Annotated in this window: 55 protein-coding genes and 2 pseudogenes (1 of these 57 running past the window's edge); 26 read left to right on the top strand and 31 right to left on the bottom strand. The window is 66.8% G+C overall.

The window, feature by feature from the left end; translation table 11 throughout:
- From NY1_RS06140 to NY1_RS43580, 4 genes are all read right to left on the bottom strand, one after another.
- Window positions 1-166 carry the 5' end (the start) of a TetR/AcrR family transcriptional regulator gene (locus NY1_RS06140; RefSeq protein WP_157762063.1) on the bottom strand. 494 nt of this gene lie to the left of the window's left edge, so only the first 166 of its 660 coding nucleotides appear in the window; it begins with the start codon at window positions 164-166; its stop codon lies off the left edge, out of view.
- A 75-nt stretch (window positions 167-241) separates the two neighbouring features.
- Window positions 242-1,552 (bottom strand): FAD-binding oxidoreductase, encoded by a 1,311-nt coding sequence (locus tag NY1_RS06135; protein ID WP_067709330.1) that lies wholly within the window; start codon window positions 1,550-1,552, stop codon window positions 242-244.
- A 112-nt stretch (window positions 1,553-1,664) separates the two neighbouring features.
- Window positions 1,665-2,459, bottom strand: a complete 795-nt coding sequence (locus tag NY1_RS06130) for a hypothetical protein (RefSeq protein WP_067709329.1) — start codon at window positions 2,457-2,459, stop codon at window positions 1,665-1,667.
- A gap of 58 nt (window positions 2,460-2,517) precedes the next feature.
- Window positions 2,518-2,949 carry a response regulator gene (locus NY1_RS43580; RefSeq protein WP_067709327.1) on the bottom strand — a complete coding sequence of 144 codons (432 nt, stop codon included), beginning with the start codon at window positions 2,947-2,949 and terminating at the stop codon, window positions 2,518-2,520.
- Between the two features lie 342 nt (window positions 2,950-3,291).
- On the opposite strand from NY1_RS43580, the gene NY1_RS06120 reads away from it, so the two are divergent.
- The 5 genes and pseudogenes from NY1_RS06120 (at window position 3,292) to NY1_RS06100 (ending at window position 10,048) form a co-directional block, all read left to right on the top strand.
- The gene (locus NY1_RS06120) at window positions 3,292-5,016 is read left to right on the top strand and encodes a hypothetical protein (RefSeq protein ID WP_067709326.1); all 1,725 of its coding nucleotides are present in this window, start codon (window positions 3,292-3,294) and stop codon (window positions 5,014-5,016) included.
- Window positions 5,017-5,235: 219 nt separating this feature from the next.
- Complete coding sequence (locus NY1_RS06115; RefSeq protein WP_067709324.1) at window positions 5,236-6,888, top strand: ABC-F family ATP-binding cassette domain-containing protein; 1,653 nt, start codon at window positions 5,236-5,238, stop codon at window positions 6,886-6,888.
- A 271-nt stretch (window positions 6,889-7,159) separates the two neighbouring features.
- Window positions 7,160-7,777 carry a DUF4203 domain-containing protein gene (locus tag NY1_RS06110; RefSeq protein WP_067709322.1) on the top strand — a complete coding sequence of 206 codons (618 nt, stop codon included), beginning with the start codon at window positions 7,160-7,162 and terminating at the stop codon, window positions 7,775-7,777.
- Window positions 7,778-7,786: 9 nt separating this feature from the next.
- Window positions 7,787-8,751, top strand: a pseudogene (locus NY1_RS06105) (DUF389 domain-containing protein).
- 4 nt (window positions 8,752-8,755) lie between these two features.
- Window positions 8,756-10,048, top strand: coding sequence for a hypothetical protein (locus tag NY1_RS06100; protein ID WP_067709321.1), 1,293 nt, complete (start codon window positions 8,756-8,758; stop codon window positions 10,046-10,048).
- 112 nt (window positions 10,049-10,160) lie between these two features.
- Here NY1_RS06100 and NY1_RS06095 read toward each other — a convergent pair whose 3' ends face one another.
- The 5 genes from NY1_RS06095 to NY1_RS06075 form a co-directional block, all read right to left on the bottom strand.
- Window positions 10,161-10,616 carry a hypothetical protein gene (locus NY1_RS06095; protein ID WP_233434223.1) on the bottom strand — a complete coding sequence of 152 codons (456 nt, stop codon included), beginning with the start codon at window positions 10,614-10,616 and terminating at the stop codon, window positions 10,161-10,163.
- Between the two features lie 145 nt (window positions 10,617-10,761).
- On the bottom strand, window positions 10,762-11,493 hold the full coding sequence (locus NY1_RS06090; RefSeq protein WP_067709317.1) for a HalD/BesD family halogenase: 732 nt from the start codon (window positions 11,491-11,493) through the stop codon (window positions 10,762-10,764).
- A 232-nt stretch (window positions 11,494-11,725) separates the two neighbouring features.
- A complete protein-coding gene (locus tag NY1_RS06085) occupies window positions 11,726-13,231 on the bottom strand; it encodes a patatin-like phospholipase family protein (RefSeq protein ID WP_067709316.1) in 1,506 nt (501 codons plus the stop codon).
- A complete protein-coding gene (locus tag NY1_RS06080) occupies window positions 13,228-14,184 on the bottom strand; it encodes a lysophospholipid acyltransferase family protein (RefSeq protein WP_157762060.1) in 957 nt (318 codons plus the stop codon). Before NY1_RS06080 ends, NY1_RS06085 begins: the two co-directional genes overlap by 4 nt.
- A gap of 98 nt (window positions 14,185-14,282) precedes the next feature.
- Window positions 14,283-15,866 carry a lipase family protein gene (locus tag NY1_RS06075; protein ID WP_067709312.1) on the bottom strand — a complete coding sequence of 528 codons (1,584 nt, stop codon included), beginning with the start codon at window positions 15,864-15,866 and terminating at the stop codon, window positions 14,283-14,285.
- 316 nt (window positions 15,867-16,182) lie between these two features.
- Here NY1_RS06075 and NY1_RS06070 point away from each other — a divergent pair, with 316 nt between their 5' ends.
- Window positions 16,183-16,971 (top strand): SDR family NAD(P)-dependent oxidoreductase, encoded by a 789-nt coding sequence (locus tag NY1_RS06070; RefSeq protein ID WP_067709519.1) that lies wholly within the window; start codon window positions 16,183-16,185, stop codon window positions 16,969-16,971.
- Between the two features lie 530 nt (window positions 16,972-17,501).
- Here NY1_RS06070 and NY1_RS45060 read toward each other — a convergent pair.
- A complete protein-coding gene (locus NY1_RS45060; protein ID WP_267888395.1) occupies window positions 17,502-17,633 on the bottom strand; it encodes a hypothetical protein in 132 nt (43 codons plus the stop codon).
- Window positions 17,634-18,219: 586 nt separating this feature from the next.
- Here NY1_RS45060 and NY1_RS06065 point away from each other — a divergent pair.
- Window positions 18,220-18,585 (top strand): helix-turn-helix domain-containing protein, encoded by a 366-nt coding sequence (locus NY1_RS06065; RefSeq protein ID WP_067709311.1) that lies wholly within the window; start codon window positions 18,220-18,222, stop codon window positions 18,583-18,585.
- A gap of 230 nt (window positions 18,586-18,815) precedes the next feature.
- On the opposite strand, the gene NY1_RS06060 is transcribed toward NY1_RS06065, so the two are convergent.
- From NY1_RS06060 to NY1_RS06030, 6 genes are all read right to left on the bottom strand, one after another.
- Window positions 18,816-19,268 carry a DUF5994 family protein gene (locus NY1_RS06060; RefSeq protein WP_084534694.1) on the bottom strand — a complete coding sequence of 151 codons (453 nt, stop codon included), beginning with the start codon at window positions 19,266-19,268 and terminating at the stop codon, window positions 18,816-18,818.
- Between the two features lie 255 nt (window positions 19,269-19,523).
- A complete protein-coding gene (locus NY1_RS06050) occupies window positions 19,524-20,393 on the bottom strand; it encodes an AraC family transcriptional regulator (RefSeq protein WP_067709307.1) in 870 nt (289 codons plus the stop codon).
- A gap of 91 nt (window positions 20,394-20,484) precedes the next feature.
- The gene (locus NY1_RS06045; RefSeq protein ID WP_067709304.1) at window positions 20,485-21,504 is read right to left on the bottom strand and encodes an XdhC family protein; all 1,020 of its coding nucleotides are present in this window, start codon (window positions 21,502-21,504) and stop codon (window positions 20,485-20,487) included.
- Window positions 21,501-23,624, bottom strand: a complete 2,124-nt coding sequence (locus NY1_RS06040) for a xanthine dehydrogenase family protein molybdopterin-binding subunit (RefSeq protein WP_067709303.1) — start codon at window positions 23,622-23,624, stop codon at window positions 21,501-21,503. Before NY1_RS06040 ends, NY1_RS06045 begins: the two co-directional genes overlap by 4 nt.
- A gap of 22 nt (window positions 23,625-23,646) precedes the next feature.
- Window positions 23,647-24,636, bottom strand: coding sequence for an FAD binding domain-containing protein (locus NY1_RS06035; RefSeq protein WP_067709301.1), 990 nt, complete (start codon window positions 24,634-24,636; stop codon window positions 23,647-23,649).
- Window positions 24,633-25,175, bottom strand: coding sequence for a (2Fe-2S)-binding protein (locus NY1_RS06030; RefSeq protein ID WP_067709299.1), 543 nt, complete (start codon window positions 25,173-25,175; stop codon window positions 24,633-24,635). Before NY1_RS06030 ends, NY1_RS06035 begins: the two co-directional genes overlap by 4 nt.
- Window positions 25,176-25,391: 216 nt before the next feature.
- Here NY1_RS06030 and NY1_RS06025 point away from each other — a divergent pair, with 216 nt between their 5' ends.
- On the top strand, window positions 25,392-26,579 hold the full coding sequence (locus NY1_RS06025; protein WP_218028317.1) for a low temperature requirement protein A: 1,188 nt from the start codon (window positions 25,392-25,394) through the stop codon (window positions 26,577-26,579).
- Window positions 26,580-26,583: 4 nt separating this feature from the next.
- Here the strand turns inward: NY1_RS06025 and NY1_RS06020 are convergent, their stop codons facing one another.
- Window positions 26,584-27,528: a TIGR03619 family F420-dependent LLM class oxidoreductase gene (locus NY1_RS06020; protein ID WP_067709297.1), complete on the bottom strand. Its 945-nt coding sequence runs from the start codon at window positions 27,526-27,528 to the stop codon at window positions 26,584-26,586.
- A 46-nt stretch (window positions 27,529-27,574) separates the two neighbouring features.
- Window positions 27,575-28,261 (bottom strand): FadR/GntR family transcriptional regulator, encoded by a 687-nt coding sequence (locus NY1_RS06015; RefSeq protein ID WP_067709295.1) that lies wholly within the window; start codon window positions 28,259-28,261, stop codon window positions 27,575-27,577.
- Between the two features lie 187 nt (window positions 28,262-28,448).
- On the opposite strand from NY1_RS06015, the gene NY1_RS06010 reads away from it, so the two are divergent.
- The 3 genes and pseudogenes from NY1_RS06010 (at window position 28,449) to NY1_RS06000 (ending at window position 30,037) form a co-directional block, all read left to right on the top strand.
- A complete protein-coding gene (locus NY1_RS06010) occupies window positions 28,449-28,661 on the top strand; it encodes a hypothetical protein (RefSeq protein WP_067709294.1) in 213 nt (70 codons plus the stop codon).
- 251 nt (window positions 28,662-28,912) lie between these two features.
- A pseudogene (locus tag NY1_RS45530) lies at window positions 28,913-29,266 on the top strand (hypothetical protein); the annotation flags it as partial.
- Window positions 29,267-29,359: 93 nt separating this feature from the next.
- On the top strand, window positions 29,360-30,037 hold the full coding sequence (locus tag NY1_RS06000) for a DUF6585 family protein (RefSeq protein ID WP_067709290.1): 678 nt from the start codon (window positions 29,360-29,362) through the stop codon (window positions 30,035-30,037).
- Window positions 30,038-30,048: 11 nt separating this feature from the next.
- Here the strand turns inward: NY1_RS06000 and NY1_RS05995 are convergent, their stop codons facing one another.
- Window positions 30,049-30,354, bottom strand: coding sequence for a hypothetical protein (locus NY1_RS05995; protein WP_067709288.1), 306 nt, complete (start codon window positions 30,352-30,354; stop codon window positions 30,049-30,051).
- A 379-nt stretch (window positions 30,355-30,733) separates the two neighbouring features.
- Between NY1_RS05995 and NY1_RS05990 the strand changes: the two genes are divergently transcribed.
- Both NY1_RS05990 and NY1_RS05985 read left to right on the top strand, forming a co-directional pair.
- A complete protein-coding gene (locus NY1_RS05990; protein WP_067709286.1) occupies window positions 30,734-31,645 on the top strand; it encodes a helix-turn-helix domain-containing protein in 912 nt (303 codons plus the stop codon).
- Window positions 31,635-31,835, top strand: a complete 201-nt coding sequence (locus NY1_RS05985; RefSeq protein ID WP_067709285.1) for a DUF397 domain-containing protein — start codon at window positions 31,635-31,637, stop codon at window positions 31,833-31,835. Before NY1_RS05990 ends, NY1_RS05985 begins: the two co-directional genes overlap by 11 nt.
- 69 nt (window positions 31,836-31,904) lie before the next feature.
- On the opposite strand, the gene NY1_RS05980 is transcribed toward NY1_RS05985, so the two are convergent.
- A complete protein-coding gene (locus tag NY1_RS05980; RefSeq protein WP_157762059.1) occupies window positions 31,905-32,696 on the bottom strand; it encodes an SAM-dependent methyltransferase in 792 nt (263 codons plus the stop codon).
- A gap of 147 nt (window positions 32,697-32,843) precedes the next feature.
- Between NY1_RS05980 and NY1_RS05975 the strand changes: the two genes are divergently transcribed.
- The 7 genes from NY1_RS05975 to NY1_RS05945 all read left to right on the top strand — a co-directional run bounded on the left by NY1_RS05975 (window position 32,844) and on the right by NY1_RS05945 (window position 42,141).
- Window positions 32,844-34,103: an amidohydrolase gene (locus NY1_RS05975; RefSeq protein WP_174567161.1), complete on the top strand. Its 1,260-nt coding sequence runs from the start codon at window positions 32,844-32,846 to the stop codon at window positions 34,101-34,103.
- A 310-nt stretch (window positions 34,104-34,413) separates the two neighbouring features.
- Entirely contained in the window at window positions 34,414-36,285 is a 1,872-nt protein-coding gene (locus NY1_RS05970) for a ThiF family adenylyltransferase (protein ID WP_067709281.1), read from the top strand.
- Window positions 36,282-37,370, top strand: a complete 1,089-nt coding sequence (locus NY1_RS05965; protein ID WP_084534692.1) for a 3-oxoacyl-ACP synthase III family protein — start codon at window positions 36,282-36,284, stop codon at window positions 37,368-37,370. The genes NY1_RS05970 and NY1_RS05965 overlap by 4 nt, the downstream gene beginning before the upstream one ends.
- A gap of 58 nt (window positions 37,371-37,428) precedes the next feature.
- The gene (locus NY1_RS05960) at window positions 37,429-38,964 is read left to right on the top strand and encodes an ABC transporter substrate-binding protein (RefSeq protein ID WP_218028316.1); all 1,536 of its coding nucleotides are present in this window, start codon (window positions 37,429-37,431) and stop codon (window positions 38,962-38,964) included.
- Window positions 38,949-39,890 carry an ABC transporter permease gene (locus tag NY1_RS05955; RefSeq protein WP_233434222.1) on the top strand — a complete coding sequence of 314 codons (942 nt, stop codon included), beginning with the start codon at window positions 38,949-38,951 and terminating at the stop codon, window positions 39,888-39,890. Before NY1_RS05960 ends, NY1_RS05955 begins: the two co-directional genes overlap by 16 nt.
- Window positions 39,866-40,708 (top strand): ABC transporter permease subunit, encoded by an 843-nt coding sequence (locus NY1_RS05950; protein WP_233434221.1) that lies wholly within the window; start codon window positions 39,866-39,868, stop codon window positions 40,706-40,708. Before NY1_RS05955 ends, NY1_RS05950 begins: the two co-directional genes overlap by 25 nt.
- 8 nt (window positions 40,709-40,716) lie before the next feature.
- Entirely contained in the window at window positions 40,717-42,141 is a 1,425-nt protein-coding gene (locus NY1_RS05945; protein WP_169815310.1) for an ABC transporter ATP-binding protein, read from the top strand.
- Between the two features lie 41 nt (window positions 42,142-42,182).
- On the opposite strand, the gene NY1_RS05940 is transcribed toward NY1_RS05945, so the two are convergent.
- Window positions 42,183-42,758, bottom strand: coding sequence for a hypothetical protein (locus NY1_RS05940; RefSeq protein WP_157762058.1), 576 nt, complete (start codon window positions 42,756-42,758; stop codon window positions 42,183-42,185).
- Window positions 42,759-43,008: 250 nt separating this feature from the next.
- Between NY1_RS05940 and NY1_RS05935 the strand changes: the two genes are divergently transcribed.
- Window positions 43,009-43,803: a phosphatase PAP2 family protein gene (locus NY1_RS05935; protein WP_157762057.1), complete on the top strand. Its 795-nt coding sequence runs from the start codon at window positions 43,009-43,011 to the stop codon at window positions 43,801-43,803.
- The gene (locus tag NY1_RS05930; RefSeq protein ID WP_067709508.1) at window positions 43,800-44,552 is read left to right on the top strand and encodes an ABC transporter permease; all 753 of its coding nucleotides are present in this window, start codon (window positions 43,800-43,802) and stop codon (window positions 44,550-44,552) included. Before NY1_RS05935 ends, NY1_RS05930 begins: the two co-directional genes overlap by 4 nt.
- A gap of 248 nt (window positions 44,553-44,800) precedes the next feature.
- Here NY1_RS05930 and NY1_RS42650 read toward each other — a convergent pair whose 3' ends face one another.
- Entirely contained in the window at window positions 44,801-45,004 is a 204-nt protein-coding gene (locus tag NY1_RS42650; protein ID WP_157762056.1) for a hypothetical protein, read from the bottom strand.
- Window positions 45,005-45,218: 214 nt separating this feature from the next.
- Between NY1_RS42650 and NY1_RS05920 the strand changes: the two genes are divergently transcribed.
- From NY1_RS05920 to NY1_RS05910, 3 genes are all read left to right on the top strand, one after another.
- Window positions 45,219-46,100: a helix-turn-helix domain-containing protein gene (locus NY1_RS05920; protein WP_067709268.1), complete on the top strand. Its 882-nt coding sequence runs from the start codon at window positions 45,219-45,221 to the stop codon at window positions 46,098-46,100.
- Complete coding sequence (locus tag NY1_RS05915; RefSeq protein WP_067709266.1) at window positions 46,097-46,291, top strand: DUF397 domain-containing protein; 195 nt, start codon at window positions 46,097-46,099, stop codon at window positions 46,289-46,291. Before NY1_RS05920 ends, NY1_RS05915 begins: the two co-directional genes overlap by 4 nt.
- A 389-nt stretch (window positions 46,292-46,680) precedes the next feature.
- The gene (locus NY1_RS05910; protein ID WP_067709265.1) at window positions 46,681-46,887 is read left to right on the top strand and encodes a hypothetical protein; all 207 of its coding nucleotides are present in this window, start codon (window positions 46,681-46,683) and stop codon (window positions 46,885-46,887) included.
- A 126-nt stretch (window positions 46,888-47,013) separates the two neighbouring features.
- On the opposite strand, the gene NY1_RS05905 is transcribed toward NY1_RS05910, so the two are convergent.
- From NY1_RS05905 to NY1_RS05875, 7 genes are read right to left on the bottom strand one after another with little or no spacing between them, the layout of a single operon-like run.
- Window positions 47,014-49,080, bottom strand: coding sequence for an MMPL family transporter (locus tag NY1_RS05905; RefSeq protein ID WP_067709263.1), 2,067 nt, complete (start codon window positions 49,078-49,080; stop codon window positions 47,014-47,016).
- On the bottom strand, window positions 49,077-49,997 hold the full coding sequence (locus tag NY1_RS05900) for a beta-ketoacyl-[acyl-carrier-protein] synthase family protein (protein ID WP_067709261.1): 921 nt from the start codon (window positions 49,995-49,997) through the stop codon (window positions 49,077-49,079). The genes NY1_RS05905 and NY1_RS05900 overlap by 4 nt, the downstream gene beginning before the upstream one ends.
- Window positions 49,994-50,470, bottom strand: coding sequence for an SRPBCC family protein (locus NY1_RS05895; protein WP_067709259.1), 477 nt, complete (start codon window positions 50,468-50,470; stop codon window positions 49,994-49,996). The genes NY1_RS05900 and NY1_RS05895 overlap by 4 nt, the downstream gene beginning before the upstream one ends.
- On the bottom strand, window positions 50,463-51,494 hold the full coding sequence (locus tag NY1_RS05890; RefSeq protein WP_067709257.1) for an SDR family oxidoreductase: 1,032 nt from the start codon (window positions 51,492-51,494) through the stop codon (window positions 50,463-50,465). Before NY1_RS05890 ends, NY1_RS05895 begins: the two co-directional genes overlap by 8 nt.
- Window positions 51,494-52,297, bottom strand: a complete 804-nt coding sequence (locus tag NY1_RS05885; RefSeq protein ID WP_067709255.1) for a class-II aminoacyl-tRNA synthetase family protein — start codon at window positions 52,295-52,297, stop codon at window positions 51,494-51,496. Before NY1_RS05885 ends, NY1_RS05890 begins: the two co-directional genes overlap by 1 nt.
- Complete coding sequence (locus NY1_RS05880; RefSeq protein WP_084534691.1) at window positions 52,294-52,560, bottom strand: phosphopantetheine-binding protein; 267 nt, start codon at window positions 52,558-52,560, stop codon at window positions 52,294-52,296. Before NY1_RS05880 ends, NY1_RS05885 begins: the two co-directional genes overlap by 4 nt.
- Window positions 52,557-53,420, bottom strand: a complete 864-nt coding sequence (locus NY1_RS05875) for a diiron oxygenase (RefSeq protein WP_067709253.1) — start codon at window positions 53,418-53,420, stop codon at window positions 52,557-52,559. The genes NY1_RS05880 and NY1_RS05875 overlap by 4 nt, the downstream gene beginning before the upstream one ends.
- A gap of 295 nt (window positions 53,421-53,715) precedes the next feature.
- Here NY1_RS05875 and NY1_RS05870 point away from each other — a divergent pair, with 295 nt between their 5' ends.
- Window positions 53,716-54,345, top strand: coding sequence for a TetR/AcrR family transcriptional regulator (locus NY1_RS05870; protein ID WP_067709252.1), 630 nt, complete (start codon window positions 53,716-53,718; stop codon window positions 54,343-54,345).
- Between the two features lie 94 nt (window positions 54,346-54,439).
- Here NY1_RS05870 and NY1_RS05865 read toward each other — a convergent pair whose 3' ends face one another.
- Entirely contained in the window at window positions 54,440-54,865 is a 426-nt protein-coding gene (locus tag NY1_RS05865) for a hypothetical protein (RefSeq protein WP_157762055.1), read from the bottom strand.
- A 42-nt stretch (window positions 54,866-54,907) separates the two neighbouring features.
- A complete protein-coding gene (locus NY1_RS05860) occupies window positions 54,908-56,479 on the bottom strand; it encodes a succinic semialdehyde dehydrogenase (RefSeq protein WP_067709504.1) in 1,572 nt (523 codons plus the stop codon).
- Between the last annotated feature and the right edge of the window lie 55 nt (window positions 56,480-56,534).

Raw genomic sequence — 56,534 nt, 5'->3', positions numbered from 1 at the left:
CCCGTGTCGTCGTCGCATGGAAACCCCGTTCGGCGAAGGCATCGAGCGCAGCCAGGAAAATGCGGCGCTGGCCCTCGGGGAAGCGGCGCTGCGTACGTTCCAGGTTCGCCATGGCGGTGGCGAGCGCGCCGTGGGCGGCGGGCTGCGGGATGTCGTCGGTACCCATCGAATCAGTATTGCGCAGCGGCACATTGGGTCATCGGGTGGTGGGCGTTAAGTGATCACCGAATGCGCCGGATGGTCAGGCGTGCACGGGGAAATTGGCGCGGATGACGTTGTTGGGGTCACGGTGGCGCTTGATCTGCCGCAGGCGGTCCAGGGTCTGCTGGTCGAAGGCCGCGGCGGCGGACTCGCCGGGTGCGAGGAAGGTGTACGGCTTGGCGCCGGTCAGGTGCGAGCCGAGCGCATCGTTGATCTCGCCGAATCGGGTGTCGACCGCGTCGCGCAGGTGCGGCAGCCCGAGGCCCAGCAGGTAGAGCGCATAGGGCTCGGTGACCGGGCCGCGCGCGCCGCCGCCGGCCGACTCACGAGCCAGGGCGCCGCCCAGAGCGCGGATCTGGATATTAAGCAGCGGGGCGACCGGCTCGTCGATGAGCGTCTTGATCACCGCATCGCCGAGATCGGTGAGGAGTTCGCCGCGTGAGAGCGAGGGGCTGGGGTCGGTGGGCTCGGCGGTGATCCGCCCGATCTCGGCCGGGGTGAGCAGACCTCGGGAATCGGCCAGGATGCCGCTGAGCGCGTCGAGACGGGCCGTCAGCCGACGGCCCTCCGCCGGATCGCCGAGATAGGCGAAGTCGATCGCGACGGTCGGCGCGGCACCAGGAATCTGATACCGCTGCAACCACACCGACAACTCTTCCGGCGCCCCGGTGGTCAGTTCGACGAACAGGTCGAACACCTCCCGCGCACGCTCGGCCGCCCACATCACCCGGCCGCCGTAGAGCTGGGGGAGTGGGAACAATTCGAACTCCAGGGTCGTCACGATCGCGAAATCGCCGCCGCCCCCGCGCAACGCCCAGAACAGCTCCGGATCGGACTCGGCCGTGACCCGCTGCGGCTTCCCGGCGGCATCGACGACCTCGATCGCGCGTACCGCGTCCGCAGCCCAGCCGTATTTCCTTGCGAACCAGCCGAATCCGCCGCCCAGCGTATACCCGGTCACGCCCACCACAGGATTGCTCCCGGCCAATCCGGTCAGCCCGTGCGCGGCTGCCGCGGCCTGCACCCGGCCCCACTGCACGCCACTGCCGACCCGGGCGATACGACGCCCGGCATCGATCTCCACGCCGTCGAAGTGCTTGGTGCGCACCAGGATCGCACCGTCGATATCGCCGGTCGCGCCGTGCCCGGTGGGCTGGGTCACCACCACGCGGCTCGCGGCCGCCGCGTATTCCAGCACCGCCGCCACATCCCGCGCGTCGGCGGGCTCGACCACGGCCGCCACCGACTGCGCCACCGCGGTATTCCACGGCTGCGCGGCCGGCTCGAAATCCGCGTCACCGGGCAGCAGCACCCCGCCGCGGACGCTGGTGCGCAAGTCGTCGATGGTCATCCTCAGCCTCGTTCTCTCGAGTAGCGGAACTATTTGCTGAGTTGACGACGCAGGAAAGAAAAGTGTGACACCTATGCCCGACGTCGCCTGATGGCACGCGAGCTCGCCCGGCCTAGGACTCGTCCGACCGAACGGCGGCAGGGGAGGGCGTTGCGCCCCGCAACCTCTCATCCGGCGGGAACTGGCCGGTGGTCAGATACGTCACCCAATCATGCGAGCCGAAAACGCAGTTGCCCGAGCGGACCGTCGCGAACTCTGCCGCTACGAACCGTACCGCTCGCCAGAGCGCGGGATCGGTGTCCCCATAGGGCCGCAAGGTCACGCTGCCATCGGAATGCCGGGTACAGAACACGCCATAGTCGGTCTCCGCCAATCGATTCCGGGTCTGCAGGAAGCATCCGTCGATATCCGAGCCGGGTTCGCGTGGCGTCGGGGCGGCGAGCATCCGCCACACCACGGGCGCGCCCAGCGCGGTGCTCACCGCCGCGGACCAGAAGCGATCGTCATGGCGGGCATCAGTGGCCACGGTGAATTCGTCGGATACCCACGGCTCGGTGCGCCGGCGCTCTGTCCGCACCCGTCGAGTCGTCACGGACTGGGTGACCAGCCGCCCGCCGTCGAGGCTGATAACCAAGTGGCCGTTGGCATTCGCCTCGACGTCTACGATCCGGTGCTCGCCTTGCGGGCCTTCGGGGGCGACGAATTCCAGGGGAGCCTCGGCGACGAGTTCGTACACCTCGACGGTGGAGACGTCCCCAGGACGCCACCCCCGCTCGACGTACTCCTCGAACCGGAGGGTTACCGCGCCATCGCGGGACGGCTCGACCGCTGTCGGAACGCCGTCGTCGAACTCGTAGTGCTCGTCCAGCCACGCGTCGAGAGCGGTGATGTCGGAAATCCGGACCATCGAACGATTTTGCGCTACCGCGCGCACAGGCCAATCGCCAGCGTGGTCGATGCTCCGTTCAGGCCGACAACCGCGGAGTCAGGCACGCACGGACACGATCGAGCAATTCGGTGGTCCGGAACGGTTTGGGCAGATAACCGAACGCTCCCGCCGCGAACAGTTCACGAATCTCCTCCGGATCCCCGTCGAGCGAGAACGCGATCACCGGCACCTGGACTTCCTGCCGCAGCACCCGGCACAACCGTGTCCCCGAAACGTCCGGCAACGCCAGCTCCAGCAGCACGAGATCAGGATTCCACCGCCGGGAAACAGCCACCGCCTGCTCCCCGCTCGGCGCCACCCGCACCTCATGCCCCGCTTTGCCCAGCACGAGCGCCGCGATCTCCGCCATGGCCGGATTGCTGTCCACAACGAGAACCCGGCTCGGCCGCTCGCCGACACGCTCGGTGGCGATCGTCGATTTCTTTGTCGAATAAGGAAGTTGGCTCATGGCAGATCCTTCGCAAGCGGGTCCCCCGACCCTGTTCATCCGCGCCGCGACGAGCTGGAATGGTGGCGGTGCCGCATTCACAATGCCGGTACCGCGAGCTACGGAACACAAAACTACGTCACTCCGCAATCTTCCAGCAATAGCCTGTGGGACTGTTCTCGCGGAATCAACGCAATCGCGACCGTTCCGTAACCTCGAGATCTCGACCGCATAACCACCGATTTCCCCGCACAGGCCACTCGGCCTGGGGCTGACCCATTGCCGAGCGAGCGGCGAGGTCGTTAACGCGAGTGGCGCACGCCCCGATCCAGGTCGAAAGGGCAGCTGGCGGGGAGGTAGCCGATGATCGCGTTCATACAGGCTCGGTTTCCGGCGGGAGCGCCGGATTTCTGGTCCGACGCTGTGATTCGGAACTGGATGGATCCCAAGGTGGAATTCAGCCTCGTTCATTTCTGGAAACAGTCGACCTTCGGCGAGGTCGTCGATCTCTCGTACCGCACATTTCCGCCGGTGGTGCTGAGCGACCCACGCACATCACCGTTGAGTGAGAAAAACAAGGAGCTGCTCGTTACCGCGACCATGAACGCGGTCGACGCGCTGTTCCGCCCGGATTGGAACAGCTTCGATCGGGTCATCATCTTCTTCTCGCACCGGATCGAGGCCCTGTTCGGCGGTGGCCCCTTCCTCGCGCCAAACGGAAAGCTGCTCCCCGCAGCCGTTTTCGATGTGGACAGCAGGTTCGATCATGTATGCCAAGAGGTTGGCCACACGCTCGGGCTCGATCACGAACTGTCCAGGTCCGGAGAGGAATACGGGTGCCCGTACTCGGTGATGAGTGCGGCCGGTGATCTGACGTTCGCTCGCACACCGAGCCCGACGCTCCCCGGTAACCCGCCCGCCGGCCCGCAGCAGTGCACGATCGGCCCTTACCTCCCAGCCGTTCACCTGTACATCAACGACCATCGTGCGGTGAATCCGCGTGCGGCCTTCAATAATCCGGATTCTGTGAAATATGTGTCCGTGGACTACGAGCACAGCCCGTACACATTCCGGCTCGAGGCGCGCGATGTCGCGATCGCGGCCTGGCCGAGGCGCAGGCCCGTACTCGCGGTCGTGCCACCGATCGTGCCCGGCGGCGATACGCATTTCCTCGAGTTGCGCAGAGTGGCCGGTTACGACAGTGGGATCAAGAACCCGGTACTGACGATATTCAGCGCCAATTTCTTCGAGGGCAACCACGCCGTCGCGGACAACGCTGCCGTCAGGATTCGATACCTGGACAGCATCGTACTGAACGCGGCGTCGGGCGACCGCGACTATCACTCCTACAGTGGACGATTCGTGGTTCGTGTGAACTCGCTCGCCGCCGACTTCTCCACCGTGGAGCTCACCGTTGCTGGTGGTGATGCCTGGCGCGCGGGCTCGATCACGCTCGACAATGTGACCAAGGAAGCCGAGGAACGCTCTTCGAGCGGCAACTCGGCCTGGCGCAGCACGCTCGCCGCGCCCTGCCCGATCTGGCCTGAACAGGAGTACACCTACCGCTACAACTGGTACATGACCACAGTGACGTACCAAGCGCACTCGACCGGCTACGAAAAGCCCGGCTACATATGGTATCTCGACAACATCCGGCTTACCGGCACCAAGGGCGTGGTAACCGTCAACACGGTCTGCCGCGACTACAACGGCCCGGACCTCGACCCACCCGCCCTCCGGGCGATCAGCTGCCAGTTCGATATCTCCGCGGGCCGCACCGAACTCACCATCCCCGACCCCTACGCCGAGATTCATCTCGACCTGCGCGCCGACGTCGCCGAAACCTCACCCGAAGTCCTGAAGAACCTGTATCCCGATCGCACTGCCCATACCGCGATCAGCATCGAAAACGTGGAACGGCAGTGGGATTCGGCTTACGAAACCGCATTCGACGACTGCCGCAACGCCCTCGAAGCGGCGCGGCACAAGCTCATCCCGAAACGAATCCCCAAACGCTGGGACGGCGTCCAGAAACTTCGAGACCTGGTCCATGACCTGGCTGAACGAGTGCGCGGACGCCATCGCTGACCGCCCTGCGGAGAAAAGACTTTGCCTCCGGCAAACGATCATGGGTACCGTGCCGCCCATGCAATACCTCTTCTTCCTCTGATACTTCCGGGTCGGTCGCGCTTCGTGCGCGCCTGAAGACCCCGCATCGATGTCCCGCGCGGTATCGCGCGACCCATCGGCTCGAGGCGCACCCCTCTTCACGTGAGCGTGGATGACGTGTGCCCGGAGGAAGAATTCATGACTATCTGGACTCAGCCTGCGCGTGAGCGGGCTCAATTGACATGCTCGAACATTCGCGTGGAGTTCGGCGACCGGACGGTGCTGGCGGGCGTCGGCATGACCGTGTCTCCGGGATCGCGCTGGGGAATAGTCGGCGAGAACGGGCGCGGCAAATCCACCCTGCTGCATGTGCTCGCCGGAACGCTCACCCCGGACGACGGCAGCGTGCACTGCACCGGCACGGTCGCGGTGGCCGCCCAGGAACTGCCCGACCACGACGACCGCACCATCGGTGACCTCATCGACGAACAACTCGCCGCCACCCGTGCCGCGATGCGCCAGCTCGACGCCGCCACGCTGGCCTTGGCCGAGGATCGTCCCGGATCCGCTGAGACATACAGTGCCGCACTGGAACTGGTACAGCAGCTCGATGCCTGGGGTGCCGACCGTCGCGTCGATGTCGCGCTGGAAGGACTCGGCGCCCACGCCGATCGCGACCGCCTGCTGTCGACATTGTCGGTGGGACAACGGTATCGGGTCCGGCTGGCAGTATTGCTCGCCGCCGGAGACGATTTCCTGCTCTTGGACGAGCCGACCAACCACTTGGATCGGGAGGCATTGAAATTCCTGACCGAGCGACTACGCGCGTTCCCCGGCGGAGTGGTCGTGGTCAGCCACGATCGAGCCCTGCTCGCCGATGTCGCGGACACCATCCTCGATCTCGATCTCGATCCGACTCACGACGACCTGCCCCGCGTCTACGGCAACGGCTATGCGGGCTACCGCGAGGGCCGCGCAGCCGAATTGGCGCGCTGGGAAGCCGAATACGAGCAGCAGCAATCCGAACGCATCCGCCTTGCACGCGATCTGTCGGAGGCACAGAACCGGCTCGTCAGCGGCTGGCGTCCGGAGAAGGGGGCAGCCAAGCACGGGCGCGCCACCCGAGCCGGGGCAAGGGCGCGCGCGGTGCATCGCCGCCAGGACGCGCTCGAAGCGCACCACGTCACCGCACCGACTCCGCCGCCGCGATTCAGCATGCCCGAACTAACTGCACGGCAAGGAGTTTCGCTACTGCGCGCCGAGAATGTCACCGTGGCGGGGCGGTTGTCGCAGCCGGTGGATCTGACGCTGAAATCCGGCGACAGGCTGGTGGTCACCGGCCCCAACGGTGCCGGAAAGTCCACGCTACTGGCTGCCCTCGCCGGGCGGCTCGAACCGGCGACCGGGATCGTGCATCGAGCCCGGAAAGCACGGGTGCAGCTGCTGCGACAGGAGTCCACACGACGACTCGACCGTCGTGCCCGCGATGTATTCACCGAATTCGTCGCGGACCTGGTGACAACCGGCCGGCTCGCCGAGAGCGAGGCCATCGGTTTGCCCGCGCTGGGTCTGCTGGCTTCCCTCGATGCGAACAAGCGGATCGGCGACTTGTCGATGGGCCAGCAACGCCGGCTCGACCTCGCCTGCACATTGGCCGCCCGCCCGCACGTCCTCCTGCTGGACGAGCCGACCAACCATCTCTCGATCGCACTCGTCGACGAACTGACCGACGCCCTGCAAGCCACTGCGGCAGCCATCGTCGTCGCCACCCACGACCGGCAAATGCGGCGCGACATCGCGGGATGGCCCACCCTGGAGCTGGCGAGCCGGACGACCACAACAGTTCGGTAAGAACCGGGACGGGACCACCAGCGGCGCCTGACGAGAGGATCGGGCGCCGCGATTCCGCTTCCGTCCAGGTGCCACCAACCTGGTGCCGGCCGGGCTAACCTGACTCATAGGCAATCTCCAGCAAACGATTCTGGCCTATGTCGGATCTCACCCGAAGGGTGTGAGGCGTCGGCGGTCAGGTGGCCATAGCGTCGGCCGGTCGGTAGTCGCTCATCAGCCGCACGCCCCGGCGACGCACGGGTTCGCAGCTCGACTGGCGAGAGGAACGCGCGTGAACGGAATCGTGGTCGCCCTGGTCGGAGCCCTGCTGTGTTTCTATGGGATCCGGTCGGTACATCTGGGGATCCTCGCGATCGGATTCGGCCTCGGCTGGATGATTGCCGACCTTTTCAATGCTTCGTTCTCGTGGCTGATTCTGATCGGCCTGATCGGCGCGGTGGCCTCGTGGGTGGTCACCTCGTTGATATTCCGGTTCGCCTCCTATTTCATCGGCGGCCTCACCGGCGCGATGATCGGCACGAAACTGGCCACCGTGCTGCAGCCCGGCGACAAGAACTTCGCGTTGAGCATGATCGTCGCGCTCGCGGTGTGCGTGGCGGGTGCGTTCCTGGCCGAGAAGTTCCGGGCCCGCGCGCTGCTGTGGCTGACCTCGATCGGCGGCGCCAGCATGGTGCTCAGCGGGCTCGGGCGGATGAGTGATTCCCTTGCATTCCTGCGCAATCCCGACCCTGGGATACAACAGGTCACCGCCACCCTGGCCTGGATCGGTCTGTCGGTGCTGGGGTGGATCACTCAGCGTCACCTGTTCGCCGAGAAACTCGGCATCCAACACCTCGCGGGCAAAGACGCCGACAAGAGCCGCGCGAACGGCGGCTGGCCCTCAGGCTAAGGAGCGGTCATGGCAGTGCTCGCACCGGAGAGCCAGCGCCGGACTCTCGACGAGCTGGTGGATCGGCTCGACCTGGGCAGCGGTGATACCGGCGCCAACGCTCCGCATTCTGGATCATGCTCGTCCTATCGAGCGTGATCGCCGTATCGGGAGTCGTGGGCGATTCCACCGCCACCGTGATCGGCGCGATGATCGTCGCGCCGCTGTCGGTGCCGATCCTGGGCATCGCACTGGGCATCGCGACCGGACGCGGGTCGCTGATCGCCCGGAGCCTGCTGCTGGTGGCCGTCGGCATCGTGCTGGTGGTGACGATCGGCTTCCTGGTCGCGAAACTGCTACCCAACCCCGCCGACGTACTCACCAATTCCCAAGTGGCAGGGCGTACTTCACCGAAACTGATGGACCTGACGGCCGCATTCGCCACCGGGCTGGTCGGTGTGATCGCGATAATCCGCCGCGACGTCGGCGACGTGCTCCCAGGTGTCGCGATCGCGATCTCCCTGGTGCCGCCACTGGGCGTCGTGGGTGTCTGCCTCGGTTCGAACGCACCCGCGCTCGCGCTCGGAGCGTTCGTCCTGTTCGCCTCCAATATGGTGGCCATGATCGTCACGGCCACAGCGGTTTTCATCGCCACCGGATTCGCCCGCGCGGCCGGAGCGGGCGCCGCGAAACACGGCCGCGCGTACGCGGTGCTCGCGGCAGCGCTGCTCCTGGTGGCGATCCCGATGGTCGTGAACTCCCTATCCACCCTGTGGGCCGACCAAATCGCCGAAGCCACCCGCTCCTGGCTCGGCGACGTCCAGGGCGCCGAGGTCACCCAGGTGACACTGCACAGCGACGAAGCCACCATCGAAATACTCGGACCCGCCGACCTCCCGCCGATCGATGAATTACAAAGCCGCGTAGACGATCTCGTGCCCTGGAACCCACGGGTGGTAATCGTCCACACGGTCGGCAGCCGGATCGGCAACTGACCCGATGAACCCGCGAGACGACCCCCAGGACCGCGCCGACGCCCTCGATGCGGACGAACGCGAAGAACTCACCCGCCTGCGCCGAGAACTCGCCACCCGCCGCACCGGCCGAACTACCCTGCGCTGGTCCCTCACCCTCGCCTCGGTGATCCTCATCGGTGTACTCGCCCTGGCCTCGGTTCTGGCGCGATTCGTCCACGGCGAACTGCTTGACACCGACCGCTACGTCCAGACCGTCGCCCCACTGAGTACCGACCCGACCCTGCTCGCCGCCCTCACCGACCGGATCACCACGACCATCATGGCCCGCCTCGACATCGAAACCGTTACCGCACAAGCCTTACGAGCCATCGCCGAAGACTCCCCACGCGTACCGCCGGCCGTCGTCGGCCTGGCCCCCGTCATCGAGCAACAAGTGCACGACTTCGTCCACGAAACCACCGAATCCGTCCTGCACTCCGACGAATTCACCACCCTGTGGATCCAAGCCAACCGCCAGGCACACCAAGGGCTCGTCACGATATTGACCGGCGACACCCGCGAAGCCATCGCAATGGACGACACCGGCACGGTCACAATATCCCTCGCCCCCATTATCGACCGTGTCCGCACCGCCCTGACCGACCGCGGCTTCACCTTCGCCGAACGCGTACCCACAATCGACGAGTCGTTCGTCCTGTTCGAATCCCCGCAACTGGTCAAGGCACAACGCTGGGCATCGACCCTCGACCGCGTGGCCGACCTGCTCCCATGGATCACCGCACTACTCGCCGTCGTCGCGGTATGGGCCGCACCGAAAGGCGGTCGCCGCCGGGCCTTTTCATGGGTTGGCGCGGCCCTGGCGGTGGCCATGGTAGTGCTCGCCGCCACCATCGGAATCGCACGATCGGCCTACGTACACGCGACACCCGCCGACGCGCTTTCCCCGGCGGTGGCCGCAGTGATGATCGACGCCTTCCTGACACCGCTACGCACCACGCTCCGTGCGGTTTTCGCGCTGGGCGTGGTGATCGCGCTCATCGGATTCCTCAGCGGACCCTCCGCATCCGCGACCGCGGTTCGCGCCCGATACAACCGCGCACTCGCCGCGATACGAGCGCGTCGAACCGACCGAGCCCCGCTCGCGATCGAATCCGCCGCGGCCCGCTTTCGCAGTCCCCTCCGAGTTCTCGTCATCGCCGCGGCGGCGGTCACGCTCATCGCGTGGAGCTACCCGACCGGATCGGTAGTTGTCGTGACAGTCGTCGTCACCGCTGCTTCTCTACTCGTCGTGGAGTTGCTGGCCGCACCGGGCTGACCGCAGATTGAGTTGTGGCTTACGTCCGGGCGAACACATCGGTAAAGGCGTGCTCAGCAACTACGCCTCCGCCGTCACCGACTACCAAGGCACTCGCGGTGAACACTATCGCTCAGGCGCGACTGGATCCCGCCGGCCAGACGACATCGACCGGAACTCCCTTGCTCTGGGCGAATTCGACCACCGTGCCAGTACCGCCTTGCTCGCTGGGTTTGCCGTCCCACACCGCGATGAGACGGTCGCTCGATCCCACGAGAGTTTCATTGGCCGCCTCGTATGCTTCGGTACCGGCTACATCGAAATCCAGGACGTTCACTACGTCCGCTCGGGTGAGCAGTGCGTCGAATTGTTCGGCATGGTCGGGCCTCACCTTGCGTTCGTGGTAGTTCCGGCAGGGCAGTACTACTTCGAGCCGGCCCCCGAGATCGAGGACGGCCTGCGCGAAGACGCTGTCTGCACCACGAGCGATGCAGGTGATGCCGACGAGTTCGCTGGAAGGCCCTACGGCAGCCAGCATCCGGGTGATCTCGTCGTAAACCAGCACCGCTGTATCCGGGGTGATGTTCATGTGGCCGGTGACACCGATACGAGTCATGCTCACTTCATACCGTCACCTTGACCAGAACGCGGTCCGGGGTCGTCTTCTCGACCGTTGTGAGTGCCTCATCTCCGGGTCGGGACGCTTCGTCGACCTCGCCCGGCATCCGACGTTCTCACGTCGCTTCCCATAGCGCGTCCATGGTTTCGTGGCTGATCGGCTTGGTCAGGTCGGATTGGGACGCGTAGGCCATGTTGACGATCAGGCGACGACCGGCGCGCAGCGGATAGACCCGGTGCAAAGTGGTGTCGGTGCGCATCAGATATAGATCGCCGGGTTTCAACTCCACGGAATGGATCGGGTTGCCGATGAATTGGCGGGCCAGGCGTGGATCGGTCTTGTCCCACAACGTGTTCGGTACGAACTGTACGAAGCCACCATCTTCGGCGGGCGGGCATTCGAGCACCCAGACCAGGGCGAAACTGTAATCGTCCCAGTGCCATCCGTGGGTGTCACCGGAGGCAGTCAGTTCGGTGATCACATACTGTTCCGGCTCGTATGGGCACGGCAGTACCGGCTCGCCGGTGATCGCAGCGAGTGCTTCGCGCAAAGCGGTGGCCTCGTAGAGGGCGGGCAGTACGCGGCCGTGCGTGTGGATCTCGTGGCGGCGCACGTTGCGCATGTGGCGGGCGGTGTTCCCGGTTTCGGTGAATCGCAGGTCGCGCCGGACACCGTGGGTGGCGGCCAATATCTCGGCCTCCTGTCGCACCTGTGCGATCGCCGACTCCGGAACCAGGAAACCAACGCTGGCGAGACCGCACTCACCGAATCGCCGCCGAGCATCTTCGAAGCGCTTGGAGGTCGTAGAGCCGTCGAGGTGGGCAACGAGATCGTCGAGCACACTCATTGTGACGACTTCCACCGATATTCGGCGAACCTCGGATGTACCCGATGTTCGTCGAGTCCAGATTTATTGGTCACCAACAAGATTCGACGGTACCGTGCCGATCGGCGTCGCGCAGGGGGTTCACCGAACTGCGTGAACTATCGGAAGAGGTTGATCTATACCCGGTAGTCAGCTCGTGCCGACACCGCGAGGCAGCCGGGGGGGAATGCCGTAGCGACCTGGGCACGCTCGGTCAATGGACGCTGCCGGGCTCGAGCCGTCCGAACAGCAGATTGCCCGCGGCCCCGGGTTCGTCGGTGGTGAAGTAGTCGCGGAACGCCTCGTCGAGTTCGTCGAAGCTCAGTACGCCGTCGTTGTTGGTGTCCAGCCGTAGTGCGGCGGTGCCGATCTCGTCGCGGCCGACGCCGAAGGCGGTCAGCAGGGTGGTGAGTTCGACGGTGTTGAGGACCGAGTCGCGGTCGTGGTCGGCGGCGGTGAGGATGGCGGCGACGGCGGGCAGGACGGTGTCGTCGTAGGCGGCCGGGTTCGTGGAGAGTGCGCCGAGTGCGTGAACGAAATCGTCTGCGGTCATGGCGGCTTCGAGGGTGACGCCGGCGGTGCGGCAGAGTCCGGTCCACAGGTCGGCGAAGGTGGTGCGCAGGCGGCGGCCGGTGTGGCTGTCGACGGGGTGGCCGAAGGCGAGGCAGACACGGTCGGCGACAGCGCTGTAGTCGGCGGCGTCGATGCGGCCGTCACGGTCGGTGTCGAGGAGTTCGAAGAACTTCGCCAGTTTCGCTCGGACGAAGTCGGAAGCCAGGGGTGGCCGGTGCGGTGCGAAGCGGATGGTGTGATCGGCGCTCGAACGAGTTCTGGTGCGGGAGCGGATGGTTGCGGTCTTGCGGTCGGCGGGGGCCTCGAGATAGTCGATGGTGCTGCGGTAGCCGGCGGTGACGCGGCGTTCGAAGACCTCGAGTTGTTCGGTGACGGTGGTGTAGAGGCCGGTGTCGGGTGGTTCGAGCAGGTCTTCGCCGGTCGGCAGCAGGTGCACGGTGACCCCGGCGGGCCGCATATTGATCACCTGGCCGAGGCGGTGGCGGCGCGAGACCTCGAAGACGGTCTGGCCCAGCTGCCAAGGCAGTCGCGGCGCCCGCAGCGGCAGTTCGCGCTGACGCAGGCGCAGCACGTAGATGTCGGTCGCCCCGTAGGAGACCGCGCGGGTCAGCGGCACGGTTTCCACGACGCCGCCGTCGATGTAGTGTTCCTCGCCGATCGCGATCGGCGGCCACAAACCCGGAATGCAGCTCGAGGCCAGCAACGCCGGAATCAACGGACCGTGGTCGAAATAGCGTGCGGTCGAACGTTCGATGGACGCGGCGACGCATTGGAACGCGATGCCGAGATCCTCGATGAGAGTGTGTGCGCCGACGTGGCGTTCGAGTACCGAGCGCAGCGCGTCCTGGGTGGCCAGGGCGGGGCGCAACCGGACCAGGTTGGACAGCAGTGCGCGCACCGGCACGCCCATCACCTTGCGGGTGAGCGCTTCGTACCAGAAGTCGGTGAGCGCGTCGATGGCGTCGCGGGATCCGTACGTCGCCAGTATCGCGCCCTGGATGGAGCCGACGGAGGTGCCGATCACCAGGTCGGGGGCGATGCCGTGTTCGTCGAGGGCGCGCAGCATGCCGACCTGGTAGCCGCCGAGCAGACCGCCACCGCCCAGGACGAACGCGGTGCCCGGCGTAGCCGAAGAGGTGTCGTTCATGACTGCTCCAGAGCGGAAAGAGTCGAATTCGATTGCGTGTGCGCCGATCCCGTGCCGGTCCAGATGACGGTGGTCGCATCGCGCCGTGGATGGCCGCGAACCGCCCCGATCCAGGAATCGACCTCGTACCAGCGGTCGTTGAGCCACTGCGCGAACTGCTCGCGATCGCGCGGCACGTCCTGGGCATGGGTGTGCCACCAGGTGTAATGCACTGTGCCGGTGTGGATCAGCGGATAGTCGAGCTGACCGTCGAGCCCCGAGAGGTCTTCCAGCCCGGTCTGGGCCAGGATCAGCACGTCGGCGTGTGGTGCGGCTTCGACCAATGCCCACGCGCCGGCGGGATGAGCAGGCAGGACGTGGCGGCAGCGCTGGGCCTGATGGGCCAGTCGGTGGCGTCCTCGATCGCGCAGCGCCGAGATCGCGGCACGGCGGCGGGTGGCGGTGTAGTTGGCGCCCTCGGGGAAGATCAGCAGTGCGTCCGAGGGCAGCGCGCCGGCGGCTTGGCCGCGCATGCAACGCGCAGCCGCCGCTCTGCCGCGCTTGTTCCCGAATCGGAACAGCCGCACACCGGAACCGAGATAGGAACGCCGCAGGCCGGGGGTGAGCGCCGACGTGGTTTTGGCGACGCAGTAGATGTCGCGGCCGAGGTCGGTGTCGATGAGGTGGGCGACCAATGGGCTGTTGAACATTCCGGCGTGGCGGGCCAGCACGATCAAGGGCCGGTCCCGTGCCACCGTCGGTTTCTGGTCCGGCACGAGCCGCAAACCCGCCAGCGCGAAACCCCAGCGGCGCAGTCGCCGGTTCTGTACGGCCAGTAGGTCACATCCACCGGGGCGGCCTGGGCGGCGCTCGGTGACGCCGACCTCGCCGAGTACTTCGAAGACCGCGAGAAAGACCGCCGCCAGCAGGAGCAGTCGCGCACGGGCCCGCAGCCGGTCCGGCGTGCCGGGCAAGTGCACAATTGCCTTGGCGCACAAAAGAACCGGTGCCGCCAGGAGCAGTAGCAGAGAACCCAGAGCAGCCGATACCGGGTGTAGCAGTCGCAGAATCATCAGAACCGCCCGAAGAGCCAGGCACCGGGCTGATCCGCGGTGGGATTCAGGCAGAACTCGCGGATGGCGGTGACGAGTTCGTCGGTGGTGATGGTCCCGGAGTCGTCGAGGTCGAGCCGGTCGAAAATCGCGGACGCTTCCAGCGGCGTGTGCTCGCACCCGACGAGCAGGCGAACCAGCTCCTCGCGGTCGAGCACCCCGTTGCCGTCGGCGTCGGCCAGCTCGAGAACCGCGTGCGCCAGCGGTGCGATATCGGCATCGAATGCGTCGTTGTCCCAGTGCGTGTCGAGCCAGGCGCGAAACTCCGCCTCGGTGATCCGCCCGTCGCGGTTGGCGTCGGCCCGCTCGGCCATCGACCGCCACAGCGCACGGTATCCCGCCCGGACGGCCAGCGCCCGGGGCGAGCCAGGGGGTTCGCCGTACGCTTGGGCCAGCCGCAGTGCGAAGGCGTCGAAATCGTCGACGGTCAGATAGCCGTCCCCGGTGATATCCATGAGGCTGAACCCGTGCCGGGGCGTCTGCGGGGCGGTGGTCATCCGCTGGCCGACCCAGTCGTGCAGTTCGGGAGTGGCCGACAGCATGCCGGTGTGATCGACTCCCGCGCAGGTGATTTGGCTGATGTCGGAGCCCGCGCGCCGGGCGGCGGCGACGAAGCGCTCCACGGCGGCCATCGGAAGTACCGCGTCGGCGGTGCCCGCTGCCAGCAGCACCGGCCGGTCGAATCGGGCGGCGGGGACTCGGCAGGCGGTGAGCATGTCCGCCACGCCCGGTCGCCGGATCAGCGCGGTGGTGCCGATGTCGGCATTGGTCAAAACCGTTACCGCGTAATGGATATTGCGTACCGGGGCATGTTCGGCGAGTCCGATCAGCCGCTGCCCGAGGCCGGTCATGAACTGTTCCGTCGCCAAGCCGCGGGTGATGCGCAGCCCGGCCAGCAGATAGGGCAGGAACAGCGTCACCGGCGCGGCGTCGGCCTCGGTTTGCAAGTCCACGATCAGCGGCAGTTCCACCGGCGGAGCCAACGCCACCGTGCCCCGGAAGTCGAGATCAGGGGCGTACTTGGTGGCCATGAGACCCGCGAACAGCGCGGCATGCCCGCCCTGGGAGAAACCGACAGCGACCCAGCGCGGATCCAGCCGGTGCCCGAGCCCGCGTGCGGCCCGCACGATATCGACCACGTCGTCGGCGGCGGCCTCACCGTTGAAATATGGATGCGGCCCGGGGGAGGCCAGCCCCTCGTAGTCGGTGACCGTCACGCAGTGACCGGCGGCCAGCCACCCGGCCACATGACGGCTTTCCGGCCGGGACAACCCGGCGATCGACGGCGCCGTGTGATCAGCCAGCCCGGTGGTGCCGTGCGCATAACTGATCACCGTCCAGCCATCGGCGGGCGGTTCGCCTTCGGGAACGAACACCGACCCGGACACGATCCGCCCCGTGCCGTCATAGCCGATGCCCTGATACCAGACCCGATAACCCGCACCGGTGTGCTCGGGCCACAACGCAGCCGGCAATTCCTCGCTGCGCACCAGCGTCCCCACCTGAAAAGCACTGTCCAGCAATGATTCTTCCGCCGTGATCATCGTCCGCTCCGTCCAGAGGCCGGTTCATGTGATGTCGCTAGCTGGCCGAACCGTGAGTGACGTAGTTACCCCGACACGTTGTCGCTGCTCATGGGCGAAGGCGGAGGGTGCGGCGAACGCAAGGAGGGGACCGTGGTCGCAGTGATTGCTCCCGCCGGGCCGAATCCTGCAAGCATCTCATTACTCCTTCGAATCAAGAGCCATGGCGATGAGTTCCGAAGAGAGTTTGGCGCCACTCACGCTAGCATCCATACAGCAAACATTTGGATGCTTGTTCTGATTCGTGTGCTGAAAGGCCGACGGAGGAGTGTCGCTCGTGAACATCGATCTGAGTGGGAAGACCGCGTTGGTCACCGGCTCTACGCAGGGCATCGGGCTGGCCATCGCGGCAGGGCTGGCCCGCAGCGGCGCGCGGGTGGCGGTGAATGGGCGCACCGCCGACCGGGTGGATGCCGTGGTCGCCGAATTGCGTTCGGCGGGTGGGGAAGTGCTCGGGGTGGCCGCCGATGTCGCGACCGCCAAGGGCGTCGATCAGCTGGTGGGCGAGCTGCCCGAGGTGGATATCCTGGTCAACAATCTGGGTATCTTCGGGGCGGTCCCGGCGCGCGAGATCACCGATGCGCAGTGGCGGACCTACTTCGAGGTCAATGTGCTCGCGGCGGCCCGCCTCATTCGGACCTACCTGCCGGGCATGATCGATCGAGGCTGGGGTCGCGCTCTGCAGATCGCCAGCGACTCGGCGATCGTCATCCCCGAGGAGATGATCCACTACGGGGTATCCAAGACCGCGCTGCTGGCGCTCTCACGCGGTTTCGCCAAAGACGCCGCCGGAACGGGAGTCACGGTCAATGCCGTGATCGCCGGGCCGACCCACACCGCCGGGGTGGAGGACTTCGTCTATCAACTGGTGGACCGCGCGCTGCCATGGGATCAGGCGCAGCGCGAGTTCATGCGCCTGCATCGCCCGCAATCATTGATCCAACGGCTCATCGAACCGGACGAGATCGCCAATATGGTCGTCTACCTCAGCTCCCCGTTCGCCTCGGCGACCACCGGGGGCGCGCTGCGCGTCGACGGCGGTTACGTCGATTCGATCCTGCCGTAGCGACTCGCTTTCACTGAGCCACGGCGCCGCAGGGGGCGTGCGCGAGGGGTGTACTCGGGCCCACATGTGTTGCCTGCCGACAGGCGGTGCACCGACCGCCGGAGTGTGTTCCGGCAAGGGTTGCAGGTGCTCGAAAGTGCGGGTTCAGGGCCGAGACTCCTTGGCGCGCACGCCAACCGGAGACTGCACTCGTGCTGGAACGGGCATCACCTCCTGACTGTGTATTCCTTCGGATCGATACCGTGAGCCGGGGCGGGTCACGGCCACCGCGGCCGTCCGCCACGGGAATCCGGCCACCCGGACCGCGTGCCGGCTTCTCAACGAGAGGCCGATATCGCAAGGGCCGGGGCGCCGGAGCCGGTCGTGGGCCGGGCGGTCGGCACACCGCGGCCCGCAGAACATCCTCGACCTCGGTGAACAACTCCTCGACGTCGGGATCGAGCGCGAGCAGCCGTTCGTCGAGCCACCAGAGCGACTCGGTGCGTGTGCCGGTCTCCGCCACCATGATCGGAACCCCCTCGGCGCAGATGTCAGGCGTTGATGGCCTGACGCTCCTCGGCGCGGGTGATCTCCATCGGCATCGCGGCCGGCCGCGCCGGGGTGCCGAACACGGCTTGGGTCAGGCGATCCAGTTCACGGAAGGGATCGGTGCGCATCAGCATGGTCGTCACCTCCAACCAACACCATTCACTGTCGAAGGAAGATCAGATTATCTATGTCATCTGACATAGATAAGTTTTAGCACTCGACATAGGGATGTGCAAGTGTCGCTTGTCGGCGCCTTCTCTGGGGTGGTAGGCGAAGCAGTCTGGTCTGACGCCGATCCAACGATGCAGCACTCCGAAAATCTGTAGTGGAGGCTATAGACATTCGTTTGGCGGTTGTGTAATTTCACTGTCGTTGAAGTGAGAGATCGAAGGACTGGGTAGGTGAACTACCTGGTATGCGGTACCCCTCGCCCCTGCCGGGGCAGGCGAGAATCCGGCTGGCCTTCCGGCTGCCCGACCGCCGCCGGCAGGGGCGAGGCACGGCGACGACCAGACTCACGAACAAGATCGCTACGAATTGGAGGTGGTGCTACTGATTAGCCGAGACCCTGCTTCGCGACCCGCGCCTCCCCGGGCACGGTGTACGCCATCGGCCCATGGAGGCCGGTGAACAGTTCGACCCTTTCGTATACGTAGTGTCCAGGCCCCGGCGCACCCGCGCCGGGGCCTCCCGTCGTTTCAAATTCCCCTGAGAGGTGTTGTGCAGCAACCGGATACGAACCCCACCCCCGCCACCGCCGGGGTGGACAGACTCGACGACGAGGACTTCCCCGCCTACAGCATGGGCCGGGCGGCGGAGATCCTCGGCGTCACCCAGGCATTCCTGCGGTCGCTCGACAATGCTCGACTGCTGACCCCGCAGCGTTCCGAAGGCGGTCATCGCCGCTACTCGCGCTATCAGCTGCGCATCGCCGCGCGGGTGCGTGAGCTAATCGACGCCGGTAATTCCCTGGACGGGGCGTGCCGGATCGTGATTCTGGAAGACCAGCTCGCCGAGGCTCAAGCCCTCAACGCCACCCTGCAGCACGCCCTCGACGCGCACGAATCACCCGATCAGCCGCGCTGAGTCCCGGCGGGCCGGCGGCGGGATGGGGATCGAACGTGCCGCCGTTCGAGTTCTCTTGCGGTGTGGGCACAGCGGAGAAGGTCGGTCGGTGGGCGATGGGTGCGGCGACGTGGGAACTATCGACGACGGGGTCTTGGTGACTGAACAGTCGGGGCCCGGCGCATTGTGGCTGACTCAAGGGTGTTCTCCAGATTGTCGATTGGTGAGCCCGGATGTTCGGGCTGATTCGGTCAGACGGTGTCGGTGCCGTCGGCCTGAGGTCGGAGCAGTTGCTCGATCTTGGATGTGTCGCCGAGGGTCGCTGCCGTCTCCAAGGCGGCGTGAGCGATCTCGGGCGTGGTGTGCGGTGGGACGACCACCAAACCGATTCTGGCGCCGGCGATCCCGAGGATGTCGAGGGTCCGGGTCGGTTTGCGGTCGAAGCCGTCCAGCCGCACCCAGGTGCCGCCGGTTTCGAACTCGTTCGGCGCGGGGTCCCAGTCCGCGGGGTGATAGGCCACGCGATGGACCGTGCCGATCAGAGTCGTCAGATTCGCCAGCAGCGCGGGCAATTCGGCGGTGAGATTCCGCCCGTAAGGCCACCAAGCGCCATCGAACCATCCGGTATGCGGCGGGGTGGTATTGATCCGCGCACGCAGCGGCCGCGGATCCGCCGCACGATCGTCGGGCTCATCGGAATTCACTTCGCGAGCCTCCGTGCGTATTCGGAATCGCGTCGGCGTGCGTGTTGCCGCGACCTCAAACGTGCCTTTCCTGGAACTGCTGAAAGGGGTCGACAGCTGGATCGATGCCGGAATTCCCGAGTCGAAAACGTCTGAGCGATACCTGGTGGAAGGCGGTCGTCTGAACATCGAACCGCACACAGCTGCCCGGATCGGGCACCTGACCTCACGCTACGGCAACCGGTCACCCATGTCCAGGTAGCCGTGCCGCGATCCTCAGGTCCCGGTCCGGGCCACCGAGGCGGACTGGAATTCCCGGGCGTCATGGCTTGGCGGAGCACCGTATTGACGCCGGTACTCCCGGGTGAACTGAGAGGGGCTGGCGTAGCCGACTTTTCGGCCTATGCCGGTGACGTCGCTGGGATTGGCGATGAGCAGCAGGCGCGCCTCGTATAGCCGAATTCGCTTCTGGAACTGGACCGGGCTCATCGTGGTGACGGCATGGAAACTGCGGTGGAAGGCCGAAGCGCTCATGGCCACCCGGGCGGCGAGATCCTCGACGCGGAACGGCAGCTGGTAATGCGCTCTGATCCAATGGATAGCGGTGGCGATGCGATTGAGATTGCTTTCGGGCGTACCGAATTGGCGAAGCATCGCGGCTTGTTCGCCGGTGATGAGCCGCCACAGGATCTCGCGTTTGATCAGCGGGGCGAGGATCGCGATATCGCCCGGCCGGTCCAGCAGTCGCAGCAGGCGCAAGACGGCGTCGATCAGCTCGTCGTCGGCGTCGCTGACCGCCAGCCCGGGCGGGGTGAGCGTGGCGATCTCGGGCAGGCCGGCCGCTGCGCGGACGAGCAGTTCGACGATCTCGGCGGGCTCGATATCGATGCCGACCCCGAGCCCCGGACGGCCGGGTGCGGCCTCGATGAAGTGGCTGACCACCGGAAGGTCCAGCGAGGCAATGAGATACTGCCCGGCGCGATGCTCGTACATGCGCTCGCCGAGGGCGAATCGTTTGGTGCCCTGCCCGACCAGCGCGAAGACCCGGCCATAGGTCACCGTTCTGGGCGGTTGGGGCGCGACGGCCTTGAAAATCCTGACCGCGTCGATGGCGGTCGTCAGATCCGGGCGGGCGTGACGGTCCATGATGTCGCACAGCTCGTCGAGGCTCGCCGCCCGATTCCGCGCCCCGGCAGCGCAATCCGCGGCACATCGGCGCTCGTGCGGACGGTGCCCTTCAGGCGGAGGCGAGGTCGGGGCGGGGATGGATCGATCGGGTGCCGTTCCGGAGCGGGCCGCCGGAACGGCCGTTGCCGCTGGCGACGAGTTCTCCGAGGATGGACAGTGCGGTTTCGGCAACGGTGCTCCCTCCCAGATCGAGGCCGACCGGCCCCGTCAGTCGATCCAGACCGGCGGTCGCGGCGAGCCGCCGCAGCCGGTCCGCGTGCGTGGCTCTGCTGCCCAGCGCGGCAACGAATTCCGCCTGCCCCGCGAGAGCCGTGCGCAAGGCGCTGTCGTCGATGCGCGGGTCATGGCTCAGCGCGATGAGTGCATCGTACGGGCGCAGCGGATGGGCGGTCAGCCATTCGGCCGGCCATCCGCGCACCAGCGTCGCGGAAGCGGGGAAGGCTCCCGACTCCAGATGCCTGCCGCGCGGATCCACGATGACGACCGCGAACTGCATGGCCGCGGCGAATTCGGCGATGGCTGCGGCCAGGTCGGTGGCGCCCGCGAGGACGAGCCGGCGCCGGCCCGAGATCACCTCGATCAGCGCCGGGCCCGCCGCGGCCGCCGGGTCCGGATCCGTTGTGGCGCACCAGGTATACGGAGGCAGTAGCCCCAGGCTGACGGTCAGTGCGGTGTCGTGCGCCAGCGCGGCGGTGATCGCGGCGTGCACCGGATCCGGTGGCGCCGCGGTGACGAGCACCCGCAGTTCCCCGGCACAGGCCGGGCCGGTTTCCCACGGCAGCAGCTGGTCGCCCGGCACCAGGGTGAGCATGCGCCCGCGTCCGGTGTCGAGCACTTCGCGAGCCGCGTCGAGCACGATGCCCTCGATGCAGCCGCCCGACACCGAGCCGCGCCAGCTGCCGTCGGCGGCCACCGCCATCGTGGCGCCCAACGGCCGGGCTCCGGGACCGTCACGTCCGACGAGGCGGGCCAAGGCGACGGCCCGGCCCGCCCGGTGGTGGTCGTCCACGAACGGCCAGACCTCGCCCAGCATGCGCGGGCCGAGCACCCGCGGCGTGTTCGTGTTCATCCGACCGGCGCTTCCAACAGCCGGTCGAGCCGCAACGGCAGGGTGCGCTGGCGGACCCCGGTCGCGTGCCAGACCGCATTGGCGATCGCCGCGGCGGTCCCGACATTGCCGATCTCGCCGGCGCCTTTGACGCCCAACGGAATTCCGGGCTCGTGGTCCGGCACGAAATCGGCTTCGATCTCGGGCACGTCGGCGTGGGCGGCGATGTGGTAGCCGGCGAAATCCGCGTTCATCAACCGGCCCGTGACCCGGTCGCGGACGCCTTCCTCGTGCAAGGCCATGGACAGTCCGCCGATCATTCCGCCGACCACCTGGCTGCGCGCCAGCAACGGGTTGATGACCCGGCCGATGGCGAACATGCCGAGCAGCCTGCGCACCCGCACCTCACCGGTCGCGGGGTCGACCGTGACCTCGGCGAAGACGGCGCTGAAGGCGTGGCGTTCGCAATCAGCCAGTGCCCCGAGGAGATTCGTCGTATCGACCGTCGCGGTGGCGGGCAGCGGTGTCTCGGCGATCACCTCCCGCAACCGGGCCGCGGCCTCGGTGATGGCCCACGTCCAGGAGGTGGTGCCGCGGGATCCGCCCGCGCTCCAGGCCGCGCCGAGATCGCTGTCGGCGATCCGGATCGGCCGGATCCGGCCGATATCGACGCCGAGCGCATCGGCCGCGACCGCGGTGAGCGCGGTGCGCGCGCCGGTGCCGATATCGGCGGCTCCGATGCTCACGGTGAAGGTGCCGTCGGCTTCGGCGGTGATCGACGCGGACGAGGGGAACGCTCCGACACTGAAACTGGTTGCCGCAATGCCGGTTCCGATCAGCAGGTGCCCCTCGCGGCGGCGTCGCGGCCGATGATCGCGCGCGGACCAGCCGAAGCGGCGGGCTCCTTCCCGCAGGCAGGCGCCGACCTGGTGACTGCTGAACGGGAGCCCGGAGACCGGTCCGGCGGCGGGCTCGTTGCGCAGCCGCAGTTCGACCGGATCCAGGCCCAGCCGCTCCGCGACTTCGTCGACGGCCGATTCCAGGGCGAACGAGCCGGGGGCCGTGCCGGGGGCGCGCATGGAGTACGGCGGCACGGTGTCGACGGGCACCGCCGTCAGGCCGGTGTGGATGGCGCGGGCGGCGTAGAGGGTTTTGGTGAGTTCGGTACAGCCCTCGATGTACTCCACGAGCGGTGAGATCGCGAACGCCGCCTCGTGATGCAGGGCACGGAAGCGCCCGTCGGGATCCGCGCCGATGCGCACGCGCTGGTCGGTCGGCGGGCGCATGGTGGTGATGAGGAATACGTCGTTGCGGCTCAAGGCGACCCGCACCGGTCGCCCGGTCCGCGTCGTGGCCATCACCGCCAGGATCAGCTGTGGTCCGCACAGCCCCTTGGATCCGAAGCCCCCGCCCACGTGTTCGGCGCGGATGTGTACCCGGCTCGGCTCCAGTTCGAACAGTGCCGACAGCGCACCGGCCACGATCCACGGACCCTGATTGGTGTCGACGGCGTGCAGATCCGCGCCGTCCCACCACGCCGTGGCGCAGTGCGGTTCCATTGCGCTGCAATACTCTTCGGGCGTCCGGTACCGTTCGTCGATCAGCACGGCGGAGGCGTCGAATTCGGTCTCGAGGTCGCCGAGGGCCGCTTCGGGACCGAACAGGTCCAGGGCCGGGCGGGCGGCGGGGTGGTCGGCGGAGAAGGCGATATCGTGGGCGCCGGACTCGTACTCGACCGGCAGGGCCGCCGCCGCGTGCCGGGCCTGCTCCCAGGTTTCCGCGACGACGAGCGCCACCGGCCAACCCGCGTAAGGGATCTCGGGCGATTGCAGCAGTTGCAGGTTCCCGTCCGGGCCGAAGAACGAGCCCGCCGCCGGGTTCAGGCGCGGCGCGTTGGTGTGGTCGATGACCTCGAGGACGCCCGGCATATCCCGCACCGCGTCGGCGGCGATATGACCGATGCGCCCGCGCGTCACCGGGGAGGTCACCAGGTACCCGAAGGCCAGATTCTCGACCGGTTCATCGGCGGCGTAACGGATTTCACCGGTGACCTTGCCCGGGCCCTCCAGGCGGGTGCGGGCGACGCCCAGCGCGCCGGCGCGCCCGGATTCCGGTGGTGCTGATCGTGGAGGTGTATGCACTGCGGTCCTTCTTCCAAGCGGGTCAACGGTTTCCGGCGTCGGCCAGGTCGGCCAGCACCGCCGGAACGAGATTGCGGGCGAGTGCCACCTTGTAGGCGTTGTCGCGCAGCGGCCGCGCCGCCGACAGCTCGGCGTCCGCGGCCGCCCGGAAGAGTTCCGGGGTGGCCGGGCCACCACGCAGCAGCCGCTCCGCGGTGCGGGCTCGCCATGGCCGGGCCGCGACGCCGCCGAAGGCGAGCCGCACATCGGCGATTCGGTCGCCGTCCAGTTCGAGCGCGGCCGCCAGGGACACGGTCGCGAACGCGTAGGAGGCGCGCTCGCGAACCTTGCGGTAGCGCGATCGCAGCGCCGGCGTGACCGGAGCGAGCGTGATGCCGGTGATCAGAGCATGTTCGGGCAGCATCGTCTCCTCGTGCGGGGTGTCGCCGACCGGACGGTAGAACCGCGCGAACGGCACCGTCCCGCTGGTTCCCGGGGTCCGGTAGTGCACGTCGGCGTCGAAGAGCGCCAATGCGACCGCCATATCGGAAGGGTGGGTGGCGACACAGCTTTCGGTCCAGTCCAGAATCGCGTGATTGTGGTGTTCACCGGTGAGCGCGCCGCATCCGGTGCCCGGCGACCGCCGATTGCACGGCTCGGCCGGATCGGCGAAATACGCACAACGGGTGCGCTGCAAGAGATTTCCCGCCGCCGTCGCCATATTGCGCAGCTGCCCGGACGCACCCGCCAGAATCGCCTGTGACAGTGCGGGATACCTGCGGCGCACCTCGACATGCGCGGCGATATCGCTGTTGGTCGCCGTCGCTCCGAGCAGCAGTCCGCCGTCGGTGGTCGCGGAGATCCCCGCCAGCGGCAGGAACCGGACATCGACCAGCCGGCGCGGCGATTCCACGCCGCTCTTCATCAGATCCACGAGATTCGTTCCGCCGCCGAGGAATCGGGCTCCGTCACCAGCGACCGATCGCAGCGCCGCCTCCACCTCGGTCGGGCGGTCGTAGCCGAACTCCTTCACGACGGTTCCCCGTTCGGCGCGGCCGCTTCCAGCACGGCGCGAACGATCGCCGGATACGCGCCGCAGCGGCACAGGTTGCCGCTCAGCCGCTCTCGCACCTCGGCGGCGTCGAGCTCCGCGACCGGCCGGTCCGGTGCGACGTCGGCGGTGACCGCGCTGGGCCAGCCCTCGGCATGCTCGGACAGCATGCCGACCGCCGAGCAGATCTGTCCGGACGTGCAGAATCCGCACTGATAGCCGTCCTGGCGCAGCATGGCCGCTTGCAGCGGCGACAGCGCGTCACCGTCGGCGAGGCCCTCGATCGTGGTGATCCGCGCGTCGTGGGCCGCGACGGCCAGCGTCAAGCACGACACGATCCTGCGGCCCTCCAGCAGGACCGTGCAGGCGCCGCACTGGCCGTGATCGCAGCCCTTCTTGGGGCCGGTCCGCCCGAGGTCGCCGCGCAGCGCGTCCAGCAGCGTCCGGCGATGGTCCACCTCCAGCTCCTGCGTTTTGCCATTGACGAAAAGTGTTATCGCGCTTCGTATGTCGTCGGCCATGAGATGACCTCCCGTTCTCGGTGGACTGGGGAATCCAGGCCGATTTCCATGTAACCAGCGCGCTGATCGGTGGCGTTAGCACAGAAGTCGCGGGTACTTGCACGATCCTGCTGATCTTGTTGACTTCCGGTCACTGTCACGCGTGAATGGCGAACACAATCAGGGATGTACATCGAGGAGCGCAGTTCGGTGAGGCGTCGAGCCAGGGTGCACGCGGTGCGAGAGCATCGGCCGGCATCGTCGACAGCGGTCGCGAGCGTGGAAGGCGATCGGGTCACCCCCGTGGAGCTCTTCTTCGATCTCGCCTACGTATTCGGATTCACCCAAGTCAGCCGATTGATGGCCGACGCCCACACGCCGATGGGCGTCCTGCAGGGTCTCATCGTGCTCGCCCTGCTGTGGTGGTCGTGGACGGCCTACAGCTGGCTGGCCAATCAGCTGCACGCCGACGAGGGATTCGTGCGCGTCGCCATGTTCACGGGCATGGCGGCCGTGTTCGTCGTGGCCGTCGTGGTGCCCGAAGCCTACGGCGACCGATCGAGCGGACTGTCCGGCCCGCTGGTCTTCGTGGCGGCCTACCTCATCGCCCGGCTGACCCATTTGACCGTCTACCTGGTCACTTCGGTGGGCGGTCGCGAAGCCCGGCGAGAAGTGGTGGGAACGGTGTGCTGCTCGCTGATCCCCTCCGGCGCACTGCTGGTGGTCGGTGCGCTGCTCGGATCCCCATGGCAGGTGTGGTGCGCACTGGCCGCGGTCACCATCGAACCGATCATCGCCAATCTGACCACCTGGGGCGTGCGCAGCCGCATCGGCTCGACCGCGCATTTCGTCGAACGGCACCGCCTGGTGGTCATTCTCGCGCTCGGTGAATCGACCGTGGCGATCGGCGTCGCCGCCGGTCCGATCGATCTCCCACTCCTGGCGGGCGTGCTGCTGGCGATCGCGATCGCCATCGGACTGTGGCGCGGCTATTTCAGCGGACCGACCGAGACCGCGGAACAGGCACTGTCCCGACTCGGCTCACGTGACCGAGCCCGCGCCGCCCAGCACGGCTACAGCCTGCTGCACTTTCCCATCGTCGCCGGAATCATCCTGTCCGCCTTGGGAATCGAAGTCGCCATGGCCCACATCTCGAGTACGCGCCCCCTCGGGTGGTTCGGTGCCCTCGCGCTGACCGGCGGCGCGGCGGTCTATCTGGTTGGGACCGCCCTGTTCGCCCGGCGCGTCGCCGGGGTGGACATCCGCCCGCGTCTGCTCGCCGCGACGATTCTGCTCTCGATGACGGTCGTAGTCGGCCACTTGCCGCCGCTGGGTGCGCTCGGCGTCATGGCCGCGCTGCTGCCGATCGTCCTGCTCCTCGACGGGCTCGCCGCGACGGTGAAGCCGAAAGCGGTTGCACCGTAGTGAATCAGCTGCCGCTCCCGTTACGCGCCCAGCTACCGGCGAGGATCTCGGTGGCCAGTTGTTCGATGGCTGCCCATTCGTGGGCGTCCCGGTCGTTGTCCCGGGACGCGGGGGCGTCGGGGAGGAAGGGGTGGTGGACGGGATCGAAGACGACCGTGTGGATTTCCCGGGCGGCGAGTTCGTGGAGGTCGGTGGTGATTTGTTCGATCGAGCCGACTCCTAGTGGGCGGTTTGGTTCCGGATGGGGTGCAGGGGTGATCGACAGGCGGATTCGGGGTGCGATCGGTGGCACGGGTACGCCGGATGCTTCGGCGAGTGCGGTCGCGTGGCGGGCGCCGGCGTCGAGGGTCTCGAGGGTGGGGAAGACCGGGTGCCAGGTGCCGTGGTGGGTGATCGCCCGGCGTAGTGCGGGTTTGGCGCTGCCGCCGAACCAGAGGGGCGGGCCGCCTGCTTGTCGTGGTGAGGGGGTGGCGAGCAGGTCGTCGAAGGTCACGAACTGGCCGTGGAAGCTCGTCTGGCGGCCGGTCCACAGCTGGTTCAGGACGGTGAGGTATTCGTCGGTGATCGCGCCGCGGCGGGTGTAGTCGATTCCCAGGGCGTGGTATTCCTGTTCGTTGCCGCCGACGCCGACGCCGAAAACGATTCGCCCGCTGCTCAATTGGTCGATGGTGGCGATCGCGCGGGCGGTCTGTACGGGGTGCCGCAGCGGCAGCACGGTGACCGAGGTGCCGAGGCGGATCGTGGAGGTGGCCGCGGCCAGGTAGGTGAGGGTGGCGAAGGATTCGTAGAAGTCTTCGGGGTAGGCCCGGCGGACGTCGGCGGGCTGAGCGAGATGGTCGGTGACCATGGCCAGGTCGAAGCCGAGCCGTTCGCTGCCCTGTGCCCACGCGGTGAGGCGATCGGGGGAGACGGCCGCGCCGTAGTTGGGAATCGAGACACCGAATCGCATGTGTGGCAACTCCTTTCGTGTCACGGCCGCGCTGGGATGCGGGAGGTCATGGCATTTCGTTGATGGCGTCGGTTTGCAGAGCTCGCACCGTCCGCTCGGCGCGGACCGGGTCGTTGGCGGCGATGGCATCGACGAGGTCGCCGATCTGCTCACGCCAGCGCGCGAGGTAGGCCTGGCTGACGGGGTTTTCGTCGAGCTGGTCGACGGGCTGGGCGGCCAGGTGCTGATACAGCTCGGCGAGGAGCTCGTTGCCGCTGATCTCGCTCATGACGCGGAACAGCGCCAGCCCGGCGGGTAGCAAGTCAGCGAATGAATGTGCTTGTGCGGCGGCGGTATCGACGCCGGTGAGCAGTTCCCGCAGCCGTCGCGCGCCGTCGGGGGTGCAGCGTTGCGCGGCCAGGCGGGCGGCGTGTTCCTCGAGCATGACCCGGATTTCGAAGACGTCGCGGACCTGCGCGCGGGCGATCCGATCCAGCAGCGGGAATTGCAGCGGATTGTCCGCGCGCACGTAGGTGCCGTCCCCGGGTCGGGTTTCGAGCATGCGCACCTGCGCCAGCGACCGCACCGCCTCCCGCACTGTGCTGCGGCTCACTCCCAGCGCCTCGATCAGCTCCGGCTCGGGCGGGATCTTGGTGCCGACCGGCCATTCACCGGAGGAAATTCGAGAGCGCAATTCCTCGGCAACGCGCTGCGACAGGGTGGTGTTGCGCGTGATCCGTGGCAGATCGGCCACTGCGTTCGCTCCTCATGATCGCTCTGAACAGCACAGGAAAGAATCTTCATAGATCTTGACATACGTCTGATGTTTAAGTCTACTGATCACATCACCTAGAGATAGCAAGTCATCAGTTAACGATCGGCGGCGCGGATTTCCCGATGTCGGACACCTAGCCCCGATACGAGAACAAGGAGCCGAACCCATGCGCAAACTCCTCGGAGCAGCCCTTGTCGGTGGCGCGCTCACCGCCGCCACCGTGGCCGCGACCGGCGTCGCGCAAGCCACTCCCGCGCCCCCGTCGCCGGTGTGCTCGCTCGTGGCCTATCCGCTCGTGTTCCTGGTGGAAGCCACCGGCGGCCAGGCCAGCCCGCTACTGCCGGTCTCTCAGGCGATCAGCGACGCGGTGTGCCGCTGACGGTCGCGACCTTCGCCGAGCGTGCAGTACCCATCGGAGCCGAGTCCGCCCACACGACAAGGGGAATGGCAATGAAGCGTTCTTTGACAGTTCTCGCGGGAATGATCCTGGTTCTGACCGCCGCGGCGTGCTCGAACGACAATTCGACGCCCGCCACCAGCACCAGCGCCAAGACAAGCGTGCCCGCCACAAGCACGACAACGGCCGCGCCCAGCACAACCGTGCCCCAGCCCGCGCCGACCACCGACCGACGCGGCGCCGACGGTTCGACCGGCAACGGTCTCAGCGCCGAGTACTGCGCCAAGAACCAGGACCCCGGCTGCCCACGGGGCTCCTACATCGGCCCGAACGCCATCCCGAACCCCAACGGCGACGGCACCTGGGTGCCGTGCGAAGGCACCATCTGCACCAACCCCAACCACGGAGCCGGCCCCGAAACCACGCCTCCTCAGATTTCCACCACCCCACCGCCGGTGGAAACCACCACCCCGCCGCCGAACAACGACCGCGTCGAGGGCGCGGCATGCGAAGGCGACGGGCACTGGGTGCACCTCGACGGCGGCAACGCCGGGCACTACGGCACCGAATGGCTCTGCCGGCACTGACCGTGCAGACCGGCACCGACCGGTCTGCCGGGGTGCGAGACGTTGTTGTCCCGCAATACACTTCGGTCGGAAATCGAGGGGATGGGGGAGTGGATGACGTCCGGTGCGTCGGTGCCCGCGGAAGTGACGCGGGTGGCCCAGGAGTACGGCTTCGGGTCGCTGCGGGATGTGTTCGTGCACAAGGTCAGGAAGGGAGTGTTCGACGGTACGAACGTCGGTACCACGGTGTACGCCTATGACCCTGGCGTGGTGCGGGTATGGGAGGAACATCAGCAAATCGAAGTCGCGGTGTGGGATTCGTTCGATCAGGTCGTGCCTGATGTCACCGACCACTTCCTGAACGCGCTCTATCAGCATTCCTCGTTCGACTACACCTTCACCCGCCCTGACGGCACTCATACGCGATTCACCGGGTCCTACTGGGACCCCGAGAAGACACGAACCGATCCGAATTGGACTGAAAACCGCTATGCCTTCTATATGCGTGAGGCTGCGGGGGTGGTCTTCACTCGCACGGTGCGGGCCGCGCTAGCCGGTCTCGGGCGCGGCGAGAGCCTCACGTTCGGTGAGCTGACCGTCGACGCGCACGGGATACGGGCCGGGAAACATGTTGCGGCGTGGGATGAGATCAAGGACATCGATAGCTGGAGCAAGACCATCGACGTCTACAAGCGTGGTCGCTTCCGGCCGATCGCAATGGTTCCGAAAGCGAAAATGGGGAACCTGCGCTTGTTCCTGACCCTGGCCGGCCATCTCCGGCCCGCGAAGTAGCTGCGTGAGGTTCAGTTCACCGGTGTGGCGTGGTTGCGGATTACCTGCTCTACGGGTTGATTCGCACCCGGTGTGCCGAATGGTTCCGCGCCGTCGAGGATTTCGTCCAGGATCGCCGCGTGGTCGAGTGTGGCTGGGATGCGATGGGTTTCCCGGGCGCTCACGATGACCGCGAGGAGGACTGCGGCGTAGACGCGGGAGCGCGGTACCGTCAGGCGCAGTCCGCACTGTTCGGCCGCGCGGATTCGGGTCTCCACGGTGTCGAGGACATCCTGGATGACTTGCAGTTCGATTCCGGTGGGGTCATCGTGCGGCATGGCGGCCCGCCAATCGCATTGTGCTGTGGCCGAAGAACGCCACTTCGAGTGCCGCGAGGGCATGTCGCCATGAGTTTCGCCGGAGTCTGCGATGCGGAGCGGGACGCCGTCGTGGCCGCCGGCCGCCCGGGGTGTACGACCGATCGGCTTCGATGCGTTCGATGATGGATTGAACCGACCACGGGTTGTTGCCGGACATTGAGCTCTCCTCCCTGCCGCTGTTGTGAGACCAGCACACCACCATCGAAGAACCGGTTCGAGAGAAATCGGGTACCCGATCGAAAGTCACCCGAAAGGCCAGGGCCCTGCCCGATAATGCTCTATGCAGCACCCGATTTCGTGACCCGATCCACCCGGTTTCGACGATGAGGAAGTCGGTATGGCCAGCGATGAGGATTCAGACCCGGTCGGCGCGGCGGCGGGTTCCACCTTGCCGAGGCGGCAACTCGGCCGGTTTCTACGGGAATGCCGGGATGCCAACGGATTCACGATCGCGGCGGCCGCCAAGCTGTCCGACCTGTCGGCGTCGGCGCTGCAGCGGATCGAGGCCGGGCAAACGCAAAAGGTGCGTAAGCAGGATGTGCGTGCCCTGTGTGAGATCTACGGAGTCGGCGCTGCCGAGCTTCGGGCCGCTATCGACCTCGCGACGATCGCGCGCACCCAGAGCTGGTATCACGCGTACGGCGGGCTGTACTCGGACGCGTTCAATATGTACACCGGTCTCGAGGCCGCCGCGCGCCGGTTGATCACCTACCACGAACATGTGCCGGGGCTGTTGCAGACTGCCGAGTACGCCAGGGCTGTCATCGGTGCCTACCCGGGGTTCACCAGCAACAGCGATATCGACCGCCGGGTCGAGCATCGAATGAAGCGGCAGGCCATAGTGACTCGCAAGACGCGGCCCATCGAATTGGAGGTGCTGCTGCACGAGTCGGCGTTGCACCGGGTGATCGGTGGCCGGGCGACCATGGCAGCTCAGTTGCGGCACATCGCCGAGGTGTCGAAGCTGCCCAATGTGACGGTGCGGATCCACCCGTTCTCCGCCGGACTGACCTGGGGCATGCCGCGCGGAGCGTTCACACTGCTCGAATTCGACGCCAATGGCGACAATGTCGAGCCGCCCATCGTGTACATCGAAGGCGGTCCGACCCAGGACGTCTATCTGGAAAAGGCCGACGAGGTACGGCTTTACAGTGAGCTGGCGACGGCAATTCGTAGCACCGCGCTCGAGGACGGACCAACCCGCGAGCTGGTTCGTCGAGTCACGAAGGAGTTCGAGGATGACCACTGACCTATCGGGAGCAGTGTGGTTCAAGAGCAGCCACAGCGGCAGCCAGGGGGATTGCGTCGAAGTCGCATGGCTGGCGGGAGGGGTTGTCGGCGTGCGTGATTCGAAGGACCCCGCCGGTCCGGCGCTGCTCTTCACGCCTGCGGCATGGGATTCGTTCACCGCCGGCGTCGCGGTGGGCATTTTCGACTGATCGATCACATACGTTCGAGGGCGGCGGCCAGGCGCTGCCGCCGCCGATGCGTATGCAGTGCGTTCTCGGTCAGGGTTTGCGGGCGACGCCGCTGTAGCAGGAGACCTTGGCGTCGAAGGCGGGGGAGAAGTCGGTGGTTTCGCCGGAGCGCCATCTGTGGGGCGGTACGACGCCCGGGTCGAGCAGGTCCAGGCCGGCGAACCAGGAGGTGACCTCGTCGTGGGTGCGGACCTGGGCGGGGAGGTTGCGGACGCGGTAGACGTCCTGGGCGCGCAGGACGGCGTCGGGGGCGAAATCGGCTGTGATGGTGCAGATTGCGAGGTAGGAGCCGGGGGCGAGGGCGTCGAGGAAGGTCGAGAGGAGGGCGGGGACGTCGGCTTCGACGAAGTGCAGCAGGGCGATCATGCTCAAACCGACCGGTTGGCTCAGATCGAGGAAATCGCTCAGTTCCGGCGGTTGCAGGATGGAGCCGGGATCGGTGACATCGCCGTAGAGATAGGTCGTGGCACCGAGTTCGGTGCCCGTCATGTACGCGCGGGCATGCGCCAGCACCAGCGGATCATTGTCTACGTACACGACTTTCGCGTCGGGGGCCGTCGCCTGCGCGATCTGGTGCAGGTTGGGTTCGGTCGGGATCCCGGTGCCGATATCGAGGAACTGCCGGATGCCGGTCTCGGCCAAGAATCGCGTACTGCGCTGCATGAACTGGCGGTTGACCCGCGCCGCGACCCGAATGTCGGGCCATACCTTCAGGATTTCCTCCGCGGCCTGGCGATCGGCCTCGTAGTTGTCCTTGCCGCCGAGGAAGTAGTCGTAGACCCGAGAGGTGTGGGGCTGATCCGTCGCAAGATCCGTGTTCATCCCATCACCGTTTCGATCGTCTGAAAAGCACATGAGTTATCGCACAGCGTAGCCCTCGACGCGAAGGTACCGATAGGTTTCGCGAAGCGGTGGACGGAAAACCGGGAAACTGTTCTGTTCCTCCTGGCACGGTGGATCATTGACAGGGTGCCGCCGATCAACAGTCGCGTCGCCCGGGTCAGCAACGATCTCGCGGAACTGTACCGAGACCTGCACGCCCATCCGGAACTCTCGTTCGCCGAACACCGCACCGCGGCGCTGGTCGCGCGGCGTGCGAAGTCGCTCGGCTACGAAGTGGTCGAGGGCGTCGGCCGGACGGGAGTGGTCGCCCGGCTGGCGAACGGGCCCGGTCCGCTGATCCTGTTGCGCGCGGACATGGACGCGCTGCCGGTCGGCGAGCAAACCGGATTGCCGTACGCCTCGGTCGCCACCGATCCGGAGGGGCGGCCGCTCATGCATGCCTGCGGGCACGACATGCACACCGTCTGCCTGCTCGGCGCGCTCGAGCGGCTGGCCGCGTCCCGGGACCGCTGGTCCGGGACCGTGCTGGGGGTATTCCAGCCGGCCGAGGAGATCGGCGCGGGCGCCCAGGCGATGGTCGATGACGGGCTGTTCGAGCGTTTCGGGCGGCCGGAAATCGTACTGGCCCAGCATGTCCTGCCGATTCCGGTGGGCACCGTGGCGACGCGCGCCGGCGCGATCCTGGCGGCGAACGACAGTCTGCTGATCACCTTGCACGGTCGCGGCGGGCATGGTTCGCGGCCCGAGACGACGGTCGACCCGATCGTGCTGGCCGCGGCGACCGTGCTGCGCCTGCAGACCATCGTGTCCCGTGAGATCGCTGCCACGGACCAGGCGGTCGTCACCGTGGGCACTCTGCACGCGGGCACTAAGGAGAACATCATCGCCGACGAGGCCCGGCTCGGCCTCAGCGTTCGCACGTACTCACCCGAAGTGCGAACCCGCGTGCTCGCGGCGGTGCGGCGGATCGTGCGCGCGGAAGCCGAAGCCGCGGGCGCGGATCGGATGCCGACGATCGAAGAGCTGACCCGGCTGCCCATCACCGTGAACGATCCGGTGGCGCTGGACCGGACCCGGGCCGCGCTGTGCGCCGCGCTCGGTGCGGAGCAGGTCCGGGAAATGGGGGCGTTTCCCGCCAGCGAGGATGTCGGGGTTCTCACCGAGGCTGCCGGCGCGCCGCTGTCGTTCTGGTTCTTCGGCGGTGCGGATCCGGCGAAAGTCGCGGCGGCGCAACAGCGGGGCACCGTCGAGCTCGATATTCCGATGAACCACTCGCCGTACTTCGCACCGCTCGCCGAGCCGACACTCGACTGTGGCATCACCGCGCTCACCGCGGCTGCCCTGGCCTGGCTCGACTCCGACCACGCCCGCGACGACTCGATCTGATCCCGATCAACTGTATTCGGCCAGTTTCAGCGAAGTTCGACAGCTAATACTTGGCATCGGGATTGCCGCCGGACTGTCCTGGCGGTTTTGGGACAGAATCTCCGTTGTTGGGACCCTCTCGGACGAATTTCGCCGCGCCGCAAGAGGTTGCAATCCGGTAGCCTGATGCAACGTCAGCTAATATCTGGCTATCGAGCATGTGGTCCGAAGCCGGCGGCACCGAACGCTTCGAGGCCCACAGTCGCTCACTCACTCGATGCACGACCTTCCGGAAAGGACCCTTGCCGTGTCGGCAACTGGCGGATTTCGCATGTCTATCGAACGACGTGATATCCGTGACCGCGATCATGATGTGCGGTGGCATGTTTCGGCGTTCCAGATACCGCGGCACGGCCATGAGCACGCGCAACAGGTGAACCGGATCCGCGAACTGCGCGCCCGGATCCTCTACGACCACGGCAGGCGACCGGAATTCCGCGACCTCAGCGGCGCCCATGTCGATGACCAGGAATTGGATTACGGTGCATGGCATTTCATCGCCCGCCGGCATCCCGGCGGTCCGGTGCTGGGCTATATCCGCCTGTCCACACCGGAGACCGGTGATCTGTTCCAGTCCCGCGCGCACCTGGGCGAACCGCGATACCGGCAGGTGCTCGCCGCCGAGCACGCCGGGCTCGCCGACACCTACGAACACAGCCGGCTGGTGGTCGAGCATCGAGCCCGCAAACTCGGACTGGGCGTCTATCTGAACGCGCTCGCCATCGGCGCGGCACACCATCTCGGCGCCAAGCTGATGATCGGCACCTCGGGCACCAAAGACGGCCAGGACCTGTTCCACGGGCGCTTCGGATTCCACCCGCTGCCCGGAACCCGCTGCTATGTCGAGCGATACACCGAAGACGTGGTGATCCTGCTGCACCGGACCGCCGACGGCGCCGGGGAATACACCGACCTCGTGGCCACCTTGCGCGATCAGTTCCCCGCCCTCGTGGCGGAGGACCCGATCGCCTGGACATCGGAGGAGACCGGAAACCGGCCCGCGCCGGTACCGCTCACCGCGGCGGCCGCACCGGATCGCGAAGTGTGGCAACCCGTTCTGCTCGAACCCGCGCACGCCGCCGACTACGCCGCGCTCACCGCGCTGCTGGAATCGGAGCGGGTCACCGAAGTGTGCGACACCATCGACAGTCAACTGGCGGAACTGATCCGCTGCCGCGAACCCCAGCTTCGCCACACCGGCCCGGAACTCGAGCGCAAGATCGAACAACAGCTGGCCGGGGTGGAGCCGTGGGCCTATGGCAGCTGGTTCTGGTACCCGTGGTCGGGCCGCCTGGTGCACGTCCTGCCGCGCGAGGAGTTCCGGCTCGTGCGCGCCGATCGCAATCGCGGGAAAATCGAACGCCCGCAGCAACGCCGGCTCCGCGAGCACCGCATCGGGATCATCGGACTGTCCGTCGGGAACAGCGCCGCCGTCACCCTGGCGCTCGAAGGCGTGGGCGGCGCGTTCCGGCTCGCCGACTTCGACGAGCTGAGCCTGTCGAACATGAACCGGCTGCGCGCGGGCGTACACCACGTGGGCCTCGGCAAAGCGGTGCTGTGCGCGCGCCAGATGTACGAGATCGACCCTTACCTGGACATCGAGATCATGACGGCCGGGCTCACCGACGACGGCATGATCGAGTTCTTCCAGGGCGACGACACCCCGATCGATCTCCTGGTCGAGGAGTGCGATACCCCCTACATCAAGGTCGCGGCCCGGGAATACGCACGTGCACTGGGGATTCCGGTGATCATGGACTGCAACGATCGCGGCATGCTCGACATCGAGCGCTTCGATCTGGAACCCGACCGGCCGCTGCTGCACGGCAGAATCGGCGACCTGCGCGCCGCCGAGATACGCGAGCTGACCGCCCAGGCCAAGGCCGATCTCATCCTGGCCATGGTCGATCCCGAACGCATCAGCCCCGAACTCGCCGCCTCCTTCGGCGAAATCGGCCGGACACTGAGCAGCTGGCCGCAACTGGCCTCCGATGTGGCGCTCGGCGGCGCCCTGGTCACCGCGGCCGCCCGGCGCATCCTGCTGGGCGCCCCGTGCGAATCCGGGCGATTCTATGTGGACCTGGACCAGCTGATCGCCCCCGAATGCAACACCGCCGCAACGAAAGACGGGATCCACGCATGACCATCGCGTGCACGGCGGCCGAACAGCCGCGTTCGCCCGCACTCGAAGCGCAGCTCGCCCGCCCGCTGCCGATGGCGGTGGCGGGTTCGAGCGTTCATCTGCCCGCCACCGTCGTCACCAATGCCGAACTCACCCAGACGCTGGACACCTCGGTCGAGTGGATCGTAAGCCGCACCGGCATTCGCGAACGCCGCCGCCTGGCACCGGAACTGGCCGTCTCGGACATGTGCGTCGCGGCGGCCCCGGCGGCACTGGCCGACGCGGGCATCGCACCCGGCGAACTCGACGCCGTCATCGTCGCGACCTACACCTACGACCAGCCCCTGCCCTCGACGGCCTTGATGGTCAAGGAACGAATCGGCGCGCACCGCGCCCTGCCCATCGACATCACCCAGGCCGCCTGCGCCAACGGCCTGCAGGCGATGCTGCTGGCCGGGCACCTGCTGCAGGTCTCGGCGCACGCGGTGCTGGTGATCGCCGCCGACTGCGCGTCCCGGGTCACCGACCCGCGCAACCGCACCACCGGCGTCTTCTTCGGCGACGCCGCGGCCGCCGTCGTGCTGACCCGTAGCAAGTCGCCCGGCGCAGGAATCCTGTCCTGGGACTTCGGATCTCAGCTGTCAGACAGCGTGGAGATCCGCGCCGGTGGATCCCGTCTGCCGACCACCGACCGGACCGTCGCCGCGCGCGAGCATTTCCTGCGCATGGACGGTCGCGCGGTCTGGGAGACGGCCACCAGCCGCCTGCCGCACAGCATCCGCACCGCCGTCGACCGGGCCGGGCTCGCCGTCACCGACATCGACCACTTCTTCCTGCACCAGGCCAACCTCAATATCCTCACCGCGGCCATGACCGAACTCGGCGTGCCCATGCACCGAGCCCCGATCACCCTGGACACCCTCGGCAACACCGGGTCCGCGGGCGTGTTCACCGCATTGCATCGAGCCCGTTCCGAGCATCGCGTGCACCCCGGAGACACCTTCGTCCTGTCCGCCATCGGAGCCGGATTCCAGTGGGGAACGCTCTGTTTCCGGCAAGACCCCGGTGTGGACGCTGCTGGCGGAGAGGATGTTGCCTGGCGATAGTCGCCAAGCTAGCCTATGCCGAGTTAGCGGAGGCTAACCTATCAATATCGTGACGTGGATGGGGTCGGCAGTGGATGTGAACAGGCGTCAGCTCTTCAAAGCCGGCCTCGGACTCGGCGCGATCCTGACGCTCGCCGCCTGCGGCAGCGACATGTCCACTGACCCCGGCGCACCTCGCAGCGGCGGCACCCTGCGCGTCGGCGCGATCGGCAAGTCCGCCAAGGCCGAACGCGATCCCCATGCCACCCTCAGCAACGACAGCGACTTTCTCATCATGTCGCTGGTCTACGATCCGCTGACGGTTCCCGGAGCCGACCCGAATGTCGCGCCTCGCCTGGCATCGAAGTGGGAATCCGATGCCGCGCAGCGCAATTGGACCTTCACCATCGCCGACGGCGCCACCTTCCACGACGGGCGACCGGTCACGGCGGAGGACGTGGTGTGGTCGCTGCGCCGGTTGCGGGAGATCGCGGGGGAGACCAAGGTCCCGGTCGCTTCCGTCGACGACATCAAGGTCGCGGCCCCGAACGCGGTGGTGCTGACCTGTGCGAGCGCGAACAGTCAGCTGCCGTTGTTGTTGCGGCTCATGACCTTCACGGTGCCGAAGGGCACCACCGATTTCACGAAGGCGGTCGGCAGCGGGCCGTTCAAGCTCGACAGCTACGCCAACGGTAATGCGCGCCTGGTGCGCAACGACGCATGGCACGGCGGCGCTCCCTTGCTGGACGCGATCGAGGTGACCTTGTTCGAGAGCCCGGAGTCGATGGCGAACGCGGTACTGGCCGGGCAGATCGATCTGGCTTCGAGCGTCGGTGCGATCGCCGGGCGCACCGCCGAGGGCCGGGGCGATCTGCAGGTGATCCGCCGGCCCGACGATATCGCGGTCGTGATCGCGATGCGCACCTCCGACGGCCCCTTCGCCGACCCCAAAGTTCGCGAGGCGCTGCGCCTTTCGGTGGACCGTCCAGCCATGGTGGCCCAGGTGCTCTCGGGCTACGGCACCATCGGCAACGATGTGCTGGGCACCGCCGACCCGAGCATCGACAAGTCCATCGCCCAGCGCACCCGCGATGTGGCCCGGGCGAAACAGTTGCTCGCCGAGGCCAAGTTCGACACCGGGAAGACCTATCAGCTGATCACCAAGCAGGAAGCGCCCGGTGAGGTCGAGTCGGCGAAGGTGTTCGCGAGCCAGGCCAAGGACATCGGGGTGGCGATCGAGGTCGTCGTGCAGGACGCGAACGCCTTCTACGATCGGACCTGGCTCAAAGCGCCGTTGTACACCGCGAACTGGGGCACCAACGATTCGGTGGTGTTCTTCGCCAGCAAGGTGATGTACTCGCGCACCAAGTGGAACGAAACCGGGTTCAACGACGCCGCTTTCGACCAGGCGTACACCGATGCCCTCGCGGCACCGGCCGGGGAGAAGTTCGCCGCGGCCAGCCGGACGATCCAGCGGATCGAGCACGAGCGCGGCGGATACATCGTGTGGGGCATGGCCGACGGGATCGATGTGGCGGCGCGGTCGGTGCGCGATCTGCCCCGGCTGGGCGGGTACGGGCGCGTGCAGCTCGAACGGGTGTGGATGTCGAATTGATCGGTTTCGCCGGACTGATCGCGCGACGGCTGGGACTGCTGATCGCGTTGCTGGCCCTGGTGTTCGTGGTCGTGAACCTGTTGCCCGGCAACGCGGCGCGTGCGGTGCTGGGCCGGGACGCCACACCGGAACGCATCGCGGCCAAGGAACACGAGCTGGGGCTGGATCGTCCACTGCCGGTGCGCTTCTGGCACTGGTTCAGCGGCGTGCTCACCGGTGACTTCGGTACCACCGCACGCGGAGTGCCGATCAATGACCTGCTGGCGTCGAAGTTCCCGCAGACCCTGCTGCTGGCCTCGACGGCGATGGCGGTGACGATCGTGATTTCGCTGCTGTGCGGGTTGTGGTGGGCCGCACGGCCACGGGGTCTGGCGGCTCGGCTGCTCCAGCCGGGTTCGGCGTTCGTCATCGCCATTCCGGAATTCGTGGTGGCGACCCTGCTGGTGCTGGTGTTCGCGCTGTGGCTGGATTGGTTGCCCGCGGTCACCTTCACCGACCGGTCGGGATATCCGGCGAACGCGTCGATGCTGATCCTTCCGGTCGCCGCGCTCGCGATCCCGCAGTCGGCATGGAATCTGCGGGTGGTGCGCGGCGCGGTCACCGACGCGGCCACCGCCCCGCATGTGGAAGCCGCTGTGCTCAACGGACTTCCGGAGCGGACCGTGCTGCTGCGCCATATCCTGCCGTTCGCGCTGCCGACCATCGCCACTTCGTTCGCGACCTCGGTCGGCACGCTGTTCGGCGGAGCACTGGTCGTGGAGACGGTGTTCAACTACCCGGGCATGGGGGCGATGATCGCCGGATCGGTTTCCGATCGCGACACCGCGCTGGTCGCGGCGGTCGTCGCCATGACAGGGGCCACCATCATGTGCGTGCTGCTGGCGGCGGATGCGGTGCGCGCGTGGGCGAATCGAGGGCGGTCGTGACGGGTGAGTACACGATGCCGGTCACGCGGCGGCGGCGCTGGTGGCTCGCGGTCGTCCCGGCCGTGCTGATCGGCGCGCTCGCTCTCGCCGGGCCCGCACTCGCCCCCTACGCGGTCGATCACGGCATCGGGATCAGCTTCCAGCGCCCCGGCGGTCAAGCCTGGCTGGGCGGTGATCGCCTCGGCCGGGACGTGTGGAGCCAATTGCTGTGCGGCGGTTGGGGTCTGCTGCTGCTCGCCGCGACCATCGCACTGCTGGTGACCGGGCTGGCTGCCCTGCTCGGTTCCTGCGCGGCGCTGCGCCCACGCCTGGGCGCCTGGATCGAACGCGCCGCCGACCTGGGCATGCTGCTGCCGCCGGTACTGGCGATCCTGCTGTTCATGCTCTCCTGGCCCGAATCCGGTGCGCCCGGACTGATCGCCGTCTCGGTGATCGCGGGAACCCCTTACACCGCACGCGTTTTCGCCGCCGCGGCGAGCGGAGTAGCACGATCGGGATTCATCGAAGCCGCCGTAGCTCGCGGAGAACATCTGGGCTACATCGTTTTTCGCGAACTGCTGCCCAACCTGCGTGAAACGTTCATCACCCAGCTCGGCCTGCGTTTCGTGGAGGCGATGTATCTGGTCAGCACCGCCGCGTTCCTGCAACTGCCCGCCACTCTCGGCGATGCCAATTGGGCGGTCATGGTGCGCGAGAACGCCTCGGGAATTCTGCTCAACCCCGCGGCGGTGCTGGCGCCCAGCCTCGCGATCGGGCTGCTCGCGGTCAGCGTCAACGTCGCCGTAGCGGCATTCGGACGGGGGCGTCGCAGTCTATGACCGCTCGGGTGATCGTCGAAAATCTCAGCGTGCGTTCGGCTGCCGGCGCTCAGCTGCTCGCCCCGACCTCACTGCTACTGCCCGCCGGTAGCGTCACCGCACTGGCCGGTCCTTCGGGATCCGGTAAGACCACGCTGATGCGGGCGATCCTGGGGCACCTGCCGTCCGGCACCGTCCGCGCCGGAGGCACGGTGCATGTCGACGGCCAGGACATGTTCGCGCTGAGATCGGCTGCGCTGCAGCGTTTCCGCCGTCGGCATCTCACATTGGTGACCCAGGATCCCGGCGCCGCCCTGAACCCGCGGATGCGCATCGATGCGCTCTTCCGCGAGGCAGGGCCGCGATCCGACGCCGCCCGTGTACTCGATCGCGTGGGCTTGCCGGCGCAATGCCTGCGCAAGCGTTCGGGCGAGCTGTCCGGCGGCGAACAACGCCGATTGGCACTCGCGCTCGCGATGGTGCGCGAGGTCGGCGTCCTGATCGTCGACGAGCCGCTGGCGGGGCTACACGCACAGCTGCGCACCGAAATCGCTGAACTGCTGCGGTCACTCGCCTCCGATCACGGCGTCACGGTACTGGTCTCGGGGCACGACACCGAAGTCCTGAATCGCGTCGCCGACACCGTGATCCCACTGGGAACGAGCCGGCCGATGCCGGCGCGCTTTACGCCGGAGGCTCGTGTCGCTGCCCCCGGCATCTCGATTGCGTTGCGCAGCAACGACCTACGTGCCTGGGCAGGGCGGCGAACCTTGCTCGAGTCCGTCGCTGTCGACCTTGCGGCGGGCGAGTCCGTCGCGGTGGTCGGCCCGTCCGGTGCGGGAAAGACGACCTTGGCACGGGTGCTGGCAGGTATCCATGTCCAATCCCGCGGCGAGCTGGAAGTGAATGGGCACCGGCTGGCAGTCGGAAAGGCGCGCCGCTCTCGACGCGACCGCCGCCGCGTCCAGTTGATCCCTCAGAATCCGCTCTCCACCCTGAATCCGAAACACACTGTCGGGCAGACACTCGCGCGCCCTCTGCGGCTCAACGGCCTGACCGCGCGCCCGGCCATCACTGACCGCGCGGCCGACCTGCTCGCCGACGTGGACCTCGATCGATCGATGTTGAACCGATACCCCGACGAGCTGTCCGGCGGCCAACGCCAACGCGTCGCCATCGCCCGCGCCCTCGCCGCCGAACCGGACGTCCTCATCTGCGATGAAATCACCTCGGCACTGGACTCCGCCACCGCTGCGGCGATCATGGACCTCCTCGAACACTGCCGAACCACCCGGAACACAGCACTTCTCGTCATCAGCCACGACATGGCCGTCGTCGCGCGCCATTGCACCCGAATTCTGGTTCTCGCCGCAGGCCGGGTGGTCGAACGCGGCGACACGGCAGCCGTGCTCGCCGCACCGGCGGCTCCGGAAACACGATCCCTGCTGGTTTGACCGATCCGATGCCCGGCCCAGCTCAACACCTGCTACCGAGCTCATGCGTCGAACCTGCCGAGTATCAGCCCGGAAATCATGAAAAAGGCTCCCCATTGAAAGAACCCAGGATCGGACAGCATCACCGAAACGTCGCCGTGCGAGCCGACCACCCCGAAAAGCAGCCAAACGCACGAAAGGACGAGAAGGCCCTTCACGGACGAGCGGGCACGCTCGAGCGCCTCTTCACGCATGCTCAGTAGGCGATGCTGTCGCTCCAATTGATATGTCACCTGGGCGATTGCGGCCACAACAGGCTCCCGACCGGATGCCTCCGCAGGCAGGTCCGAAAGTGTCATGGTCAGGGTTGCAAGCGTGGCGTGTAGATCGCTGATCGGCTTCTCCGCCTTGGTGCGGGAAACGTAGGCGTTTGTCAGTGCGGCGGTGATCGCAGCGATAGGCGCGAGTACCACCAGTCCCCACCCGGTCATGCCGCCATGATCCGGGCTACTCGGCGTGCCCGCCACCCCAAGATCCTGGAGGTCCCGACGCCTGGATGCCGCCACGGCCGCGTCGATCATGGACTTGCTCGAGCATTGCCGATCATTCGCCATACCGCGGTTCTTGTCGTCAGCCACGACATGACCATGGTCGCCCGCCATTACACCCTTGATCGACCGGCACGCCCGCGATCCACATACTGCGGCATCGATCACCTCGGTGTCGATCGTGCCAGCGGCTGGGACACAATGGCCGGGATGGGATACCGACTAGATCGAGAACCCGGCGTGCACACGCGGACGCCGCTTCGTTGCGGACGCCCACTTGGCTGCGGTCAAAATCCCCGTGTTCAACGCACAGGCGGATACCTTCACGGGGGTGGCCCAGGTGCCTGAGACTGAGCGCGCGGACACCGCCCCGGCCGGAAGCCGACGGCGCTCGGCGAGGGCCGAGGGGCGGTCGTGGATCCATCTCGTCACGGCGAGCGCCGACAACGCACCGTTGCGCCTGGTGACCGTTCCGGTGCTGCTGTTGGTGGCCACGGCGGCCGTGCTGGCCGCGCTCACCTTGAATGTCGTTGCCGGGCACACCAAGCGGGTCGATCAGCCTGTTCTCGACTGGATGGTCGATCACCGATCGGCGGCTCTGACCTCCGCCATGCGGACCGTCAGCGACCTGGGCGGCGGCGCGGCGATGACGCTCGTGGCCCTGACCGTGAGCGTGGCGCTGCTCTGGTTCGGCCATCGACTGCCCGCGCTGTTCGTGGTGGTCGCGGGCATCGGCGGATCGTGGCTGTCCTACCTCGGCAAGCGGTCCGTCGGCCGAGCCCGGCCGCCGGTCGCCGATCACCTGGTGGAGGTGACGAACCCGGCGTTCCCCTCCGGCCACAGCCTCGGGTCCTTCGTGGTGGTCGGTGCGGTCACCATCGTCGTGGTGAGCCTGCTGCGTACCCGGCGCGCCCGGCTCGCCGTGGCAATACCGGCGGCGATATTCGTTCTCGCGGTGGGACTCTCCCGCCTGTATCTGGGCGTGCACTGGACCACCGATGTGCTCGGCGGCTGGCTGCTCGGCGCACTCTGGCTCGGCATCTGCCTGCTCGGATACCGAAGGATGGAGATCAGGTGGCAGCGCCGCACCCAGGTGAGCTCCGCCGACGAGCCCCGAATCGAAGGTGCGGCCTGAACACCGTGGTGACACCCGATGCCGGACTGATCATCCTGTGCACGGTCCTGGTACTGGCCACGGCGCTGGTCTACCGGCTCGCCGGACTCGGCCCGATCAGTACCGCCCCGACAGCAGCCGCCCGCGCCGTCCTCCAATTGGCCGTCGTCGCACTCGTACTCGCCGCCGCGCTGGCCCACCTCTGGTCATCACTGCTGGTGCTGGCGGTCATGTTCGGCGCCGCCGCGGTCACCTCGGCACGCCGGGCCCGCGCGGGCAGATCCGCGAGCTGGCTGACACTCGCGCTCGCCACAGGAACCCTCACCACCCTGCCCGCCATGCTGATCAGCGGCGTCGTTCCCCTCACCGGCGTCGCGATCGTCCCCATCGGCGGAATAGTCCTCGGCGGCGCCATGACCGCCACCTCGCTGTCCGCCAAAGCCGCCCTCGACACCCTGGAACTGCGCCGCGGTGAAGTCGAGGCCGCGATGAGCCTGGGCTTCACCGACCGCGACGCCCGCCTCGAAATCATCCGCCCGACCGCGACCACCGCCCTGCTCCCCGGCGTCGACCAGACCCGCACCGTCGGATTGGTCACCCTCCCCGGCGCTTTCGTCGGCGTGCTCCTCGCCAGCGGCTCCGCCGTCCAAGCCGCCGCCGTCCAGATCCTGGTCCTGGTAGGCCTGCTGCTGGCGCAATCGTGCGCGGTGGCCACCACCGTCGAACTCGTGGCGCGCGGCCGGGTGCATCGGCTGGCCGACCAGATGTAAATCGCCGGTGTGCTCAACCGGACGGGCGAACGGTGCCCCGATCATCGGGGGCCGGGAGCGGCCAGGTCCAGGCGTTGTCGCGATGCATCGTGACGAGTTGCCGCTTGGCGTTGCACGAAACCGGTGAGGGGGCGGGAGAGTCGCCTTCGACGCAATTCCGGTGCCGCCACAGCAGACATTTCACGGTGATGGGGCTCAGCTGAACAGTGGCCGGGATGCGGTAGTGAGTGAGCCGCGAGTACATGCCGTCACCCGGCTCGATGCCGGCCGCGGAGGCGGCGGGTGTTGCCGACCGGGACCTGATGGAATCGCCGCCCGCCCACGACCAGGAACGAATCCGTTGGCGCGGGCGGGTTTTGGGCATGGTCGGCGGAGATCCCCCAGACGATCACGGCTAGGCAGGCGAGTACGGCGGCACTGACGAGAACAAGCTGAATGGCAGCGGACAGCATCGTGAAACCCCTCGGGTTGTGAGCGTTCCCACCCGGCCGGAACGCGGTGTGGCGGTACGGAAGTACGACATCACCGCAGGTGGGCGGCAGCTAGTGGTTCTTGGAATTCCAAACGAGAATTGCCATTTCCCCAGGTGCGTTTCCGGTTTCGGTGCCACACTGATTTCGTTCGATGCGGTCCAGCCTTTCCGGTACCTGGGGGGGGTAACCAGCGGTGGCCGACGAAGACAGCACCCTGCCGCGCCGCCAGCTCGGGAGATTCCTGCGTCAGTACCGCGACGAGGTCGGTATGACCATGGCGCAGGCGGCCAAGGTCGTGGAGATCGGAACATCCACACTGCACCGGCTGGAGAAGGGCACCGCTGACAAGGTGCGCGTCCGAATCGTCGCGCACCTCTGCGAGATCTACGAGCGTTCCGCCGAGGACACCGCCGCGATGAAGCGCCTCGCCGAGCAAGCCGCAGCGAAGACCTGGTACCAGGAATACGGTGACCCCATTCCCGGCCGTTTCGACCACTATGTCGGCCTGGAAGCCGCAGCAAGACAGCTGGTTTCATACCAGGAACTGGTTCCCGGCCTGCTGCAGACGCCCGACTACGCCTGGACGATGACTCGAAATCATCTGCGGGACGCGCCCGATGCGGAAATCCGCCGATTCGTCGACCTGCGGCTGCGGCGACAGGTGATCGTGACCCGGAAGACCACGCCCGTCGCGTTCGACGTCGTCCTCCATGAATCCGCTTTGCGGCGCTTGGTCGGTGACCCGCGAATCATGGCAAAACAATTACGCCACTTGGCCGATGCCGGCACCCGCCCCAACATCGAACTGCGCGTCCTCCCATTCGGTGCAGGTATCCCCATGGGGCTGCTCCCGGGCCCGTTCGTGATTCTCGACTTCGGTGTGGACAGCAAGGGCCGCCCGGTCGAGCCTCCCGTCGTCTATCTCGAGAGCGTTCTCACAGCCGACATCTATCTGCAGAAAGAGTCCGACCTCGAGCGCTATCGTGCGGTATCGGCAGCACTCCACGACGCGGCATCGACCCCGGAGGACAGTCGGCTGCTGCTGAGAAGGATCGCGAAGGAGTACGAAGCGTGAACGTGAACCCAGCCCACGCCGGGTGGTTCAAAAGCAGCTACAGCCAGGGAGTCCAGGAGTGCGTCGAGGTCTGCCATACCGTCGGTGAAGTGGGAGTAAGGGATTCCAAACACCCCGGCGGCCCCGAACTCTGGTTCTCCGGCGAGGCGTGGGATGACTTCCTTTCGTTCGCGGTGAGCGTCCTCGACTGATCGGCGGCGACTCGCCCTGCCCGGCGGGCCGCCACCGATCAGTCTCCCCTCCATTCGCGCTGGTGTCCCGCTCTAGCGGGCGGCGTCGAGCGGGACACCGGGACGCCGCCGCGGGACGAAACGCGGTGGCGTCCGGAGGAATCCGAAACGTGACTGCGCCTCGATAACCGTATCCGCGCAAGACGCAAGCCCGTCGAGGATTCCCCGTCTGCGACGTTATTCCGAAAGCGGGACCCGAGCGGCGCGAATACCGGATGAATGGCGCGTTTTGGCGTGAAACCGACCTTCCGGAGTCACAGATATCCCGGCGGTAGCTGGTGTCGGTGGGGCAGAATGCCTGCACACATGTCGATCCACAACGTCAGGGCACAGAGCGGGGAGACCACCGGATGCAGCAGCGGATTCTCAGTACCGACGCACAACAGCTGCTGGGACAGATCCTGGCCCGCTACGGCACACTCGAAGCCTTCCGCGACTACCTCAACTCCTGCCTCGACGCCCCGACCCTGCGACTTCCGTCGGTATGGCTGCCCCCGGCGGCCCCGGCCGGCCGGCATCGCCGAACCGAGCCGATCACGCGCCCACCCGCCGACTGACACGCTCGCACTGGGTCGTGGTCACCGTGCGTGGGCCCCATGAGTTCTCGGCGCAGATTGGACCCCGTTGCTCCTTTCTGGCGTAGGTGTGGGACGGCTGCGTTCGCTGGGGTGCCGACACAGCGATCATCGGCGCGCTATCGTCATCGCTTCTGGAGCGGGTCCTGCGGAGGCGAGCGCAGAGGGCCACCAGTTGTAGGAACCCAGCAGATTCATCAGGGATGGCACCAGCAGCACCCGTACCAGTGTCGCGTCGAGCAGAATTGCGAAGGCGGCGCCGAATCCGAGCATTTGCACCGGGGCGAGCCTGGAGGTGACCAGCGCGCCCAGGGGGATGAGCAGCAGCAGGGCCGCGGCGGTCACCAGTGGGCCGGTTCGTGAAAGTCCCTGGGTGACAGCCTCCTTGGGGGTTGCGCCCCGCTGCCTGGCCTCGGTCATGCGATGGAACAGGAATGAGGCGTAGTCGGTGGAGAGGCCGTAGGCCAGTACGCCGACGATGACCAGCGAACTGACTTCGAGGCTTTGCAGCCCGCCCATCGGGGTGTGCTGGAAGACCAGGACGAGTACGCCGAGAGTGGCGCACAAGGTGAGTGCCGCGATAATCGCGTTCTTGATCGGGATCACCACCGAACGGGTGAGCATTCCCAGGAACAGTCCGCTCACCAGGATGAGCAGCAGTGCCACGTAAGGCAATCGGGTGCTGAGACTGCGCAGGAGCGAATCGAACCGTGCGACTTCACCGAAGATCACCGCGTCGGGGAACGCCGCGCGTACCCCGGTGAGGATTTCGCGGGCGCGCGGTGCGGTCGGCGAAGCGTCGATGCTCGCCTCGAGCAGGCTGGAGCCGTCGGGCAGCGACGTGGGTGGGTCGACGCGGACGATGCCCGATTGCGTGGCGAGCAGTTGTGCGGCGCGCTCGGCGGACTCAGTGGATGCGAGCATGACGGTCAGTGCGGCGTCGGCGTGGTCGAAGTCGGATCGCAATGCCGAAGTCACCTGGTACGCATCGGAGTTCGTGGGCAGGACGTCGGTGTCGTAGCCCTGGAGTCGTGCGCCCAGGGCCGGTGCGGCCAGCAGGAGCAACAGCATCAGACCGAGTGTCGCGATGCGGGCCGGACGGCGGCCGACGTACCCGCTCCATCGGAGCCATCGGTGTTCGGTGGGTTTTTCGCGTCGCCCGCCGAGCGCGTCGATGCGATCGCCGAGCAGCATCAGGACCGCCGGCAGCACAAGCAGCGAGAACAGCAGGCAGGCGGCTGTGAGCGCGATACCGGCCAAGCCCATCGAATAGAGGAAGCGTTGCGGAAACACGCACAGGGTGGCGAGGGCGGACATGACGGTGAGTCCGCTGAAGAGTACGGTGCGCCCCGCGCTGTTCATTGCGGCGACGATGGCGGCCGCCGTATTCGCGCCGGCCCTTTCTTCCCGGTATCGCGACACGATCAGCAAACTGAAATCGATCGCCAGTCCGGTCCCTAGTGCGGTCATCAAATTCAGTGCGAATGTGGACAATTGGAGCGCTTGCTGGAAGGCGAAGAGCGCGAGGAAGGTAGTCGCAATGCTGAAGCCTGCTCCCACCAGCGGCAGTGCCGCGGCGACCGCGCCGCGGAAGACGAAGAAGAGAGCCAGCGCCAGCAGCGGGAAGGCGACCATTTCGGCGATGAACAGGTCTTGAGTAGAGATGGTCGCGGTGTCGTGATTGGCGACGGTCGGTCCGCCCACCAAGACCCGATCACGTAGGGCCGGTTGTTCGCCGAGCTTGGCACGCACCGCGTCGAGCAGGCCGGAGTCCGCACCGCTCGCGGCATCGAGGGCCACGAGCAGGTATCCGCGGGTTCGGTCGGTGGAGAGCATGCGCGGGTCGTGGGTCGTCTCGAAATCCAGCACCCGTACCACGTGCGCACTGCCTTGTAGAGCGGTGCGCGCCGCGCTGACCTCGGGGCACAGGTGCTCACCGGCGGGCGCGCACTGGACCAGGATCTGCAGTCCCTGCTCCGGATCGATGCCGGTGCGCGCGGTGTAATCGGCCACCGAGGCGGCGAACTCGGAGCCGGGATCGTCGTAATCGGCAAGTGAGGCGGTCAGTTTCGGCGCGACCAGCAGCGCGCTGATCGCACCGCAGAGTGCGAGCAGCAGTGCGGCGGCCGCGACGTGGCGGGGGCGCAGAATCGCCAGTACGGTCAAGATTTTCATGCCGCCGTCTCCCGGACAGTCGTCAGATCGATACAGGTCCAATAGTTGTGGCCGCTGGACACAGCCAGCACTCGGTCACCGTCGGCCATCCCGGGCGCGAAAGTGTCGAGGTTGACCAGGACGTCGGCGGCCAGGCAATGTCCATTGGCGGCGGTCTGGCGCAGCATCCGGGACTCCTCGAAACCTCCTACGCGCGCGAACATCTGGATGACGGTGTCGCCCAGATTTCCGCAGACCAGATGGTCATAGTCCGCGGCGGTGGTGTCGGTGAAGAAGCCGCGATACGCGCGCTGGATGCCGGCGACCGTTCCGCGGACCATGTGCATGGTGTCCACAGCCGGGTCGACGGCGTGCATGCCGTGGTCCACGGCCGGGGTGATCCGGCCGATGCGCCACCCTGCGCCCGCCGGGTCGGCGGAGACGATGGCGGCGGCCGCGGCATCGCTCATCAGGCAGGTGCCGGCATCGACGAGGCGAGGGCGCTCATCCCAGATATCGGTGGTCACCATCAGGATGGTGCGATGCTCGCCCAGCCGCACCGCATTGCGCGCGACAGCCAGGGCCGCACCGAAGTTCGCGCACACATTGCCGGTCACCGCGATGCACGGCGTCAGGGTTGCCCCGATCGCTTCGGCGAAGCGGTTGGGATCCTTGCTGATATCGATACGCGCGTCGGTCGATTCGGTGGAGTACAAGATCAGGTCGAGGTCATCGGCAGTCAGGTCGGCACGGCGGAGGGTCTCGATCGCGGCTTGCCGTGCGAGTTCCCATGGCATGCAGTCGGCCTGGTAGTAGTGCTCGATGCCTTCCTGGGCGGTGCGTGTGCGCACGGGGGAGTTCGCATCGAGTTGCTCCAGGAACGAGCGTCGTTCGCCGCGCGCCCAGCCGATCGAATGCAGGTACGCGCTGTCGATCACGCTTTGCCTCCGGAAACAGCTGCTGTGTCCTCGAATTGGAGATTCGTGCCGACCAGGGTGGTCAGTAGAGTGCGCATGGTCGAGTCGAAAGCATCCAGGGCGATGGGGTCGAGAATCTCTGCCACATCAGGCATTCCGAGGTCGAAGCTCGCGGCGAGCGACACTCGCACATATCCGTCCGGCACCGCGTCGATCTGCCAGCTCCCGGCGAACTCGGCGAAATCACCGGTGGTCTGCTGGAATTCGATGCGGTACGTGGCGGCGTCGACGATATCGCGTTCGCCCCATTTCAGGGTTCCGCCATGGAAGCGGACCGCCCAATCCGAATGGCGCTGCCCGTCCTCGATTCGCACCGTCAGGGCCGCGATCACGTCCGGTACCAGCGCGGGATAACGGCCGAAGTCCGCGATGGCGGCGAAGACAGCATCCGGGGTGGTGTCGGAAACTGTTGCTTTCAAGCAATAGTCAGGCATTCTGGAGGATTCCTTCCGGCTTGCCGCCGGTCGCGTGCGCCCAGTGGCGCAGCGCCCGTTCCAGCACCGTGAGGGGGTCAGCGGTGGCGGGCAGGTAGTCGCCGACCGCAGTGGGTTCGGGGAACGGTTGGACGATCGACACGTACGGTGCGACATGGGTGAAGAGGTTGTCGATCCGGCGGGCCGATCGGTCGTCGAGGGCGGAGAGGAATACCGGGCGGATCAATCGCTCGTACTGGTCGCGATCGACGCATCGTGGGATACGCACGGCCGCAGCGGTTTCGGTGTGTGGTGCGGCGAACGCCCGCACCACCTCGCGGACCGTGGGTGCGGCGGCCCCGGAGGTGAGCCACACCTGTTCCACTCCGGTGGTTCCGGTGACGAGCGCGGTGTTGGCAAGGTGGGCCAGCGCGGCTCCCACCACATCCTGCGGAATTACGTCAACCAGTGCGTCCGCCGGACATGGCACGAACGGCAGCCGGCCGTCGCGCACCATTTCGGCCAGCCGGTACAGGCCCTGGTAGTCGGCGATGCGCCCATCGCGCGAGTCGCCGATGACGATCGAGGGCCGCACGATCGACCAACGGCGCGCGCGATCGGTCACCAGTTGCTCGCCCGCCCGCTTCGACTCGGCGTAATGCATTCGGACGCCGCTGTTTTCGGGGCGATCGATGGCGTCGACGAAGGCGGTGCTGACGTGGATGAGCGGCACCTGCGCGGCGTTCGCCAGCTCGATGGCATGCCGGGTACCGAGACAGTTCTGCCGGACCAGTTCGGCCGGATCGGCATTGAGCTGCGTATTGGCCGCGGCGTGCACGACGCATCCGATGGAATCGGCCAACCGGGCGTAGACGTCGGCCGGCAGTCCGAACTTCGGGCGGGTGATATCGCCGGCGACGACCGAGGTCGTTCCGGTCAATCGGGTGCGATGGGCGAGAACAGTGTACGAACCGGGCTCGAGTTGCTCCCGCAACGCTGTGCCGACGACGCCGGAGGCTCCGGTGAGGAAGATCGGTGCGGACATCAGACCGCACCTCCGCGGAAGGATTCGACCGCGGCGGCTGCGGCCGCCCAGTCGCCGTCGTAGCGCCGGTCCAGGGCGTGAATCCAGCGCTCCAAGCCGAAAGCGACGCAGCTGGTGTGCACGGCATCGCCGGCATGCCGGATACGGGCGCGGTCGCCGAAGAAGTTGCGATGACTGTTGAAGGAGGCGATGGCCACGTCGTCGTCGGTCAGCACTTCCTCCTTGACCGGCAGCAGTCGCTGCATGACGGCCCGGGAACCATTCGGGTCGAAGAACGGATCGGTAGCGGTCTCCACGCGCACCGCCAGCCCGAGATGTGCTGTGAGAGCAAGGATTCGAGGCTTGAGGTACCCCAGGTGCGTCGCCGCGTGCTCGGCCGATCCGAGGGCGATCAGTTCGCGCATGGTGAAGTGATGCAACCGGCGCAGTCCACGGTATTCCCGTTCATTGCGGCAGCATCGGCCGCTGACTGTGACCACGATCGAATCGTCGAGTTGGGTGTCGGCGAGCGCGGCGTAGACCCCATAGCAGGCGGCGGAGGCGATGAACAGCCGCTCCCGGTCGTTCGCCGCCGGCATGGTGGGCGTCGCGGCCACCGCGAGATGGGGGAAATTGTCGAAGTAGTCGAAGGCCGTCAGCTGGGATTCGGTGAGCAGGGATGGGAGTTCCCATTCCTGGGCGCCGATGTCGTTCGCCCACTGCCGAAATATCGCGTCGAGGCTGTATTTGACCCGGGCGACGCGCGGCCCGAGCACCGCCAGTCCGTCGATCGTGTAGTAGTCGGAGCCCGTGGCCGAGATCATTGTTCCTCCTGGATGAAGTAGCTGGCGCGGAGCCGCCCGAGTGTGCGAACGGTGTCCAGATCCAAGGTCGCCATGTCGATTTCGGTTCCGGTCAGCTCTTGCAGCAAGAGCAGGAATTCGACCAGCCCCAGTGAATCCAGGGTCCGGCTCTCGATGAGGTCCAGGTTGGGATCGGTGCCTAGGAACTCGGGATTGCGGGCGGTGAGAAAGCCGACGATCTCGCGCATGGCGTCATCGACTGCGGTGGGTGGCGGCGCGGTCATTGATCCCACGACCCTTCGTAGAGTCCGAGTCCGAGGTAGAACCGGTCGAGGCGGCGCATGATGTCGGTGTGCACCTGCCGCCGCGCCGGGTCCCCGAGTAGCCTCCGGCGCAGCGCGAGCGGATTGTCCACGCCCGCATGGGCATAGCAGCGCGGGTTGTACATGCTGGCCACGGAATGCTCGATGTACTTCTTGACATAGGTGGCCACCGCCGCCTTGCCCGGGCCGCCGTCATTCTCGAGGGCCTCGGTGTACAGCCATTCGACCAGTCTTTTGCCGAAGGCCACATGGCGGTTCTCGTCGTGATGGTGGGCAGCGTGCAATTCGGCGACGATGGGGGGCACCGCGGTACTGGTCGCCAAGCGCGCGTTGTAGTAGTCGAAGAGTTCCTCGAACACCAGGATCCGGCTGAACACCACGAAATCGGTCCACGGTCCGGCGTTCATCGTCGCGGCGATCGGGCTCGGCGCGGGCGCGGGATACACCCCGTCCCAATACCGATTGCAGAATTCGGCGAAGAACCACATGTGGTCGTTCTCCTCACCGAGGAAATGATGCAGATACTCCGATGCGCGCCGGAAGCGCGGCGTGTGTATCCGGACGGCGACCTCACCCATGAGTTCGCGTATGCCGTGTACGTGGAGACTGAAAAAGTTGATGGTCTCGGCCTGGGAAAGCCGGATCGCCGCAGCGGTATCGAGGCTTTCGCGGGTGCCGTGAACGGTCAGGTATTCCTGATCCATCCACCAAGAATCGCGGTCCACGTGCGGAGGCCAGTCGAATCGGGTGTAGGGGTTGTAGTATCCGCGGCGGGACAATTCTGATAATCGCTCCAGCACCGCGTCGAGTTTTGCGGACATGCTTTTCCTTGGTCGTTGTGTGCTGCGCGCGACTGCGCTGACGACGTGACGGTTCGAGCATGCGGACGTAGCGTGGTGTCTTCAACGGGTTACGTCACGACTTGTTGTCCGGGAATGGAATTGGTCTTTTCAGAGCCGCCGGGTTGTACATGTGACCAATGGCGCTCTTGTGCTGGCGTGAACAATCCGTCAGGCTAGGGTCTGACACATGTTTGTCACCCTGTACGACACGCGTTCGAGCTGAGGCCGGCGCGACGCGGCGAACTCCGCCGCCGGTGGAAGGAGTTCCGGGGACATGCTGACGAATCGGACATCGACCGCGAAGGCCCGCCGCAAGCAGGCCGCGGCGGAGTTGATGACCGCGCTGCGCGAGCTGCTGGAAGCGGGAACGGCGTTCTCCGACATCACTATCCAGCAGATCGCCGAACGGGCGGGGGTGTCTCGCCCGGCGTTCTACAGCCACTTCGTCGACAAGAACGACTTGCTGTCCCGGCTCGTCGCCGAAGCGCTCTCGCCGGTGACCGCCCGGATGAGCGAGCAGATGGGGGAGTGGCCGTCCGGCCCGGAGAATATGCCGGGTGCGCTGCGCGCAGCTATCGGCTATCTCGAACCGCACCGCGTGGTCATCGCGGCCTTCCTGGAAGTCGCCAACTACGACGCCGACGTCGCAGCGGCGGTACATGCTTCCAGCAGTGCGTTCCGGACGGCGCTCGCGGAACGGATCAGCGGGCAGCAGCAGGCCGGTGTCGCGCTGGACGGTGAACCGGACACCATCGCGTTCGCATTGTCGGCGCTGGCCATCGAAATGGTCCGGGAGTTCGTCAATGGGGAGAACGATGTCGATGCCGAACGATGGGTCGAGATCATGTCCTTGGTCTGGGGTCGCGTCGTTTATGGCGAGCGATCGCAAACCGACGTGCGCTGATCGGACCCGAACGGCGCAGTCGAGAAACGAAAGAGCGGACGGTCTGGGCAATTCGATAGCCCTGGACCGTCCGCTTTTTCGCTGAGCCGGAGATTCAGTCAGCGGCCCGTGCGAAGGCGAATATCGCCGAGGAAATGGTCACCGCAGCGATCGTCACACAGAACAGCACGCCTCCGGCAATGGTGATGCCTCGCCACTGTTGCACCACTGCCATCGTGGCAGCGAGCGCGATCGCGGAATTGAGCGCGATCACCAGGACCGTTCCGCGTTCGTCGCTGACCAGGCGTGCCTGCAAGACGGCCGTGGCCACACCGATGAGTATGAAGAACGCGCCCGCGACTGTGAGCAGACCCGTCGAAAGACCGTGACGCACTTCGAAAAAGCCCGCCGCGATCGAAAGCAGTGCGCCGCCACATGCCACCTTGACCGCTCCGTCGAGGAGCAGTGCCGTGTGCGCCGGCGACACGATGGGCCGGACCCTGACGGCCGGCGGCGTGGCTACGCGAACCGAGTAGGACATGATCATTCCTGTCGTAGAAGGGAATTCGGTATCGCTCGGGCGTCAGCTCCAGCCGATGAGCTTGAGTAGCCGCAGCCCAGCGGTGGCGGCCTTGGCGAATCTCTCGTCGTCGAGGAATTCAGGCGCGGTGATCCCATGGAGTCGCTGCACCGCGACGGTCTGGGGCTCGGTGTATTTGAGAATTCCTTCGACCCCGTGGCGACGGTTCAGACCTGATTCGCGCATGCCGCCCATCGGCGCGTCCACCGAAGCCCAGGCCGCGGCGTATACCTCGTTGATGTTCACCGTGCCCGCCTTGATTCGCGCGGCGATGGTGCGGGCGCGGGTGATATCGGTGCTCCAGACGCTGGCATTGAGCCCGTAGTGCCCGGTGTTGGCGGCCGCGATCACCTCGTCCTCGCTGGTGAATCCGTAGACCGAGACCAGCGGCCCGAAGGTTTCCTCGGTGAAGCACAAGGCGGTGCTCGGTGTCCCCGACAGGACGGTGGGCTCGTAGAAGTAGGGTCCGAGGTCTGGTCGCGGCGCCCCGCCCGCCAAGAGTTCCGCACCCTTGCCGAGTGCGTCCTCGACGTGTTTGCCGACCGTCGCCAGCTGATCGGCATTGATCAGCGACCCCATATCGGTCTCCCAGTCGAAGGAGCGTCCCAGTCGCAGGGCGTTCACGCGGGGTAGAAACCGAGCCAGGAATTCTTCTCTGACGGTGTCGTGCAGGTACAGGCGCTCGATGGACACGCACAGCTGGCCCGCTGACGAGAAGCAGCCCCGCACAGCGGCTTCGGCGGCTTTGTCGATGTCCGCGTCGGCCAGCACCAGCATGGCGTTCTTGCCGCCGAGTTCGAGCGTGCAGCCGACCAGCCGCGCCGAGGCGCGCTGGGCGACGAGCCGCCCGGTCGCGGTCGAGCCGGTGAAACACACGAAGTCCGCGCGGTCGATGATCGCGCCGCCGACGACCGATCCGGAGCCGGAAACAACCTGCCATAGCCCGCGCGGCAAGCCGGCTCGGTGCAGCAGGTCCACCGCGAGCAGGGCGGTGAGCGGGGTTTGCGAGTCCGGTTTCTGCACAATGGCGTTGCCGGCCATAACGGCGGCGAGTCCGTCGGTGACGCCCATGGACAGCGGATAGTTCCAGGGCGAGATCACCCCGACGACGCCCTTGGGCTGGTGCAGTACCCAGGTCTGGGTCAGCACCGGGACTGCGCCTGTACGTCGTTGCGGGGCAAGGTATCCGGGCCCTCGGCGAGCGTAATAGTTCGCCACGAGCGCGGTGTCCAGGACTTCGTCGAAGGCGTGTTTGCGGGCTTTGCCGGTCTCCCATTGGATGAAGTCGAGGAGGGTCTGTTGATGGTCGAGCACGAGGTCGTGAAAGTTGGACAGCACCTCGGCTCGCCGGCGCGGTGGCAGGTCGGCCCACTCGCGTTGAGCCGCACGGGCTTGCGTGAAGGCGTGTTCGACATCGTCGAGCCCGGAGATCGGAAGGGCGGCCAGCGGTTCGGCCGTCATCGGCGCATGCACGGTGTTGGTCTGGCCGCTGGTCGCCGGCACCAGCTCGATCAGCCGGTCGATGAGGTCATCGTCGAGCACGTGCTGGGACAGTGCGTCGGGTGAAATGGTCATGATTTCTCCGAATTGTTTCGAGGCGAAGGGAATCAGCGGAGGACGGGACGTCAGT

Source organism: Nocardia yamanashiensis NBRC 100130 (assembly GCF_001613325.1).
Taxonomy (GTDB): domain Bacteria; phylum Actinomycetota; class Actinomycetes; order Mycobacteriales; family Mycobacteriaceae; genus Nocardia; species Nocardia yamanashiensis.
This window is presented reverse-complemented; position numbering and strand designations above follow the sequence as displayed.

Coding starts and splice junctions, on each gene's coding strand:
- NY1_RS06135 (WP_067709330.1), bottom strand. CDS start 1,552: ATGACCATCGACGACTTGCGCACCAGCGTCCGCGGCGGGGTGCTGCTG.
- NY1_RS06130 (WP_067709329.1), bottom strand. CDS start 2,459: ATGGTCCGGATTTCCGACATCACCGCTCTCGACGCGTGGCTGGACGAG.
- NY1_RS43580 (WP_067709327.1), bottom strand. CDS start 2,949: ATGAGCCAACTTCCTTATTCGACAAAGAAATCGACGATCGCCACCGAG.
- NY1_RS06120 (WP_067709326.1), top strand. CDS start 3,292: ATGATCGCGTTCATACAGGCTCGGTTTCCGGCGGGAGCGCCGGATTTC.
- NY1_RS06115 (WP_067709324.1), top strand. CDS start 5,236: ATGACTATCTGGACTCAGCCTGCGCGTGAGCGGGCTCAATTGACATGC.
- NY1_RS06100 (WP_067709321.1), top strand. CDS start 8,756: ATGAACCCGCGAGACGACCCCCAGGACCGCGCCGACGCCCTCGATGCG.
- NY1_RS06095 (WP_233434223.1), bottom strand. CDS start 10,616: ATGAACATCACCCCGGATACAGCGGTGCTGGTTTACGACGAGATCACC.
- NY1_RS06090 (WP_067709317.1), bottom strand. CDS start 11,493: ATGAGTGTGCTCGACGATCTCGTTGCCCACCTCGACGGCTCTACGACC.
- NY1_RS06085 (WP_067709316.1), bottom strand. CDS start 13,231: ATGAACGACACCTCTTCGGCTACGCCGGGCACCGCGTTCGTCCTGGGC.
- NY1_RS06075 (WP_067709312.1), bottom strand. CDS start 15,866: ATGATCACGGCGGAAGAATCATTGCTGGACAGTGCTTTTCAGGTGGGG.
- NY1_RS45060 (WP_267888395.1), bottom strand. CDS start 17,633: ATGCTGATGCGCACCGATCCCTTCCGTGAACTGGATCGCCTGACCCAA.
- NY1_RS06050 (WP_067709307.1), bottom strand. CDS start 20,393: ATGGACCGTCACGCCCGCCCGGATCTGACGACCGCCATCGACGCGGTC.
- NY1_RS06045 (WP_067709304.1), bottom strand. CDS start 21,504: ATGAACACGAACACGCCGCGGGTGCTCGGCCCGCGCATGCTGGGCGAG.
- NY1_RS06030 (WP_067709299.1), bottom strand. CDS start 25,175: ATGGCCGACGACATACGAAGCGCGATAACACTTTTCGTCAATGGCAAA.
- NY1_RS06020 (WP_067709297.1), bottom strand. CDS start 27,528: ATGCGATTCGGTGTCTCGATTCCCAACTACGGCGCGGCCGTCTCCCCC.
- NY1_RS06010 (WP_067709294.1), top strand. CDS start 28,449: ATGCGCAAACTCCTCGGAGCAGCCCTTGTCGGTGGCGCGCTCACCGCC.
- NY1_RS06000 (WP_067709290.1), top strand. CDS start 29,360: ATGACGTCCGGTGCGTCGGTGCCCGCGGAAGTGACGCGGGTGGCCCAG.
- NY1_RS05995 (WP_067709288.1), bottom strand. CDS start 30,354: ATGCCGCACGATGACCCCACCGGAATCGAACTGCAAGTCATCCAGGAT.
- NY1_RS05990 (WP_067709286.1), top strand. CDS start 30,734: ATGGCCAGCGATGAGGATTCAGACCCGGTCGGCGCGGCGGCGGGTTCC.
- NY1_RS05985 (WP_067709285.1), top strand. CDS start 31,635: ATGACCACTGACCTATCGGGAGCAGTGTGGTTCAAGAGCAGCCACAGC.
- NY1_RS05980 (WP_157762059.1), bottom strand. CDS start 32,696: ATGAACACGGATCTTGCGACGGATCAGCCCCACACCTCTCGGGTCTAC.
- NY1_RS05970 (WP_067709281.1), top strand. CDS start 34,414: ATGTCTATCGAACGACGTGATATCCGTGACCGCGATCATGATGTGCGG.
- NY1_RS05965 (WP_084534692.1), top strand. CDS start 36,282: ATGACCATCGCGTGCACGGCGGCCGAACAGCCGCGTTCGCCCGCACTC.
- NY1_RS05960 (WP_218028316.1), top strand. CDS start 37,429: ATGGGGTCGGCAGTGGATGTGAACAGGCGTCAGCTCTTCAAAGCCGGC.
- NY1_RS42650 (WP_157762056.1), bottom strand. CDS start 45,004: ATGCTGTCCGCTGCCATTCAGCTTGTTCTCGTCAGTGCCGCCGTACTC.
- NY1_RS05910 (WP_067709265.1), top strand. CDS start 46,681: ATGCAGCAGCGGATTCTCAGTACCGACGCACAACAGCTGCTGGGACAG.
- NY1_RS05905 (WP_067709263.1), bottom strand. CDS start 49,080: ATGAAAATCTTGACCGTACTGGCGATTCTGCGCCCCCGCCACGTCGCG.
- NY1_RS05895 (WP_067709259.1), bottom strand. CDS start 50,470: ATGCCTGACTATTGCTTGAAAGCAACAGTTTCCGACACCACCCCGGAT.
- NY1_RS05890 (WP_067709257.1), bottom strand. CDS start 51,494: ATGTCCGCACCGATCTTCCTCACCGGAGCCTCCGGCGTCGTCGGCACA.
- NY1_RS05885 (WP_067709255.1), bottom strand. CDS start 52,297: ATGATCTCGGCCACGGGCTCCGACTACTACACGATCGACGGACTGGCG.
- NY1_RS05880 (WP_084534691.1), bottom strand. CDS start 52,560: ATGACCGCGCCGCCACCCACCGCAGTCGATGACGCCATGCGCGAGATC.
- NY1_RS05875 (WP_067709253.1), bottom strand. CDS start 53,420: ATGTCCGCAAAACTCGACGCGGTGCTGGAGCGATTATCAGAATTGTCC.
- NY1_RS05870 (WP_067709252.1), top strand. CDS start 53,716: ATGCTGACGAATCGGACATCGACCGCGAAGGCCCGCCGCAAGCAGGCC.
- NY1_RS05865 (WP_157762055.1), bottom strand. CDS start 54,865: ATGTCCTACTCGGTTCGCGTAGCCACGCCGCCGGCCGTCAGGGTCCGG.
- NY1_RS05860 (WP_067709504.1), bottom strand. CDS start 56,479: ATGACCATTTCACCCGACGCACTGTCCCAGCACGTGCTCGACGATGAC.